The organism is Clostridium sulfidigenes, from assembly GCF_000732635.1.
Taxonomy (GTDB): domain Bacteria; phylum Bacillota; class Clostridia; order Clostridiales; family Clostridiaceae; genus Clostridium_J; species Clostridium_J sulfidigenes.
The window spans coordinates 1-57,671 of record NZ_JPMD01000002.1 but is presented as its reverse complement, the minus strand read 5'-3'; the positions used below and the strand labels follow the sequence as shown (position 1 = coordinate 57,671).

Below are 57,671 nucleotides of genomic sequence, written 5' to 3'. Positions count from 1 at the left end.
CTAATAAAATAGATGTGGATAACTTGCCACCTGTTGAAGGCTTGATTCACCTTAAACTCATAAGGAAAAACATCATATTAGGTATGGGATGTAGAAAAGATGTGGATAAGGACAAAGTTAAAAATTTTGTTGTGGATACTTTAAAGAAATATAATATAGATTTAAGAGCCATAAAAACTATTTCTACAGTGGAAGTTAAAAAGAATGAAGGAGCATTAATTGCTTTAAGTGAATTTTTAAACTGTCCCATGGAGATTCATTCTTTAAAAGAAATAGAAAGCATAGAACATAAATACAAGGGTAGTGATTTTGTTAAGAAATCTATAGGTGTGAGAGCGGTATGTGAACCTTGTGTTGAATTAGCAGGGGGAGAGTTACTTACAGATAAAATTAGTTTTGAAGGTATAACCCTTTGTATTGGAAAGTTAGTCTACTGATAATGGAGGAAAAATAATGGGAAAATTATATGTAGTAGGAATCGGTCCAGGAGGACTTGATTACATGACAATTAAAGCTGTAAAGGCTATAGAAGAAAGCGATATAGTAGTAGGATACACAAAGTATATAGAAATGATAAAGCCACTTTTAGATGGTAAGAAAGTTTATTCTACAGGAATGATGGGTGAAGAGGCAAGATGCCAGGAAGCTTTAAGATTAACTAGTGAAGGAACGGTAGCTGTAGTAAGTACAGGAGATGCTGGAATCTATGGTATGGCTGGGTTAATTCTTGAAATGAAAAAGGATGAAGAAGTAGAGGTAATCCCAGGGGTTACAGCATCATCTTCAGCAGGATCAATAGTTGGAGCTCCACTTATGCATGATAACTGCAACATAAGCTTAAGTGATTTAATGACTCCTTATGAAGATATAAAGAAGAGAGTTAAGCTTGCAGCAGAAGGGGATTTTATAATATCTCTTTATAATCCAAAGAGTAAGGGAAGACCTCATTACTTAAGAGAAGCTATAGATATAATAAAGGAATATAGAAATGAAGATACACCAGTTGCTATTGTTAAGCATGCCTTAAGAGAAGGTCAAGAAGCTACAGTTTGCACTATAGGAACCTTTGATGATTCTATAGTAGATATGATGACTATGGTTATTATAGGAAACACTAAGAGTTATATAAAAGATGGATTATTTATAACTCCAAGAGGATATAAATTAGAAAACAAGTAGGCATTTAGGGGGAGAATTACAATGATAGCTTTAATAGTAGGTACATCAGAGGGAAAGGTAATTCTTTCCCATCTAAATAAATATACAGATAACATTTTAGTATCCACAGCTACAACCTATGGTGGAGAGCTTTTAGTGGATTATAAATATAAAATATTAAATGATAAACCTTTAGTTTATGAAGAGTTAAAAGCATTATTTATGAAAAGTGGTGTAAGGGTAATTGTAGATGCATCTCATCCCTATGCAGTTCAAATAAGTGGAACAGCTATGAAGATAGCAAAGGATATGGGAATTGAGTATGTAAGGTATGAAAGACAAAGTACTTTAGATACGTTACCTAAAAATGATTTGATAATAGAGGTGCCAACCTATGAAGAATTAGGAGAAGCCCTAAAAGATATAGATGGATGTATTTTAAATACTACAGGAAGTAGAAATATAGATAAGATACTAGAGTTAAAACTTAAGAATAGAATAGTTCATAGAGTGCTACCTTCTTTAAAAGTTATGGAGGAAGTATTTGCGTTAGGTGTTAGAGTAGAGGATTTGATATTCATAAAAGGACCTATAGGCTATGAACTAAATAAAGCCTTTATAAAAGAATATGATGGTAAGGCTTTAATAACAAAGGACAGTGGTCCACAAGGTGGAACTTATGAAAAAATAAAGGCTGCCATAGACATGGGAATTAAAGTTTTTGTAGTAGAAAGAAAGACCATGGATTACGGCATTGTCTTTAATGATGAAGAAAAATTAAGTCACTATATCTGTAGCAACAAAGAAAACTATTAGTAACATTTCAAAGTGTAATAAAAGACTCGGGTGACGGTGGGAGTAACTTTTTTTATACAAAACAAAAAGTTATGTTATAGATTGTATACTAATATATTTAAAGTGCACGTTAAGTATATTATTTATAATCACATTATTTAGCTACAGTTAAATATATAGAAATTTAAATATAAGCATTGCTAGCGGTATTATATTTAAATTAAATCAATTTTACTAAATATAAGGGGGAAAAATTATGAATAAATCAAGTATTACTAAAAAATCATTTGTATTTATATGGGCATTAGCACTATTCTTTACAGTGCCTAAATTAGCTTATGGTATGCATATTGCAGAAGGGTTTTTACCAATGGCTTGGTGTGCTTTTTATTTTGTAGCATGCGTTCCATTTGTAGCATTAGGAATTAGAGATATAAGAAAAAAAACAATGAGTAGCAAGGATTTAAAAATGCTATTAGCATTGATTGGGGCTTTTGCTTTTGTATTATCAGCAATGAAATTGCCTTCTGTTACAGGAAGTTCATCACATCCAACAGGTACAGGTCTTGGAGCAATGATATTTGGACCATTTGCTATGTCTGTGGTTTCTATAGTAGTTCTTTTATTCCAAGCGCTTTTCTTAGCTCATGGAGGATTAACAACTTTAGGAGCTAACGTTTTATCAATGGGTATTGCAGGACCAATAGTAGCCTTCGCAATTTATAAGGTGTTTAAAAATAAAAATAAAAAATTAGCAATATTCCTTGGTGCAACTTTAGGGGACTTAGCAACATATCTAGTTACATCCATTCAACTTGGACTTGCATTCCCAGCTACTACAGGTGGATTTGCAGCGGCGTTTATAAAGTTTGTATCAATATTTGCTATAACTCAAGTTCCACTTGCTGTAGTAGAAGGAATAATAACTGTTATGATATTTGACTTTATAGAAAAACATGCCTCTGAGGAGTTATTAGAAGTTGGAGGTGTAAGATAATATGAAAAAAAATATAGGATTAATTTTATTATGTATAGCAATTGTGGTAGGATCTTTATTCTTAGGTAGAAATGGTGAATTTAATGGTGCCGATGGAGAAATTGAAGTTAAAATCCAAGAATTAAATGGAGATTATGAACCTTGGGCAGCTCCTATGTGGGAACCACCATCAGGAGAAATTGAAAGCTTCCTTTTCTGTTTACAAGCAGCAATTGGGGCTGGATTCATAGGATACTACATTGGTGTTAAAAAAGGAGCTTCAAAGAATAAGGGAGCTAAGACTAATGTAGGTGGAAAAGTGAAAGAATGTTAAGGACAGTACTTTCATATTCAAAGCTAAGTAAATTAGCAAATATTCATCCTATAGAGAAAATAATTTTATGTATATTACCAATAATAGCACTTAGTTTTACAACTAGGTGCTATCCTTTGGTTATAAATATAATGTTTTTTCTTGTACTTCATATTGTTTATAAGAACCCTATGCATATAGTAAAACACTTTGTAGAGGCAACTTTTTTATTTGCTTTAGTTTCTTCTATAACCTTTGTATTTGATTATGGATGGTATAGTACTTTAATACTTATATTAAAGGCGGTATCTGGGGGGATATCCGTTAGTTTTTTAACTTTAACTACACCTACAGATCATGTATTTTATATATTCTCTAAGATAAGTTGGCTTAGAGATATTTGTGATATAGGAAAGTCTATGGAGAGATTTTTAATACTTATAGATGATGAATTTCAAACATTACGGAAGAGTATGTTATGTAGAGGCGCCTTTGGTGGTTTTAAGAATAAGGTTAAGGATTCAGGAAGTCTTGCTGCTTTACTTTTTATTAATACTTTAAAACGTTGGAAAGAAATTAAGGATGGAATTAACAGTAGAGGCTATAGAGGAAATATTTATTATGGCTTTGAAGAATTCCATTTGTCATATAAAAGAATAGCTATAATAGTAGGATATATTACATTTCTTATTATTTTGGTGAGTATACCTAAGTGGTTTTAGAAGCTGGGTATACTTTTTATTTTTTTAGATAACTTTCTTAATTTAATATAGAATTTTGTAGTTTATATGGTTAAAGATATATACTATATAATAGAGGCTGTTAAAAATATAAATTAAAGTATAGAACTTAAAAGGACAAAAAATAGGGAAAATCCTCCTGAAGTAAATAGAAGGAAATTTCCTATATAAGATAAATATAAAAGATTAAGGATTTAATAATAATTGATAACTATTATCAATAAATTCATATTACTATAATATTTTACATATGTCAATATAATTGAAAATAACTTTCAATTAAAAGTTAATGTATTTAGTAAACATATTTGTTAATATATAATTAAGTGGAGACTTGTAGTACATTTATATAAATAAATCTTGAAAAACATGTGGGATATGGATAATAAATTAATTAAAAAATGATTGGGGTAATTTAGAAAATGAGATATGTTAATTTAGAAGAATTGAAAGAGCTCCCGGGTTTTAATAACATAGATGAAAATACTTTAAGAAAGTTATCTAATATCACTAGAGTCACTAGGTATGAAAAGGGGAAGGTACTATTTAGAGATAAGGATATTGTAGATAATATCTACATAGTATTAAAGGGAAAAGTATCACTATATAAGTTCAATGAAAAGGGTCAAAAAAAGGTTATATTTATATTGGGGCTAGGTGATCTTATAAATGAAGTTATATTACAAAGTTCTACTGCATCTATAAATTGTGAAACCATAGAGGACTCTCAAATAATGTATTGTAACACTATGGAGCTTTTACAAGTCATGGAATCAGACTTTGAGTTTACAAAAATGGTACTGTCATCTTTATCTTTAAAAGTAAGAAGAATGTATAGACAATTTAAAAATACTACTGGAGTTTTAAATATGGGAAAGAGAGTTGCGTCAAAGCTTTGGAAACTAGGTAGGGATTATGGGGTAGCTGATGACAATGGTATATTAATAGATATGGAGATTAGTATAACCTATCTAGCAGACTTATTTGGAGCACAAAGGGAGACCATATCAAGGGCATGTAAAGAACTTAGTGAATTGGGATTAATTGAATACAATAATAAAAAATTTATAATAAAAAATAAAGAAAAACTTTTAGAATATTTTAAAGCACCGTGATTTTTATCACGGTGCTTTAAATTTTATAAGCCTATAATGAAGCTATAATTATAAAAGAGGGAAGGGATTTATTATGGTTTGTGGAGATTTTAACAAAGTATGTGCAGCTGGTAAAACAAAGATGCAATTGTTAAATGAAAACCCTATAGGATATTTTATTTCTTCTATGTTAGCGGGATTATTTATAGGATTAGGTTCTATTCTTATCTTTACCATAGGAGGTCAACTGACATCAGCAGGTTCAGGTGCTATAAAGATTGTTATGGGATTAGCTTTTGGTGGAGCATTGAGTCTAGTTATAATGGCAGGGGGAGAATTATTTACAGGAAATAACTTTGTACTAGCATCGGCATCCCTAAATAAGGATGTACCATGGAAAGGGACTATGAAGCTATGGTTAGTATGTTTTTTAGGAAATCTACTAGGTTCAATTATAGCAGGAGTAATGTTTAAATTATCAGGTTTAGCTACAGGTAGTGTTGGTGAATACATTGCAAAGGCATCAGAAATAAAAATGACAATACCACTTATACCATTATTTTTCCGTGGAGTATTTTGCAATATATTAGTGTGTTTAGCAGTTTGGTGTGGATTTAAATGCAAAGAAGAAGTAGCAAAATTAATTATGATATTTTGGTGCTTATTTATTTTTATTACAGTAGGATTTGAGCACAGTATCGCTAATATGACAGTATTAACAATAGGTTTATTATCACCTTTTGATGCTTATGTCACCATAGGTGGATATATATATAATATTTTAGTTGTAACACTTGGTAATATGGTTGGAGGTATTTTCTTCGTAGCTCTTCCATACTACATTATATCAAGAAAAAAAGTAAATTAGAGGTGAATTATGGGTTACAAATTATATTTAGAAAAATTCAATGAAATTTTAAAAGAGCTTTCATCAGAGTATATAATATATGCTCCTATATTAATTAAGGGTGGTGCAAACTTTTCCGATACAGACAGAGTTAGATATGGGCAAATATCAAAGGTTGAAGATATAGTTTTTGATGAAAAATCTCATTTTTCCTTTAAGGAAGTGTTATTACCACAATCTGAAACTCTACTTTATTTTACTGAAGATGAAGTAAGGGAAGCAGCCCCTAAATCTAAAGGATCAATAGTGTTTTTAAGAAGTTGCGACTTACATGCTGTAAAAAGAATGGATGATATATACTTAAGAAATGGCTTTGAAGATTACTATTACAAAAGACTTAGAGAGAATACAAAATTCATATTGATGGGGTGTGAAAGAACCTTTGAAAATTGTTTCTGTGTAGATATGGGAACTAATAAATCAAATAATTATGATGGATACATTAGGGTAGAAAATCATGAAGTTTACTTTGATAGTAAATGTGAAACTTTTGACATTTTATTAGAGAAAAAAGAGGCTGATACTATAGAGGTAGAACCTAAATTTATTTCTGAAAACAATGTTACCGTTAACATTCCAGAAGAACTTAGTCTAGATGTTATGAAATCTACCATGTGGGAGGAATATAATCAAAGATGCATTGCTTGTGGTCGTTGTAATTTTGTCTGTCCTACATGTACTTGCTTCACTATGCAAGATATTTTCTATCAAGATAATAAAAATGTAGGAGAGCGTAGAAGAGTATGGTCTTCCTGTCAAGTGGATGGATTTACTGATATGGCTGGAGGACATAGTTTTAGACAAAATAAGGGTCAAAGAATGCGTTTTAAGGTGCTACACAAAGTATATGATTACAAGAAAAAATGGGGTTACCATATGTGTGTAGGCTGTGGTAGATGTGATGATATATGCCCAGAATACATTTCATTTAGTAACTGTATTAATAAATTGCAATCAGCATGTGATGAGGTGAAATAGATGAATAAGAATGAATATATACCTTTTATTTCAGAAATAAAGGAAGTAATAAAGCATACAGAAATTGAGTATACCTTTAGAATGAGCTATATTGGTAATGTGAAACCAGGACAGTTCTTTGAAGTATCAATACCTAAATATGGAGAAGCACCTATATCAGTAAGTGGTATTGGAGAAGGAACTGTTGATTTAACAATACGTAAGGTAGGAAAGGTTACTGATGAAATATTTAGTAACTATGTAGGTGATAAATTATTTTTAAGAGGACCCTATGGAAATGGTTTCGATATAGATAATTATAAAGGGCATGAAGTTATTGTAGTAGCTGGAGGTACAGGACTTTCTCCAGTAAGAGGAATTGTGGACTATTTTGGTAATAATCCACAGGATGCTAAAAAGTTTTCTCTAATTTGTGGATTTAAATCTCCTGAAGATGTTTTATTTAAAGAAGATATTAAGAGATGGAATAACACCATGGAATTAATTCTTACTGTAGATAAGGCAGAGGAGAGCTATGGAGGAAATGTTGGAATGGTGACTAAGTACATTCCAGATATGAAGATAGATGATATTAATGATGTACAAGTAGTTGTGGTAGGACCACCAATTATGATGAAGTTTACTGTGGCTGAATTCTTAAAAAGAGGAATTCTAGAAAAAAATATTTGGATTTCTCAAGAGAGAAAAATGTGTTGTGGTATTGGAAAATGTGGACATTGTAAGATAGATGATACGTATATATGCCTAGATGGACCTGTGTTTAACTATACAAAGGGCAAAGAGTTAATAGATTAATTGGAGGTGAATTACATGGATATAAACACTAAAAACCTAAAAAAGAATGCATTTAGGGTTACAAAAAGAAGAGGATATACAGCATCAAGAATTCGTGTTCCAGGGGGAAAGATGGATGCTAAATATTTAGCCATGATTCAAGAGATTGCAGAAAAATACGGTGATGGAACTGTAAACATTACTATGAGGCAAGGCTTTGAAGTACCAGGTATTAGCTTTGAAGATATAGATAAAGTAAATGAATTATTGCAACCAATCATTGAAGGATTAGAAATTAATCAAACAGATGAAGGAAAGGGTTACTCTGCAGCTGGAACTAGAAATATATCTGCCTGTGTAGGAAACAATATCTGCCCATATGCTAATTACAATACAACGGAATTTGCAAAGAAGATAGAAAAGGCCATCTTCCCCAATGATTTACACTTCAAAGTAGCTTTAACAGGATGTTCTAATGACTGTGGAAAAGTTAGACTAAATGATTTTGGAATAATAGGGATGACAGAACCTCAATATGATATGAATAAATGTGTATCCTGTGGAGCTTGTGTAAGAGCATGTACAAAGAAGTCCACTGGAGCATTAACCATGAATAACTACAAAATCCAGCGTGATCATAAGAAGTGTATAGGGTGTGGAGAGTGTGTAATAGCATGTCCAACTGATGCATGGACTAGAAGCAGAGAAAAATATTATAAGCTTGTACTTTTAGGTAGAACAGGAAAGAAAAATCCACGTTTAGCTAAGGATTTTATAGCTTGGGTAGACGAAGAGAGTATAATAAAAATAATCTGTAACACCTACAGCTATGTTAAGGAATATATAGATAAGGATGCACCAGGTGGTAAGGAACATATAGGATATATTGTAGATAGAACAGGCTTCCCAGAATTTAAAAAGTGGGCAATGGAGGGAGTTAAGCTTTCTGATAAAACTGTTGTTCAAGAAACCATGTATTGGGATGGAATTAAGTATTAAAAATTATTAATTAATCTAAAAAGAGGCTATGAGAATAATTATTTTCACATAGCCTCTTTAAAATTACTCCAAGGAATTCTTTCTTTTTTTCATAAATTTATAAGCTAAGAATCCAAAACAAATTACTAGAATAGCTATAGCTACAATAGAATAATCTTTTAAAATCTTTTGAATTAGGTCAGTATTTTCACCTAAAAAATATCCTAAAGATATAAGAATTATGTTCCAAATAGTTATACCCCCAAGGGAGTATAATATAAATTGAGAATAACTCATTTTTACAGCTCCTACAGCTAGAGATATGTAAGTTCTAGTTAAAGGGAATAATCTACTTAGAAACACAGCAGGTTTTCCATACTTATCAAGAAATAAATCTAACTTATTGAAACTCTTTTTTGCACCAGAAGATTTACTACAAAGCCAATTTATTATAGGAGAACCTCCAAAGTATCCAATGGTATAGCAAAGAGTTGAACCAATTAATCCTGCCCCAGTACTAAGAAGAATAACTCCAATAAAGCTAAAGTTACCATAAGAAGCTAAAAGACCTATAAAAGGCAACAGTACTTCACTAGGCAATGGAAAACAGGAATATTCTAAAAATACCGCTAAGAATACACCAGGATATCCAAATCCTTGTATAGTAGTTATTATTGTATTTAAAAAATCATTTACAAAATTCATATAAGCACCTCAAATTTATATTTTAAGATATATTTAAACAAGTGTATTATAAACTTAAAGTGTATAAACTTAAAGTTTAATTAAGTTAAGTTTATGTTAAATACAATATATTGTAATATATTATTAAAGGCTTAAGGATATAACTTTTATGTATAAATTACTTATACTTTTATATTGAAGGAAATTAATAACAATAATAAGGGTATTGTATAAGATACTAAATGAAAATCAAGGAAAATCCTTGAATTACATGGGTAAAGGTAGTATAATGATATTGTAGTTGATACACTATATTATATTAAAAAGCAATATATAGCATTAGCTTACATAAGCTGATTAATAAAGAGAAAATTTAATATAAAAATAATAGAGGTACAAAGTTTAATACTTTGTTTAAAAGGGAAGTAAGTGAAAATCTTATACGGTCCCGCCGCTGTAATGGGGAGAAGCTTCTTAAAGCGCCACTGACGAATGTTGGGAAGGCTGAAGCAACTGTGAACCAAAGTCAGAAGACCTGCCTATATTAATACACTAGATACTCTACGGTAGATGGAGGGGTGTTATAAAAGAATGGATATATATTAAAGCATAGCATATACTTTAATGTAATTTTTCTGTGATTTTTATACCCCTTAACTGAAGAGTTAAGGGGTTTTGTTGTTAAGTAAATATATAACTTTAAATCCCTAATAATTATTGCCCTATAAAAAATTTATATATAATAATTAAAGGTTTGAAGATATTGCATCTTTGAGCCTTTAATTATTATATTGTTAAAACCATAGAGTGTTATTATCTGATGAAGCAATTACTTCTTTAATAGCATTAACAGCATATAATACATCATCTTCAGTGTTAAAGGAGCCAAAGGCGAATCTTACTGTTCCGTTAGGGAAAGAGCCTAAGGTCTTATGAGCTGATGGTGCACAATGAAGCCCACATCTCACAGATATGCCGTGGTTTTTGGATAGCATATGGGATATTTGACCATTATCACCCTTATGAAAATCAATGGATACTACAGAAGTCCTATTTTCAGCAGAAGGTAGTCCCAGAACTTTAATTTCTTTTATATCCTTAATGTTATCTAAAAATAGTTTAGTTAATTTCATTTCATGATCTTTTATACTACTAAGTCCTTTTTCCTTTAGATATTTTAAGGCTGCATTTAAGCCAAATATTCCAGGTATATTTGGAGTACCACCTTCAAATTTATCAGGCATGTAATCAGGTTGAATTTCATATTCAGAGAAGCTACCAGTACCACCTTCTATAAGAGGAGTAGTTATTTTAGCTAATTCATCTTTTATCAAAAACCCACCTATACCTTGAGGTCCAAGAAGTCCCTTATGACCAGTAAAACATAAAACATCTATATTCATTTTCTCCATATCTATTGGAATTGATCCGGCTGTTTGTGCTGTGTCTGCAATGAAGCAAATATTGTTTGCCTTGCAGAACTGTCCTATTTCTTCAAAGGGCATAATAGTTCCACATACATTAGAGCTATGAGTCATTACTACAGCTTTAGTATTAGGCTTAAGGTATTTATGTAAATCAGATGAATTTAACTGTCCTAGGGAATTACAAGATACTACAGAGTGCTCTATACCTTTGCTTTGTAAGGCGTTTAAAGGGCGAAGTACTGCATTATGTTCCATAGAAGAAGTAATCACATGGTCACCAGCCTTTAAAAATCCTTTTAAAATAACATTAAGACTATGAGTTATATTGCTAGTAAAAATTACATTTTCAGGTTTTGAAAAATTAAATAGTTCACAGAGTAGTTCTCTAGTTTCATAGACTATGTTTTCTGCATTAAAGGAACTATCATAACTACCCCTATTTACATTTCCACCTACATTAACAATATAATTTGTCATAGCTTCAGCTACAGAATTAGGTTTAGGAAAGGATGTAGCACCATTATCTAAATATACTTTTCTCATAATTACCTCCTGAAATCTATATATCCTATATCTAATTAAAGCTTTAAAAATAAACATTTTTTCCTACATTATTATATCATAGAGAATTAAATATAAAGGTTTTATATATTAGGGTTACATAAGTATTAAAAAAACAAATAGATTGTTCTTCGTCTATTTGTAATAAAAATTTAATAAAAATATAAATATATGTTAAAATTTACTTTGGATGAAGTATTATCAAAATTTATTATATTTATCAAATATATGGGGGGATGAACGGTGAAAGAAAAAAGAGGCATAATTTTTGCTGGTGGAATCATTGGTCTATTATCTGTAGCTTTGGTGTATTTAGGGAATCCTAAAAACATGGGTGCTTGTATAGCCTGTTTCTTAAGAGATATAGCAGGTGCTGTAGGACTACATAGAGCTGAAGTTGTACAGTATATAAGACCAGAAGTAATAGGTATAGTTTTAGGAGCATTTATAATTGCACTATTTACAAAGGAATTCAAAGTAAAAGGTGGTTCTTCACCATTCTTAAGATTTATTCTTGGTGCTATAGTTATGATTGGTGCTCTAGTATTCTTAGGATGTCCACTTAGAATGGTTCTTAGAATTGCTGGTGGAGACTTAAATGCTGTAGTAGGCTTACTTGGATTTGCAGCAGGGATATTTGTTGGAATTCAATTTTTAAACAGAGGCTTTACTTTAAAGAGAAATTATAATTTAACTACAGCTGAAGGATATGCAATGCCAGTAATAGCAATAATGTTATTAGTATTATTAATATCTGCTCCAGCATTTATATTCTTTAGTGCAAAGGGTCCAGGTTCTATGCATGCACCTATATGGTTTGCTTTAGCAGCAGGACTTATTATAGGAATTGTAGCACAAAGAACAAGACTTTGCATGGTAGGTGGAATTAGGGATTTAATCATGTTTAAAGATAGTTATTTAATGTGGGGATTTATATCAATATTTGTAGTAACATTAATAGGAAACTTAGTTCTAGGAGATTTTAAACTAGGCTTTGTTGAACAACCTATAGCTCATAATGATGCACTATGGAACTTTATGGGTATGTTAGTTGCAGGTTGGGGTTCAGTACTTTTAGGAGGATGCCCATTAAGACAATTAATACTTGCTGGGGAAGGAAATGCAGATTCTGCAATCACAGTAATGGGGATGATTGTTGGAGCAGCTTTTGCACATAACTTCAAATTAGCATCTTCAGGAGAAGGTCCTACTGGCAATGGAAAGATTGCAATATTTATAGGAATAGCAATATTATTAGGGATTTCTTATTTCTGTATGAATAAATCGTTTAACATAAGTAAGAGTAAAGCTGATAGCAAAGGTGGTGTTTCTATTGGTTAAGGTAGATGCAAGGGGGATGAGCTGTCCTCAACCAGTTTTAATGGCTAAAAAAGCATTAAGTGCAAACAAAGATGGATTTGAAATATTAGTTGATAATAATGTGGCTAAGGAAAATGTTTCAAGGTTTATTAAAAATGCAGGTTTAAATGCTGTAGTTACAGAAGTAGAAGAAGATTTTCTAATAAAGGCAGTTAAATAGAATGCAGTATATTGGAGTTTTTTTCACACATTCAGGGGCTATAAAATATCATAGATATTTAGATAGTCTTGAAATTACTAATGAAACTATGCCAGTTCCAAGAAGGCTTAGCTCTAACTGTGGAATTGGGGTTAAATTTATTACAGACAGAGATATAAACAATATGATAACTGAAGATATTGAAAAGATATTTAAGATTGAGGGTAATGAAAGCATTCTTGTATATGAATGTGAATAAATAGAAAGAATCTATCTGTAACAGGATAGGTTCTTTTTTACTCTGTTTATCCGATGACTACCAGCTCTAATACTCCCATCTTCTTCGAAGTGGGAGTAAAAGAGCTGGTACGTCCCTGGATAACGATTTCTAAGTATCAAATAAATTGACACTAAGAACTCTGTTTATCTATAGTTAATTATGTGATATAAAGTATATAGAGAATATATATGTAAGTTCCATTACGATACTAATAAAGAGGGGTGTTATATATGGAAGAAAGAATATCTATTTTAGTAGTAGAAGATGATGTAGATATAAATGGATTACTATGCAAGATTCTTAAAAAGCAAAATTATGAAGTGAGCAGTGCATATTCAGGTAGTGAAGCTAGAATGTGCATTAACATGTATAATTATGATTTGATTCTTTTAGATTTAATGTTACCAGGATTAACTGGAGAAGAGTTGATAGGAGAAATTAGAAAATCAAAAACTATGCCAATTATTATTATCTCTGCGAAAACTGAGATTTCAGATAAGGTAAAGCTGCTGAAATTAGGTGCAGATGACTATATTACTAAACCCTTTGAGATAAGTGAAGTTGCTGCAAGAGTAGAAGCCCAACTGAGAAGATATAAAAGATTTAGTACTTCAGAGGATAAGGGGCAGGTCTTAGCTTATAAGAATTTAGAGCTGGATAAGGAAGCTATGAAGGTCACAGTGAATGGAAATGACCTTACACTAACGGTAAGAGAGTTTTCTATACTAGAGCTTTTACTAACTCATCCTAAAAAAGTATTTACTAGAGAAAACTTGTATAAGAATATATGGAATGAAGAGTTCTATGGAGAAGATAATACTGTAAATGTGCATATTAGTAATATTAGATCTAAGATATCAAAATTAGATAAGGATACAGAGTATATAAAAACTATTTGGGGTATAGGGTTTACTATGGCTGAATAAACTTTATGATTTCTTTAACTTTTCTTAAGTGTTTATTGAGTTTTGAATTTTATAATAAAGACAATGAGAAAAGGGAAGGGTGAGATTTATGGAAGAAAGTATATTGATTACGAGAAATTTAAGTAAATCCTACGGAAAATTTGAGGCAGTAAAGGATACTAATATAAATATAAAAAAAAGGCTCAATATATGGATTGGTAGGAAAAAATGGTGCTGGTAAAACTACTTTATTAAGGATGATTGCAGGCCAAACTATGATAACTAGTGGTGAGATACAATTATTCTCAGAAACTACGGAAAAAGGTTTAGAGATTTCAAGAAAAAGAATAGGAGCAATGATTGAAACTCCAAGTTTTTTTCCATATTTAACGGCGGAGGAAAATCTTGAGTATTATAGAGTTCAAAGAGGAATAGCTGGTTCAGAATGCATAAAACAATTACTTAAAGATGTAGGACTTGAAGATACTAAAAAGAAAAAATTTAAGAGTTTTTCTTTAGGTATGAAACAGAGATTAGGGTTAGCTCTTGCAATGATGAATAATCCGGACTTTTTAGTTTTAGATGAACCAATAAATGGACTTGATCCAATGGGGATTGTTGAAATTCGTAATCTTCTTTTAAAACTAAATGAAGAGAAGAATATTACCATAATAATTTCTAGTCATATACTAAGTGAATTAGCTAGTATAGCAACGGAATATGGCTTTATTGAGAGAGGACAGATGGTAGAACAGATTTCTGCAGAAGAACTTAAGGAGAAGTGTAAGGAATGTTTAGAGATATCAGTAGATAATGCTGAGAAGGCAGCAGTACTGTTAGAGGATAAACTAAATTGTCATGAATATGAGGTATTACCTAATAACATAATTCGAATTTATAAATTTAAAGATACACCTTCCATGGTAAGCAGTGCAATTGTTAAAAATGGGGTAGAGTTAAATTCTATGAATATAAAGGGAACCAATTTAGAAGAATACTTTGTTTCATTAGTTGGAGGTGTTATCAATGCTTAATTATATAAAAAGTGAATTATATAGAACTACTCATCGTAAATATCCTTATGTTTTAGTTGGAACTTCTTCATTGATATGTATTCTAGTTAATGTATTAGCATTATGGTTTATGAAAGACCAAGCAGCAATTAACAGAATAACAATGCCAGATATGCTAATGATTTCAACAGGTCTTTTTACATTAATTTATTATTCTGTAATTATGATTGTAGATATTGTATTTTCAGATGAACATAAGCATCAAACTTTAAAAAATACAGTATCCTTTGGGATTAATAGAACAAAAATATATTTAGGAAAATTTATTGTAGAAGTGATTGTAGCCACAGTATCTTTAATTATAGTTGCCACTGTGTTAATATTAAGTTCTTATATATGTCTTGGTTTAGGTGGAGCAACTATGGCAGAAACACTTGGTAATTTTGGGAATAAACTCATTGCTGTATTCCCACTTTGGCTAACAGGAATTGCTATTGCAAATTTACTTGCTTTTAATATTAAGAATAATAATATATTTGCATTTGCTTATCTAGGGGTAGTAGCTATATTTCCAGGAATAATTAAGCTGCTAGGTTACTATAAACCTATATTTGCAAAAATACAATTATATTTAGTTTCTTACAACATTAAATTTATAGTAGGTCAAGACAGGGTTCTTTCTGAGGATATTACAAAATTTTATGTACTAGGTATAGTATACATCACTTTAATAACGGTTATAGGAATTATTTCCTTTAGAAGAAGAGAGATAAAATAGAATTAATTATTTAAATTCACACATATATAAATTCATACCTATTTAAATATGAAACTATATGAATATAAACCTAGTTAAATAGTAAAATAGGAATATAGTTAAATATTAAAATAGTTAACTATTTGTTCTGTTTATGGGGGTTAAGAGAGTTTCGTTATTTGAAGAAATATATTTAGGGCGTAAGTCTTGGGAGGAGCATTAAATGATATATATAACTATTTTATTTGGTGGTATAGCAGCATTATTTATAGTGCTCTTTCTACTAAATCGCTATAATATAAACAATATAAATAAGGAATTGAAGAAGCTTAAAAATATAAAAACCAATGAACAATTAAAATTAGCAGCCCCTAATAAAGATATTGAAGAAATGATAGGTGAAATTAATTTTATATTAGAAAAAAGTCAAAATGATAGAATAGCTCATGAAAAGAGTGAAAGTGATTTAAGAAAGCAAATTGCTAATATATCTCATGATTTAAGAACTCCTCTTACATCTATTCTAGGCTATGTACAGCTAATTAGGGATGAGTCTACTAGTGAAGAAGAAAAACAGGAGTACTTAGATATTATAGAAAAACGCTCTAAGGTGTTGCAAAATCTTATTACTAGCTTTTATGATTTATCTAGATTAGAAGCCAATGAATATGACCTAGAATTTAAAAAGGTTAATGTTGAAAGTTTATTGCGTGAAATTGTAGCAGCTTTTTATAATGATTTTGTTGATAAAGACTTTAAAGTAGAAGCTCAACTACAAGAAAAATTACCAGCTATAATTGCCGATGAAAATGCTGTAATTAGAATTTTTACAAATATATTTCAAAATGCCTTAAAGCATGGTAGTAAAACTATGTCTATATGTCAAAGGCAAGTAGATGGAGTAATTATTTCTACTTTTAGTAATAGGGTAGAAAACTTTACACAGGAAGACTTAGAACATGTTTTTGATAGATTTTTTACTGGAGATAGAATGAGGACAGGACAAAATACAGGTCTTGGATTAACTATTGTAAAGAAACTTACAGAAAGTATGGGACATGAGGTTTCTGCTAGTTTAGAGGATGAAGTCTTTACCATTGAGGTAAGATTTAAATTAAGTTCATAATATAAAATATACAAGTTTTAAGTAAAGTAAAAGGAACATTCAAGACTGTAAAAATCAGTCCATGAATGTTCCTTTAATGTATAATATATTATTTTAAATCCAGCCTTTACAAACATCAACCCATTCTAGACTTTTAGAATATTTATAAAGGTCATCACAGCTAAGCTCGATGGCACTATTACTGCTACCGCAAGCTGGAAATACTGTATCAAATCGGTTAAGAGATATATCCATATAAATTTTCACATTAGGATTTTCTATTCCAAAGGGACAAACACCTCCAATGGAGTGACCAGTTATCTGGATAACTTCATCAGGAGATAACATCTTTGCTTTCATTTTAAATTGAGTTTTAAATTTGCTATTATCAATTTTGCCATCGCCAGCAGTAACAATTAAAATACATCCTTCATCACTTTTAAAGGATAGAGTTTTAGCAATTCTTGCTGGGATTACATCAAGGGCAAGGGCTGCAAGTTCAACAGTTGCACTCGATACATCAAACTCTAAAATTTTAGAATCAAGATTCCATTGACTTAAATATTTACGAACATTTTCTATAGACATTTTAATCCTTCCTTCCTTGGTATATCAGTTATTATATTATAAACATGGTTTTATAGAGAAAATTTTATATACAAAAAAGTTAAATATTTACCTATGAAACTATGCAAAAAGTTAACATTTTTAAATTTTAACTTCTTAATATTTTAAAATGTTGTGTTAGCTATAGGTATTTAATGGGCTTACACCTCAGTAGTTTAATGTTCTTTGTCATGAAGGTACTTTACCATCATTACCTTTTCTTTTAGATTATAGCCGCAATTCTTATATAAGTCTTGTGCTGCAAAATTTTTAGTCCCTGTTAAAATTCCTATATGGTTAGCCTTATTTTCTTCGAAAATATCTTCTATAAATTTAATCATGTATTTAGCAATACCTTGTTTTCTATAGTTATTTCTTACAAAAACCTCTGTGATTTCAGCATCCTTATAATTATAACAAATTGATTTAGTAATTTTTGCACAGGCAAAAGCTATTGGTGAATTGTTTACTGTAGAAACTACAATAATTTCATCTCCATCTTTAATTCCTTCTACAATGTTATCATTAGTTACAATTACATCATTAAATTCATAGTTTAACTGTTTAAGAGCATCTACGTCTTCAAGGGTTGCTTTCCTAATTTCAAAATTCAAGATAAATACCTCCTCTATAGGGAATACAGAAAAATATTAATAAATAAAGTTTATTAACTTATCTCCAGCTAAGAAATTAAATTAAATATAAAAATTTTATTTAAATATAGAATATAGATATTTAGTTATATTATATTACATTTTACTTATATCAGTATAGAATTTTGGTAAAAAGTAATAAAATGGTATAAATACTCTTGAAAGTGAATTTGTTAGATGTATAATTAATACATAAATATGGAAAAGGATGGGGTTTAATTTGAAAAAGTTAAGAGTTATCATAGCAATTACAGTTTTAGCCATGGTTTTTGTGGGGTGTTCCAATGGACAAGCTAATAAAGAAGAAACTAATAATAGTGGAGAAAAAAAAAGAAATAATAATCTCAGCAGCGGCAAGTCTTAAAGAATCTATGGAGGAAATTAAAAAGATCTATGAAGAAAAAAATAATATAACTTTAACTTTTAACTTTGGGGCATCAGGAGCGCTTCAAAAACAAATTGAGGAAGGGGCACCGGTAGATATATTTATGTCTGCAGGAGAAAAGCAATTTAGAGCTCTAGAGGATAAGGAACTTATAGAAAGTGGAAGTAAGAAAGACATAGTAGAAAATGAACTTGTTTTAATTGTTAATAATGAATATAAAGATAAAATAAAGGAGCTAGATGATTTGGATAACCTAGATGGACATATAGCTTTAGGCGAAATAGGCTCTGTACCCGCAGGACAATATGCTGAGGAAGCTTTAATTCACTATAATAAGTGGGATGTCATAGAGAATAACATTGTTTTTGCAAAGGATGTTAAACAAGTTGTTAGTTATGTAGAAAATGGTGAAGCAGCTTGTGGTATTGTTTATAAATCTGATACAGTTAATATAAAAAATTCTGTTGTGGTCACTACTTTCGATACATCAAGTCATAAAAAAATCATATACCCAGGAGGGGTAATAAAGACTTCTGAAGTTAAAGATGAGGCTAAAAGTTTTTTAGAGTTCTTAGATACTAGTGAAAGTAAAAAAATACTGGAAAGGTATGGTTTTAAGGTTAATTAATCATTAAATAAGGATAATTTATAAGCTTCATAGGAAACAATTGCCTGATGAAGCCTATAAATTATACATGTTATACAAAACAGCATTCCTATAGTATATATAAACAATATAAGATGAGGATGATAAATATATGATGGAGTCCATATTAACACCAGTGATGATTTCGCTTAAAGTAGCTTTTGTTGCCACAGGGATAGTTATTATTTTAGGTATAGCATTAGCATGGATATTTTGTAGATATAGTTTTAAGTGGAAGTCAGTATTAGAAACAATAATACTATTGCCTATGTGTCTTCCGCCTACAGTAGTAGGGTATGGAATGCTAATAGTCATGGGTAGAAATGGTCCTTTAGGAAAGCTTACTGAAGCTGTATTTGGAGGTACTTTAGTATTTACGTGGCAAGGTGCTGCCATTGGAGCTGCAATTGTGGCATTGCCATTAATGTATGAAAGTGCTAAGGCTGGTTTTTTAAACGTAGATATTACATGTATAGAGGCAGCTAGAATATTTGGTGCCAGTGATAGTTATATATTTTTTCATATAGTATTACCTATGGCTTTTGACAGTATTATCAGTGGAGTTATTTTAGCATTCACTAGAGCTTTAGGTGAATTTGGAGCTAGTCTTATGGTTGCTGGTAATATACCAGGAAAAACTCAAACTATACCAATAGCAATATATTTTGCTATGGAAAGTGGAAATAGAACTCAGGGAAATGTGCTGGTAGCAATTGTAGTTGTATTTAGTTTTATTATGGTATTTTGGTTGAATAGATGGAAGAAACTTAGAAAATAATGATAAATACTAAGAATAATAGTATAATAATCTAGGTAGATTTTATAGAGCTTTGGGAATAGGAGGGGATTTCATGGAAGCTTTTGACCTAATAGTTATAGGTGCAGGAGTAAGTGGAGTTATGGCTGCGGTAGAGGCCAAATCTAGAGGGGTAAATAGGGTTATTGTAATAGATAGGGATATAGAACCTGGTGGAGCTATGCTTTCATGTGTTCAGGCAGGTTTTTATTATAAGAGTATAAAAGAAAATTTAGCTGCTCCTGAATTAATATCAGGATTAGTAAAGGATGCCTTAAATTTAGGCGTAATTATTAAGTGTGATACTACAGTTTTGGAAATAAAAAAGAATAAAGAAGTTGTTATGGTAAATAGTAAGGAAGGAATAAAGACTATAAAAGCTAAGTCTATCATTCTTGCCATGGGCTCAAGGGAGAGACCCTTTGGTTATAAAAACATACTAGGTTATGGGTTGGCTGGAATTACCACAGCTTGCTCAACGCTAAAGTATATTAATAGAAAAGGGGTATTACCAGGAAAAAGATGCATTGTCTTAGGCTCTGATGATATAGGAATACTTGCAGCGAGAACTTTAGTTTTAGAGGGAGCTAATGTAATAAGTATGATAGAAACCAGTGGAGCTATTAGAGCTGTAAGTAATAAAGCTAAGGAATATGTTGAAGACTTTAATATTCCTGTACTCTTTAACCATAGAGTAGTAAAGATATATGGTACCCATAGAGTTACTGGTGTAGATATCGTACATCTAGATGAAGAATATAATGTTATTGAAGGAACTAGTAAATATGTGGATTGTGATACTTTAGTGCTATGTATGAACTTAAAACCAGATACTGCAATAGCAGAAAAAATGGGAATAGATATAGAGAAAGAAAAGGGAGGTATATTTATTTCGGATAAAATGGAGACCTCAATGAAAGGAATATTTGCTTGTGGTGCAGTGGTTGATGGATATACTAATGTGGAGAAGATTATGAATCAAGGAAAATTAGCAGCTAAGTACGCAGCAGAGTATTTGTGTGGAGTACAATAGAGCAAGGGTAAACTAATAATAAGCTCAGGATATGGATAGGGTATATGTAAAAGAGAAAGTAGGAAATATATAAATCAATGGAAGAATATATAGATAAAAAACAGAAAATAATAAACTATGCAAAGAAACTTTCTTTAGATACTATTGGATTTACAGAGAGTAGAAGATTTAATGAACTAGAAGAATTTTTCATAGATAGAAAAGAAAATAATCTTTTTAATGAGTTTGAAGAGGAAGATATAGAAAAAAAGATTAATCCAAAGCTTTTAATGGAAAATGGAGAAACTATTATATCAATAGCTTTTCCTTATTATCATGGTGATAAAGGAGAAGGAGATAAATTTTCTCTATATACAAGGGGACTAGATTATCACAGAGTAGTAGAAAAATATTTAAAGGAAATATGTGATTATATAGAATCCTTAGGAGGAGAGGCTAAATGGTTTGTAGATAGTAACCCATTACCAGAGAGATATATCGCAGCTATAAGTGGAGTTGGATTTATAGGGAAGAATAATACTCTTATTACGGAAAAGTATGGCTCCTATGTATTTTTAGGAGAAATAATAACAAATCTTAAGCTACAAGGGGATAAATCAAAAAAATATGGCTGTAAAGGGTGCAATTTATGTGTGGAAAAATGCCCAACAAATGTTATAATAGAAGATGTTAAAAAGTTTAATTCTTCACAATGTGTTTCTTATTTAACTCAAAAAAAGCACTTAAATAATGAAGAATTAAATATGGTTAAAGGCAAGATTTTTGGGTGTGACAATTGTCAAAAAGTATGTCCACATAATTTAAATGTGGAAGTTTCACCTATTAAAGAATTTCTACCTAAGGAGTATATGGAAAAGGTTGATTTATTAGAGCTTATAAATCTTGATAATAAAAACTTTAAAGAAAAGTATATCATGCATTCTTGTGGATGGCGTGGAAAGAATTTATTAATAAGAAATGGGCTTATCAATTATTATTTGAGGTATAATGAAGATAGAGATAATATAGAAGAGAGTATTAACTCACCATACATAAAGGAGTATTATAACAGATTATTCAAGAAGTAGTATGGAGGTAAGTCTTAGGTATAAAGGAGATTTCTATGAAAAGAGATATATTAACAAAAATTTTAAATAAATTACCAGAGAGTCTTTCTGGAAAACTAGCAAGAAGTTATGTAAAGACATCAATAAAAAAGTATGCTAATATGAAGGTTGAAGGCTACGAAAAAATTAAAGGTATAAAGGGCCCAATAATATTTATATGTAACCACTTAAGTAATGCTGATGGATTAATACTTAACGAATTATTAAAAGACTTTGACCCCACATTCATTGCGGGAGTAAAGCTTTCCAATAACGATTTTACTAAGAATGGATTTAAGTTTATAAAGACCATAGCAATTAAACCTAATTCTGCAGATAAGGATGCCATTAGTAAAATTGTAAAGAAACTTAGAGCTGGAGAAAATATTATGATATTTCCAGAGGGAACAAGAAGTAGAAGTGGTTCAATGATAGAAGGTAAGAAGGGATTTCTTCTAATGGCTAAGCTATCTAAGGCTAAGATAATTCCAATTGGGTTAGCAGGCACAGAAGAATTTTTACCTATAAATGATGGTGATATGGGGGAAGAAAACTTCCAAACAGCTCAAGTTACTGTAAGGTTTGGAGAACCTATATATTTACCTGAAAAACTTAAAGAAGAAGATAAGAATGAATATAATGAAAGAGCTATGTTGGAAGTTATGAAATCTATAGCTGCTCTTTTACCAGAAAAATATAGAGGTGTATATAAATAAGGATTCATTGAAAAACTTATAGTAGATGATATTCTAATTATGTAAAGGGAAAGTATAAGTAGCTGATTTATAAAGGTAAGTGTTAAAAAATATTATTATGGAGTATAAATATACTTATATATGTTATTAATATATTAGCATGTATAGTAAATTTTATTTAATATAATTTAAATGGAGGTAATCAAATGGGAAGCAAATCTTTAAACAATTTCCTTAAAACTAATTTAGAGGACCTTAAGAGTAAAGGGCTTTATAATGAAATTAATGTTATTACAGGACAAAATGGACCTGTGATAGAAATAGAAGGAAAGAAGCTAATAAACCTATCTTCAAACAACTATCTAGGACTTGCCACTAACAAGAGAATGATTGATGCTTCAATCAAAGCTACAGAAAAGTACGGTGTAGGTGCTGGTGCTGTTAGAACAATAAATGGAACATTAGACATACATATAGAATTAGAGAAGAAGTTAGCAGCATTTAAGCATACTGAAGCTGCAATAGCTTTCCAATCAGGATTTAACTGTAATATGGCAGCTATATCTGCTGTAATGAACAAAAAAGATGCAATACTTTCAGATGCATTAAATCATGCTTCAATTATAGATGGATGTAGATTATCAGGAGCTAAAATCATAAGAGTTGAACACTCTGATATGGATGATTTAAGAGCAAAGGCTAAAGAAGCAAAAGAATCAGGATTATATGAAAAAATAATGGTAATCACTGATGGTGTATTCTCAATGGATGGAGATGTTGCAAAACTTCCTGAAATTGTTGAGATTGCAGAAGAGTTTGATTTAATTACTTACGTTGATGATGCTCACGGTTCTGGGGTACTAGGAAAAGGTGCTGGAACAGTTCACCACTTTGGATTATCTGACAAAATAGATTTCCAAATAGGAACACTTTCTAAAGCAATCGGTGTAGTTGGAGGATATGTAGCAGGATCTAAAGACCTTATCGACTGGTTAAAAGTTAGAGGTAGACCATTCCTATTCTCTACATCATTAACTCCAGCAGCAGCAGGAGCTTGTATAGAGGCTGTAAATATATTAACTGAAAGTACGGAACTTCATGATAGATTATGGGAAAATGGAAATTACCTTAAAAAGGGCTTAAAAGAATTAGGATTTGATATTGGACATAGTGAAACACCTATAACTCCATGCATAATTGGAGAGGCTGCTGAGGCTCAAGAATTCAGTAGAAGATTATATGAAGAGGGTGTATATGCTAAATCAATAGTATTCCCAACAGTACCACTTGGAACAGCTAGAGTAAGAAACATGCCATCAGCTGCTCACACAAAAGAATTGTTAGATGAAGCTATTGCTAAATATGCAAAAGTAGGAAGAGAAATGGGCTTAATAAAATAATATTTGTATTAAAAGTAGAGGAGGAATATCCTCCTCTAAAGGTTATAGATTTTAACTAAAAAACATTTAAATAAAATTTAAATAACATTAGATAGGGAGAATCAATATGAAAAGAATATTAGTTAGCGGATGCTTAGGTCAAATTGGTACGGAATTAGTAACGAAATTAAGAGAAGTTTACGGAGTAGATAATGTAGTAGCTACAGATGTAAGAAAACCAGAAGGAAATCCAATCGTTGAAGGTGGAATTTTTGAAACTTTAGACGTAACAAACTATGACGAATTCTTATCAATAGCTAAAAAACATGAAGTAGATACTATTATTCATCTTGCAGCACTTTTATCAGCAGTTGCAGAAGCAAAACCACAGCTTGCATGGACTATTAACATGGGTGGTCTTGTAAACGCTTTAGAAGTTGCTAGAGAATTAAATTGTAAATTCTTTACTCCAAGTTCAATAGGAGCATTTGGACCATCTACACCTAAGGTGAATACTCCACAAGATACTATTCAAAGACCAAACACTATGTATGGTGTAACTAAGGTTTCTGGAGAGTTATTATGTGATTACTACCACTCTAAGTATGGTGTAGATACAAGAGGAGTAAGATTCCCAGGACTTATTTCTTATGTAGCATTACCAGGCGGTGGAACTACAGATTATGCAGTTGATATTTATTATGAGGCATTAAAAGCTGGTAAGTATACTTCTTTCATAGGTAAAGGAACTTACATGGATATGATGTATATGCCAGATGCTATAAATGCAATAATCACTTTAATGGAAGCTGATCCAAGTAAATTAAAGCATAGAAATGCATTTAATATAACTGCAATGAGCTTTGAACCAGAGCAAATAGCTGCAGAAATTAGAAAGCATATTCCAGAATTTGAAATGTCTTATGATGTAGACCCAGTAAGACAAGGAATTGCAAACACTTGGCCAGATTCAATAGACCCATCTGCTGCTAAAGAAGAGTGGGGCTTTAAAGCTGAATATGACTTAGCTAAGATGACAGCAGATATGCTTGAAAAATTAAAAGCTAAAGGCATAAAATAGAGATAAAAATAAAGGACTGAATGAAGATAAAATATCTTTATTCAGTCCTATTTTTATATGCTTGTACTATTTAACTATAAAATTAATGATTAGTTTTCTTCGCAATATAAGGAAGAATTAATCCTAAACCTATTAAGAAGAATGGTGTGGCAATATTAAGTACTAATTGGAATGGATCTGTAGAGTATATACCACCAATACATGCGAAAGCGGTAAATGCAAAACACCATGCTCCGATAATAATACCTAGTGTTTTATTTTTCACAAATTTGTATTCAGGATTGAATTTTTCTCCTGCCTTCTTTAAAGCTATATATGCAACAAATACCCATAAATAACGTAGAGGCATACATATAGCATTTAGTTTTACTAACCATTTTACTAATTCATCTACACTTCCTATACCAAAAGCAGGTAGAATTATTAAAATTGAAACAATAACTAATATAAGTTTATGTCCGTTTGTATAAGCACCATATTTGTTTTGTACAAACATTTTTTCAGGTATGAACTCTCTATCAGCACTATTAAGTAACATACGTAAAGGTGCATCAATTGATATTATAAGTACTGCAAATTGACCAATAAGATTTGTAATAGCATAAATAATTACGAAAGTATTTCCTATGTGATAGTATTCACCTAACTTCTGGAAAGCATAATATGCACCATTAGTCATTAAGTCTTTAGGAACATTATTTGAATCAAACATCATACCTAATGATATAGTTCCTAAAATTGCACATACTGCAACCATAATTGCTAATGCAATCATACCTTTTGAAAAACCAGTTTCAGGGTCTTTAACTTGGTTAACATAAGGTGATATTTTCTCACATCCACCAACAGCAAAGACTAAGATTGATAAGCTGGTAAAGAATTTAACATCAAATGTAGGCATAAAAGTTTTAAATGACCAATCTATAGCATTTAGATTAGCATCTGTAATTGCTGGAGCTGCTAACATTAAGATGATAAATAGAATAGACATTACAAACATAGATGTTCCTGCAAAGGTAGCTATCTTTTTTAATGGATTTAATCCCTTTGATGCAATATATAATGCAACTAAAAATACTACTAAGCAAGATAATTGTAATAGAGTTGTATTCATACTACTGATTCGTTTATCTTGGAAAATTGCCCAGCTAGCTGAAATCATAAAACCAGATGGTTTTTGTGAAATATAAGGCATATGAACTACCCAGTATGTCCATCCAGCATAGTATGCAATTCTTGGTCCTATGGTTTCATGAATCCAAGAACTAACTCCACCACCAGAGTTTTTAAATGCAGAGCCTAATTCACCTACCATTAGTGCGTAAGGTACAAAATAAATAGTAAAAATTAATACCCAAGATACAATTGCTTTAAGTCCATTGTATTCAGAGAAGCCGTTAATAACATTACCAAAACCCCATACTGTTGAGAATGCCATAAAAGCTAAGGTATACCAAAGAATTTGTTTATCCTTTTTTTCAGACATAAATTTCCCTCCTATATTAAATTACGATATTATTATATCATGGGAAACATTCTTTTTACATTTAAAATAAAATATTTTCATATTAATCGAATTATTTTTAAAATATTATAGAAATTATTAAATATTATTGAACATTTATCTATAAATATAATCTGAATAATTTTATTAGTAATAACATATTAAAATTATTGGATACATAATTACATAAATTTGTATTAATGTTCTAAAATTTATGAGATAATATTAATAATGAGTATATATGACGGAGGAAGCTATGAAATTATATATTAAGCAAAAAGTATTTTCATTTACTGATAGATTTATAGTTAAAGATGAAAAAGAGGAAGATAAATATTTCGTTGAAGGTGAAATGTTTTCCATGGGGCATAAACTTCATATTTATGATAAAAGTCATAAAGAAGTGGGCTATATAAGGCAGAAACTCTTTACCTTTATGCCTAAGTTTGAAATTATCATAAATGGCATGGTAATTGGAGATTTGATAAAAAAATTTACTTTTATTAATCAAAATTATTATCTAGATGGAACTGACTTAAGGTTAACAGGTGATTTTTGGGCCCATGATTATACATTATATCAAGGTGAATATGCTGTTATGACGGTGAGCAAGGAATGGTTTACTTGGGGAGATAGCTATGTACTAAATATATCTGATCAGGCTGATGAAATATTATGCTTAGCTATAGTTTTAGCTATAGACTGTGAAATGTGTACTGCTAATAATAGGGGTAACTAAGTTTAAAATTAAATGGTAAATTAGTAACCTAAAAAATTACTAGGGGGGAACTATTATTGCAATAAAAGAAAGACAAGCTACTAAGTAAAGAAAATAACTGGGGTAAATAAAATAAAAAAGGGGGGGAATTTAGTGGTACTATTAACAGGTACTTACTAGGTAAAAATGAGTAAAATTATTAAAGAAAGATTATTTATGCGACATATAAGCTGTAGCATAAAAGAAGGTATTTTAATAAGGGTACAGGGGTTTAATTTATTGGAGATTATAGGAAACATATGAAAGCAAGTATAAGCTTCGAATTAACTAATTGTGATGATATAAGTAAGTTTTTAAAAGATTATATAAAAACCCTGTCTTCACCCTTTGATTCATATTTAGAGGACCATATAATTAAATCTAAGTTTTATAGGATAGTTATGAATTCAAAGTATATAGGATATTTTGCTATATATGATGATGAATTATTAACACTGTTTTATATCAAGTGTAAATATATAAAATACGCTCAAAAGTATTTTAATGCTATATTAAAAAAGTTTAATCCAAAATCAGCCTATGTATTTACAGGAGACGAGTTATATTTAAGTTGTATATGTGATATAGAAAATAAAGAAGTAAAAAATCAAGCTTATTTTTTCCAGGATCATAAATGTAGCCCAGAGAAAATAAGGTATTATAACAATGGTAATCTAAGAAAAGCAGAAGATAAAGATATTGATGGGATAAAGGAATTCAGTGGTGACTTCTTTGAAGACGTAGACAAACAGGTTAAAGATGGAGAATTATATATTTTTGAAGAGAGTACTAATGTGCTAGGTTTTGGTATACAAGAAAAAGGAAGGATACTAAAAGGATATACTAGTATAGGTATGTTTACTAGAGAAGAATATAGACAAAAGGGCATTGGAAGAACTATTATAGCAGAGCTAAAAAAAATTTGCTATAAGCAAGGAGAAATTCCAATTTGCGGATGTTGGTACTATAATACAAATTCTAAAAAAACTTTAGAAAGTAGCGGATTTGTAAGTAAGACAAGACTTTTAAGAGTGGAATTTAAAGATAACAATGGAGGGAATTAATCTATTTCAAAGATTTTGAGGGGAATAAATTAGAAGCAGCATGGTTTATTTAGGATTGATAATAAATATATTGACAAGTGATACAAATAAAACTTATAATGTAAATATAAGTAATAAGAAAGGTGGGAATACGTTGTTTATGAACAGAGATTTCTATAAAAATAATATAAAATTAAATAGAATATATAATAACGCCCTACCTGAAATTATAGGTTTTTAAAGTTGAATTTAAAGTATTAATTTGTAATTAAGTCCTAGGGGTATTCCTAGGGCTTTTTATATCTAAATATTTTAAATAGCATAGTGAACTTAAAAGTAATATTTAAGTTTAAGACTATGTTTAAAGCAAATATGTGCTAGTTAGCCATATCCTATCATCTACGGTGAAGGATATGGTTATTTTTATGTAGGGGGTTAGAGTTAATGCAAAGTTTAGAGTTAAGAGAACTAGATAAGAAGCAGATTGAAGATATTGAAAACTTAGAAGAGGCTTGCAAAAACTACGATAAAACTAAAGGAAGTGCATTTCTATCAAATGAAATTAACTTTAATAAGGAAATAAATTGTTTTTTCCTATTATATGAAGAAGAAATACTTGTAAGCTTTCTAGCTATGTTTATACCAACATCACAGCAGGCAGAGATTTCTACATATACATTGCCAGAGAAGAGAAAGAAAGGTTTCTTTAAAATACTTTTAGAAAGTGCTATTAATGAGCTAAGAAAGTATGATGTTAGAGAAATACTCTTTGTGCATGAGCCTTCAAGCAATGATGGTAGGTTAACTTTAAGGAAATTTAATGTTAAATATGATTTTTCTGAGTATCTATTAGTATATAAAAAGGATAAATTTACTAAAGCACAGAACAAGCTAAAATTATATCAAATAATTAATCAAGATGTAGATGAAATAGCAAAGCTACACATAGACATTTTTAATAAAACTTTGGAAGAAGGAAAGGCAATTGTTAATAGAGCAATAGAATCTAAAGATAGGATATCCTATATGGCTAAAGTAGATAATGAAATTGTTGGCATATGTAGTATTAGTTTAGAAGGTGGTAATGCGTTTATTTGTGGATTAGGAATTTCAACTAAGTATCGAGGACTTGGCTATGGAAAAGAGATATTAAGTAAGGGAATAGAGAAGGCGTTGACCTTGGATATTAAAGATATATATCTTGAGGTGGATAGCAAAAATCATACAGCATATAACCTTTATATTAATAATGGATTTATTATTAAAACACAATTAGATTATTATAGATTTATAATTTAGTAGCATGAAATAAGAATAATAAATTTATAACAAAGTAACTGATAAATATGAGGATAGAGTTGTGTTATGAAAATCAAATAGTGATATGTCGGTGAATAAAAAAATGAACATTGATATCAAGAAAAAATCTAAATATAAAACTATATATTTAAGCTTTCATCCAAAGAATATAGTAACAAAAAAACTGTACTCTAGTTTTGGCTTTAAACAGTTTATAACTGGCTTTGAAGCTGAGGATGAGGTTTTTTATAAGAAAGAAATATAATATTAGGGGGAAAATATTTATGAATCTTATTTTTAAAGCAGTGGATAATGATAATTGGAGAGAGTGCATTAAGCTTTCAGTAGAAGAAAATCAGAAACATTTTGTGGCACCAAATTCATACTCTATATTAGAGGCTAAATTTGAAGAAGGAAACTATCCTTTAGCAATATATGATGGAGAAGTAATGGTAGGATTTTTAATGTACAGCTTTGATAGTGATGATAATAGCTGGTGGATGTGTAGACTTATGATGGACAAGAAATATCAAGGTAAGGGATATGGTAGGGCTACTATATTAAAACTATTAGAACTATTAAAAGAAGAACATGGAAATATAAAAGTTTATACAAGCTTTGAACCAGAAAATAGTGTTGCTGAAAAATTATATGAAGCTGTAGGTTTTAGAAAAACTGGAAAGATAATGTGGGGAGAAGTAGTAATGGAGATACAACTATAATATAGTTAAAACTTCTGATTTAAGAAAGGGGATATCTCAAAATAAGCTAAATCTTAAATTAATGTTGAGCTTGTCATCTAATATAAGTACAAGCTCAACATAGTGAAAGATTAGAAGTTTATTTATTGATATCCCCTATAATATTTTTAAAATCTAAATGATGAAGTTGATTATTATACATATTACACCACCCATAACTAGTGAAATAGTATTTATGCTAGCCTTAAAATTCTTTTTAATAGTACTAGTTTTTTCTTTTTCCATTTTAGTTACTTCAAGATTTGCATTTGCTATATACTGAGCATTGGTTTGGCCCAGTCCTTGAAGGGATAATCCCATTGGATTTCCTCCAAGGAAAGAAGAAATTCCTAAAATAACTAATATTATACCTTCAATAAATAAAACATCCTTTAAGTTATGGGCAGTAAAATGAACAATACCTAATCCAATTAACACTAAGATAATAGACCAGATTATCCCCCAAACAACACATTTGATTAAGGAACTAATTTGATACTTATCCATGATTAATCTCCTTTTTTATTGATTATTATATTATATAAAGTTTTATGGTAATTATAGCAAGGTTATCTAGTAAAATTAGAATAAGGGATCTTAACAAAATATATAAAATTAGTTTATTTTGCAAAGTCCCTTATTTATATAAGTATATTCACTTAGAATATAAATTTTTAATTTATCTATTCAATGGATCTAGCAATGGTTTTCTTTTAAAACAGTCTTGCACGTCATCTAGAGCTTCACCAAATCTTTGGAAGTGAACAACTTCTCTTTCCCTTAAAAATTTCAAAATTTCTTTAATTTGATAATCATCACTTTGATTTATTAACCACTCATAGGTTGCCCTTGCTTTTTCTTCTGCAGCTAAATCTTCATGAAGATCTGCAACTACATCATCTTTAGCTTGAATATAAGCTGCTGTCCAAGGTACTCCTTCAGGGTCTGTGTAGAATAAAGCTCTTCCGTGATTAGTATAGTGACCACCAAGGCCTACTTCTTCAAGCTCTTCTAGAGTAGCATTGCTCATAAGTTGATAAATCATAGTAGCTATCATTTCAACGTGAGCCATCTCCTCTGTACCTATATCAGTAAGTAGTGCTTTAGATTTTCCAGTAGGCATAGTGTAACGTTGATTCAAATATCTAAGTGCTGCACTTAATTCTCCATCTGGGCCACCATATTGAGCTACTAGAAATTTTGCCATTCTAAGATCTTTAGATTTAAGATTTATTGGATATTCTAACATTTTTGTATAATACCACATATTATAATCCTCCTGTGTTAATAATTTTCCCAAGGCCATGGTAATGAAGTCCAACACATTGGACTTTCAACAGAGGCTGAGCCGAAATTAGTAAGTGGGCCATATTTTTCTTCATATTGACGTACTAATATTCCGAGCTTATGAGATACGGCTTGTAGATCCTTAGTAGCTTCCTCGTTATCAGGGAAGTTATCTAGATATAGATTTAAATCTATGCAATAAAATTGAAGTTTTCTTATATTATTTAATAATTCTTGATCATACATAATATCTCACTCCTCTATTCCCATCTTGAGTTTTTCTTCTCGTTGTAAGGTTTATATAAATCCTTAAATATTGTGCCCTTTGATAGAGCATCTTTAACTAAAAATAAATTTTCATATGCTTGAGGTAATACAAAAGCACAAGCGTATTCCATTTTTCTATGTGAGTAATCATTATAATTGCTCATTTGTTTTCTCCTTGAATTAATTTCTACCTAATAGTATGTTATGTTATATGTGTAAAATTTGTGAAAATAAATTTCAATTTCAACTAAATTTTCATATGAATATTCCATAAGATGTTGTAAAATATTTATATATATGGATATATATAATGTTCATTGAATTATCCGATAACTACTAGCTCTAATACTCCAATCTTCTTCAAAGTGGGAGTAAAGAACTCTATTTAAAGTCTATTTTTATGTGAATTTTATAATGATTTATTAGCATATACAAAGGAGATGTATTATGGAATTACAAATATTACATACTAACGATATACATAGCAATTTTGAAAATTTAGCAAGAATAACTACAAAAATTAATGAGTTAAAAAATGATGATACAATTGTATTAGATGCGGGAGATCTAGCAGATTTTAAAAGAGTAGAAGTTAATGGAACTAAGGGGAAGGTTGCAATAGAGTTACTTCAGGAAGCTGAATATGATGCTATTTCCATTGGAAATAATGAGACCTTTGATGGAATTCATACTTTAGAAGGATTAACCTCTGATGGAAGGATACCTTTTTTAAGTTGTCATATAAGAAAACTCAATGGTGAGGAAATAGAAGGGCTAAGCAAAAGTATAATAATTAATAAAGCTAGATTAAGGATATTAATTATAGGTGCTTCTCCAAATTTAAATGAGTTTAGTACAAGCTGTGGATTAGATATTTTAGATTATCTTCAGGGAATAAATAAGGAGATAAATAATAATAAGGGTAAATATGATATATGTATAGTTCTATCCCATTTAGGTATGGATAAGGATGAAGAGATTGCAACAAAAATTTCAGAGGTAGATGTAATAATAGGAGGACATTTTCATATTCTTATGGATGAACCTAAGATTATAAATAATACCATAATCCATACCTCAGGACAGTTTGGAGAACACTTGGGAGTATTGAAACTATCTATAAAAGATAATAAAGTAAGTTTAGTAAAAGGCAAAAATATAAATATAGAAGGCTTAGATATGGATAAAGGTATAATTAAAGTATTAAAGAATAATAAAGAGATAGCTTTAAATAATCTTTCTATACCACTATATGAAGTTAAAGAAAATTTATGGCATGATGTAATAGAAGAAAATCCTATTACTAACTTATTAGCAGATGGACTATCTAAAGTTTATAATTGTGATTTTGCTTTCATAAATAGTGGAGTATTAAATGGAGGAATAAAAAAAGGTGCAGTAACTAATCTTAAGCTATTACAAATAGAGCCATCTCCATTAAATCCTACATACTTTGAAATTGAAGGAAAATGTATATTAGAAGCTATTAAGGAAAGTTTAGATGGAGACATAGTTTTAGCTGATGGTAGGGGACCAGGTTTTAGAGGAAAATTTGTAGGAAGACTTCATTTTTCTAGAAATGTAAAGATTAAATACAGGGAAAGAGAAGTATTAGAAGTTATTATAAATGGACAACCTCTTAAGGAAGATAAAGTTTATAGGGTAAGTAGCTCTGATTATCTTCATAGAGGTTCTGGATATAAAGATTTAAAGAATAATTCTAATCATAAATATGATGATAGATACATAAGAGATATATTAAGAGAATATTTATGTGATGAAGATATGGTTAATAAAGCATTAGAAGATAGATGGATAAGAATATAGTTATGAAAGGGGATTGAAGTGGAAGATAATAAATTATTAGAGAAAAATAAAAAGGTAAAAAGAAGAGTTATTATAGGATTTATAGTTTTGATATTGCTTAATCTGTGGGGTTTGTTAAAAGTTAATTCTCTTAGACAAGACCTAGATAGCTTACGAGGTGATATTTATAATCAATATAATGATATGAGGACATCCTTAAGTAGCATTAATACCACCGTAGAAGAAACCCTAAAAAAGCAAGGGAGTATTTTAAGTGACTTTAGTTACTCAGTAGAAGGGCTAGATGCAGAAAACAAAACCATTAGTATTAATCTTAAAGGAACTCCTAAGGTATATAAAGAAGGATTAAAGTTTTATTTTAACTATGACTGTAGCGATGGAGATAGTAAGAGTGTTGAAGGTAAATTAGATAAAGCTCTAAACTATAGTGCAAAGATAGCAGTTCCAATAAGGAGTACTGTTAAATTTGGATTTACTTTAGACTATGGAGCAGAAGTGAAAAAAGAAACATGGGAAGATGAATATATAGATCAAATGGAGTATCAACTTCAAATTATGCCTCAACCTTTTAAAGGGAAATATGAAACAAAGGGTGATGAAGTTATAATTGATGGATGGATTGAAAGTGTCATTTATCCAAGTTCTATAGTAGGAAATTCTGTAGAAGAAGCTTCATGTAAGATAAGAATAAATGAGGAAGTTATAGATGAAATTAAATTAGAAAAAAGTAATGAACCTTCAAGTGAAGTTAGTAATTATACTGGAACTATCAAAGGAAAGTATAAATTAAAAAAGGGAGATATGTTCGATGTGTTAGTTGAGGTTCAAGACACCTATGGATTTAAATATAAATATTACCCTATGACGGCATTTAATAATAATGGAACACTTAATAAGTTGGAGTCCTCTGGGGGAAATGCTTTTATACAGGTAGAGCCATAGAAACTTGAAAAGGTAAGTATATAACTATGTAAGTATAAAAATATAAAACTTTACAACTAGGAATATATATAACTAGTTAAATAGTTGTTTTGTTCATGGGACTTTCAGGAGATTTACAATTTAAATAGAATGACTAAAGCTACATCAAAGTGTAAGAGATTAATAATCCTGAGTTGGTAATTTAGCTAACATAAGGAGTTTATTAATATAATTTTATATTGAGGAGGAATTGATATGAAAATTTATAAATGTAGTGTATGTGGCTACTTGTATGATGAAAGCCAAGAAGAGGTACCTTTTGCAGAATTAAAAGAAGACTGGAGATGTCCTGTTTGTAAAAGGGATAAAAGTTTCTTTAAACCATTAGAGGAAACAGATTCTGTAGATTAGATAAGTAAGTAATTAGAGAAGTAAATAATTAAATAATGTTTAATTTAAGAGTGTCTTAAAATATTGAATTATATTTTAGTGAAAACTAAAGTATAGTATATTTTAAGACACTTTTTATATTTAATTTTAGAATTTTGTAAGATAAGCTATATTGCTTTCGATATAGAGGGTGAAGAAGGAAATTTGGAGGAGATTTAATGAGGGTGGATAAAGACAATTTTATTGCAGAATTAAAAAGAAAAAATCCTAAAGCTCTTGATTATATCATTGATATATATGGGCCCTTAGTAAAAGGAATTATATCTAAAACTTTATGTTCTGTAGAGGATAAAGGTTTAATTGAGGAATGTATGTCAGATGTATTTATGGCAATTTGGGTTAATGGGTATAAGTTTACTGGGGATAGTTCTAAGTTTAAAAGTTGGATAGGGGCTATCACAAAATTTAAAGCAATTGATTACTACAGAAAGTATGGTAAAAAAGAAAATAACCAGCTTATGGATGAAGCCATCACTGATGGTAAAAGTGCAGAAGATCATTATCTTGATGATATAGAAAATAGCAGGTTAGTAAGTATTATAGAAAGTATGGAGGAACCAGATAAAACTATATTTATAATGAAATTTTTACTTGGAGAGAAGAGTAAAAGCATTAGTGAAGCATTAAAGCTTTCTGTAAGTAATATAAATACTAGAATTAGTAGAGGCAGAGAAAAGATAAGAAGAGAGTATTATAAGGAAGCTAGGGAGGGGGTATAGTTATGGATAATAAGGATATATATGATAAATTTAATGAGATTGATTTTGATATAAGTGAGTTTGAAGAAATTCCTATGGATGAAGTTGAAAAACAGAGATTGAAGAAATCCTTGAAGGAGAAATTAGCAAATATAGATAATTATGAAAGCAATGATAGTATTGATTTAACAGAAGTAAATAAAGAAAAAAGTGAGGAAGAAAAAATACAGTTTAATCAAGAGAAAAACGGGAAAATGCAAAGATCTATGAAGAAGTATAAAGTGGCTGCAGTGGTTGCTATATTAGCCCTATTAATAGGCATGTCCCCTTTAGGCAAGGAAGTCATTGCGCAGATAGCTGAAAAACTAATATTTACTCCTTCCCAAGGCATTATAAAACAGCAAGCAGATAAAGAGCTATATATGCTAGAAGAACCAGTAAGAATTAATATTGATGGTAGTTCTGCATTAGTAAAAAGTATTACAAATGATGGTGAGAATATATATGTTGAAATGTGGTTTAACCAGGATGCAGAAGCTGAAGGCATAGGGGATCAAAGAGAAATAATAAACAACTTAAAATTAAAGACTAGTGATGGAAATATGTATAATGTAGGATTAACTAGCTTTGCAAGTGGAGGATATGCAGGATTTACTTTTCAGCAGGGTGAGGGTTTAATAACAGGTTTTAAGTTGCACTATAAGGATAAAGATATAGGTGAGTTTAATTTAAAAAAGGTAGATTTTAAAAATAGTTATGATGAAATTGGTGGAAATGCCATAGATAAAGAAGTTCTTTTAGGGGCAACTAGTTATTATGAAGAAGGAGAAAGATACTTTAAAATATGGAGCAATATAGATTATCAGCAGCGTGAAGATTACACCATTAGTTTAGATGCCATTGGAAAAGTTGAAGTTAGAGATGAAGAAGGTACTTTACTATCTATAGAAAATGCTAATGATGGAACTGGGAGAGCTTTTAAAATATTAGATCCGTACAAAGGCAAATTAGATATAAAAATAAAGGATGTAGATATAAATTATGTTTTAAAAGAAGGAGGTAAATTAGCTATAAAAATTCCTAAGAAGGGTGAAACTTCTAAAATAAATGAAGATCTTAAACTTAAAGGGCTTCAAGATAGTATTAAAGCTGCTTCTATCACAAATAAAGGTGGAGAGTATACTATACACTTTGACTTTAGTAATAATTATGATGAAAGCAGAACAATATTTATGGTAAGAGAAAATTTTAGAACTGGTGGTGCCATGGGTGATATGGAAAATCAGCAAGGTGAGGTATACCTAGATAATGAAGATTTAAGTATTACAGAAAGAGTTTTAAGAAAAATATATATAGATGTAAATAATATTTTAGTTCATCAAGAGGGTAATTGGCAGTTCATAGTGGAATAAATTATAAAAGCACTAGCTTTAATTAGTTGGTGCTTTTATAATTAAATTAGGAATATTAATAGTATAAGGATTTACAAGAATTTTACCTTAATATAACTCACTGAAAACATAAAAAATATATAATTATAATAGAAGTCAGAATATTTATGAAATTTGAAAGGTGGATTTATATGCCCGCAAGTTATACTCACTATAGTTTTGGACATACTGTCTTAGAAAAACTGCCCCATGGGATAAAAGATATTATAAACCAAAATAAAGAAGCATATTATATAGGACTTAATGGTCCAGATATACTTTTTTATTATAAGCCCTTATTTAAGAATGAAATAATTAAGTATGGACATAGATTACATGATGAAAAGGCCTATGGATTTTTAGAAAGGTCGAAAAAGTATATTAAAGAAAGTAAGGATGAGATTTGTCTCTCTTATATTTTAGGATTTGTATGCCACTTTGTCCTTGATAGTAGTTGTCATCCTTTTATTGCAGAAGCTATGAAGGAAAGTAATATATCTCATGCTGAAATAGAAGCAGAGTTAGATGGAGCATTAATGAGGAGAAATAATTTAAGTCCACAAAGGCATAGTGCAGGAGCTCATATTATTCCTAATAAGGTTATAGCAGCTCATATTGCTAGCATTTATGATAATGTTAGTGGAAAAGAAATATATAAATGCCTTAAATCTGTAAGGTTTTATAATAGACTACTATTATGTGAAAATAATTTGAAAAGAAAGATTATAAAAGGCTTATTAGGTTTAATTAAAGGTGGAGAAGGCTTTAGCCGTATGATAATTAATGTAGAACCAAATATAAAGTGTATAGAAATAAATAAAAAGCTTTTTAACCTTTATGAAGAGGCTATAGATGAGGCAGTACATAGAGTTGAAGAGTACTATAGTGCTATAAAAAGTAATGACAACTTAGGGGAATTCTTCAATAGAAATTTTCTATAGGAGGGGTAAAATGAGTAAATTTACTAAGTTAGAAAAGCAGTGGATTCTATATGATGTAGGAAACTCAGCTTTCACCATGTTGGTGTCTACTATAATTCCTATTTACTTTAAAAATGTTGCGAGTTTATCAGGGATTTCACCAGCAGATTCAACAGCTTACTGGGGTTATGCTGTATCCTTATCTACAATTATTGTAGCGATACTTGGACCTATACTTGGAACCGTAGCGGACACTAAAGGTTATAAAAAGCCACTATTTTCATTATTCATGATGTTTGGAGTGTTAGGTTGTGCAGCTTTAGCTCTTCCGGTACCATGGATTGTATTTCTAGCTATATTTGTCATAGGGAAGGTTGGGTTTTCAGGAAGTCTTATTTTTTATGATGCCATGCTCAATGACATAACTACTGATGATAGAATGGATGAGATATCATCTCATGGATATGCTTGGGGGTATATCGGAAGTTGTATTCCTTTTACAGTAAGTTTACTCCTTGTACTTTTTGCAGATAAAATTGGACTTACAACTGCAATGGCAACGGGGACAGCCTTTTTATTAACTGCTCTATGGTGGTTACTAATAACAATGCCCCTACTAAAGAACTATAAACAAAAGTATTATGTTGAAAAAGGAAATAAGCCAGTGGCAGAAAGTTTTAAGAGGCTAGGTAAGGTTCTTTTAAACATTAGAAAAAACAAGAAGATTTTCTTATTCCTCCTTGCATTTTTCTTCTATATAGATGGAGTTCATACAATTATAAGCATGTCCACATCCTATGGAAAAGATGTTGGAATTACAGATAGTAATTTATTATTAGCATTACTTTTAACTCAAATAGTTGCCTTTCCTTGTGCTATTTTATTTGGAAGATTATCTAAAAAATTTAAAAGTGATAAGTTAATAGCAGCTTCAATTATGGGGTATATAGCAATAACCATATTTGCATTACAGCTAGATAAAGCATGGGAATTCTGGATTCTTGCAGTATGTGTTGCAGTATTTCAAGGGGCAATTCAAGCACTATCAAGATCTTATTTCTCAAAAATTATTCCTAAGGAGAAATCTAGTGAATACTTTGGACTATATGATATATTTGGTAAAGGGGCTGCTTTCATGGGAACTATGCTTATGAGTATAGCAACCCATATAACAGGAAGCTCTAAGGCTGGGGTAGCAGGAATTGTGGTAATGTTTATTTTTGGACTTATAATATTTAAAGCAGCAAATAAAGTAAATATATCTATAGAAAAAGAAACTACTGTTAGTTTATAAGGCATCTGAAAATAAATAATAAGTCAAAGGTGGAAAGTATATTTTGAGATAGACGAGCATTCTGACTTATTTATTTTTGAAGATTCCTAAAGTGTAAATTTAAAATATCATATTAAAACCGCTTATAGATACTTAAAGGAGTAATCTATAAGCGGTTTTTATTATTTACTTATTTATATTTCTTACAAATTTTTTTATAAAGGATATACCTACTATATCCGCAATGAGCCAACCTATAGGGATAGACCACCAAATTGCAGTTATACCAAAGGTAGGAGCTAGCCAATAGGAAATTCCTACACGAAGCCCTAAGGATATAATAGTAAGCAAAATAGATATATTAGTGGAACCTATACCTCTATAAAAACCATAGAACATGAAAAGATATCCAATGAGAAAGTAAAATACACTTACTATACATAGATATTGAGAGCCGTAAGCTATAATTTCAACTTCTGATGGAGATATAAATATAGTCATTAATTGTTTTGAAAATATTACTACAATTGCTGATATTATAATGCAAAATAAGGTAATAATCTTGAATGAAGATTTTACTCCTTTTTTTATTCTTAAAGCTTCACCGGCACCTTTATTTTGGGCAATATAGGTGGAGAAAGCATTACCAAAATCTTGAACAGGCATATAAGCGAAGGAATCTATTTTAACAGCTGCTGCAAAGGCTGCCATTATTGATACTCCAAAGGAGTTTACTAGGCCTTGAATTAATAAAATCCCGAAATTCATTATAGATTGTTGGATACTTGTTAGAAGGCTATAATTTGCTACTAACTTTAAAATCTTTATATCTATTTTAAGGTCGCATTTTTTAAATCTGATTTCAGGTAGTTTAATAAAACAATATATGGCTGTTGAAATTCCAGAGATGCCTTGAGCTATTATGGTAGCATAAGCTGCCCCTGCAATACCAAGATTAAACACAGTTATAAAAACAATATCAAGAACTATATTAATTATGGCTGCTATTATTAAGAATACAAGAGGTATAAAGGAATTTCCAACAGAACGAAGTAAACAGCAAAAATAGTTATAGATAAAGGTAAAGCTTATACCGTAAAAGATTATAATTATATACTGTTTAACATCATTAAATAAACTCTGTGGGGTATTCATAAAAATTAAGATATTATCAGTAAAGAAAATAGCACATAAATTAATTATGATAGTTATTAAGCCGATAAAGATAAAGGCAGTAAAAATACTACTTTTTAGTTTAGCATTATCTTTAGCTCCGAAGCATTGAGAAAATACAACGGATGCGCCCATACAAAGTCCCAGAATAATAGATGTTAAAAATACTATAATAGTAAAAGAAGATCCAACTGACGCTAAAGCAGATGCACCTATATATTTACCAACGATTATGGAGTCGGCGATATTGTATAATTGTTGAAATATATTTCCTATAATAAGGGGAATGGCAAAGCTTATTATAGCTTTGGTTTCATTTCCTTTAGTTAAATCCTTAGTCATATAAACCTCACTTTATTAATTCAATATTTTTATTCTACATTAACATTTTTTATATCATAATTTAGTAATACCTATATTTAAATTTAGTAAAATGCTTTCAAAATATAGGTAATTATTAAGGCATTACATGTCCATTATACAATAGAAAATAATTTAATCAATTGATTATTAGATTTATAATAATATAAAAAATAGCACTATAACACTTTAACAGCGTATATAAAGTGAAACTAAATTTAGAGGTGAGGTTATGAAATTAAAAAGGATAATTTCTTTAATGCTTATAGCTATAATAGCTACTTCTTTAATTGGATGTGAGAAATTTTCTAGTAAAAATAAGGAAGAAATTTCAGCTAAAGAGGTGGACAAAGAAGTGGTGGAAGGAAATAATAAATTTGCATTTAATATATTCAAAGAAATTTCGAAGGGTGAAAATAATAAGAATGTGTTTATATCGCCTTTGAGCATTTCCATGGCACTTACTATGACTTATAATGGAGCTAAAGAGAATACAAAAGCAGAGATGAATAAGGTACTAGGCTATGAAGGAATGAATGATGATAAGATAAATAATAGTTATAAAATTCTTCATAGTTACTTGGAGAATATAGATGAAAATGTAAAGTTAAATCTAAGTAACTCCATATGGATAAGAGAAGGTCAGAATATAAATAAAGAATTTATAAACATTAATAAGGATATCTTTGGTGCAAAAGTGGATAACTTGGACTTCTCTAAATCCTCATCTGTGGATAAAATTAATAATTGGATTGAAAAATCTACTAATAACATGATTAAAGATATGCTAAAAGGTCCTATTGATGGTGATGTTATTATGTATTTAATTAATGCTATATATTTCAAGGGACAATGGCAAGAACCCTTTGATACAAATAATAATACTATAGGTGAGTTTACAAATTCAAAGGGAGATAAATCACAGATAAATTTTATGAGGAAGGTTGCAGCTGATGATAAAACCTTTTATGGAGAAAAGGATGATTTTAAAGCTATAAAAATGCCTTATGATAGTGGAAAAGTATCTATGTATGCAGTACTACCAAAGGAAGGTTTAAGTATAGACAATTTTATAAATAATTTAGATATGAATAAGTGGAATTCTATAAAAGAATCCATTGGAAAAGAGCAGGAAGCTGTTAATGTAAGCTTTCCGAAGTTTGAAATGGAATATGGAACTAAAGAATTAAAAGGATCTCTAGTGGCCCTAGGAATGAAGGATATTTTTAGTGATGCAGCTAATCTTAGTGGAATAAGGGAAAATATATACGTTAGTAGTGTTTTACATCAAGGGAAAATAGAAGTAAATGAAAAGGGAAGTGAAGCAGCTGCAGCTACTATAGTTGAAGTTAGGGAAACTGCAATGCCAATAATTGATGATCCTAAAGAATTTATAGCTGATAGACCTTTTGTATTTATTATAGAAGATGAAGAAAGTGGAACCATACTATTTATGGGTAAACTAGAAGAAGTGAAAAAATAATAAAGAGAAAAGATAACAGGAGTAAATAAAAACTCCTGTTATTTGCCTTTAATTAGCTTATTTATAATACATGTTTAATCTTTTCTTCATCATTTACTAAAATCATAAAAAATTTCTAAAACCTACTTAGAACTTCTTTTTTAAAGTTTTCTATTGAAATTCTTTCAATAAAAAAACTTAATTTTTCTCCATCATGGGCATTTTCTTTATAATAATCAAATATAGAATCTACTAAATTTAAAGTGTCCTCTTCTGATAAATCATTAGCTATAATATCTGCAATCCTAGGGTTATATCCAGCTGAACCACCCGCTGTTACCATGAGTTTACCATTAATATCTGCTATAACACCCACATCTTTACTATAAACACTTCCACAAGCATTTCTGCATCCCGCTACACCTATTTTAGTTCTACAAGGCATATCCATCCATTGATATTTTTTAGATAATTTCATACCTATACCAATTGTATTAAATTTTGATCTTTTACAATATCCTGCTGGACACATCTCTACATTTTTAACGGAATTTTGAGTTTTAACAGCGGGTTCCATATGTAGTTCATCCCATATTTGAGGTAGATCATTTTCCTCTAAATTAGTTATTAAGATTCTTTGTCCAGATGTTATTTTTATAACTCCATTATACTTCTTAGCTACCTTAGCTATTTTTTCAAGGTTTTCTGGAGTTATAAAACCTCCAGGAATATGAGGTGTTATACCATATTTTCTTTTACCATCCCTTATTTTTTGAAGATTCCCGTAATGTGCCAAAACATATTTCCTCCTATATTTTTTAAATATATTATACCTCATTTAATAGGAACTAATCTACTTGACCTTGCTGAACTTAAAAGAGTTATGATAATGAAGGTACTTAAATTTGTAAAGGCATGGAGGTCATCATGTGACTACCATGCCCTATTTTTATTTAATATTTAAAAGATAACTAAATTTAATTCCTCTTGTAGGTTTTTGTCTGCATACACAAAATAGTGCATTAGCAATTATTAATTATTTGAAACAAATACAGGTTAAAATTTCATTTGTAGGAAGATGGTACGAATATATAGTTATAAATTTATTTATACCAATGGGGTTTATGGGGGAATTATTATGAATTTAACTTTTTTTGTGTCATTGCTATCAGAGGAGCTAAGGACCAAATATTATGAAGAAATTATTAGGAATGGACAAGTAACAGAAGAACTTTGGAAGGAAATATCCTACTATCTAGAAAAAACATACAAAGAACTCTTAAGTGTTGAAGAACAGATAATAGAATTACTAAGGAATCTTGAAGATGTTGAAAAATCTAGATTAATGATGACAATACAAGAAAATGACATATATTTATTTAACAAAATATCTACGAAACTATTTAGTTTTGAAGATATTATTAGTATAGATAGGGAAAGAGTGAAAATAGTTCTGTGTAAATTAGATATGGATACTCTATGTAAGGCTATATTAGGGGCTTCACCAAGGGTTATTTATTATATTCAAAATATATTTCCAGATATTGATTTTGTAGAGGCGAGAAGAAAGTTAGGAAGTGTTCAGTTGGATGAAATACTTCAGGCTCAAGATAAGATAATAATGAAAATAAATAATAAGTAATAAAAATTTAAGTTATGAGATTATACACCATTTTATTACTTGAAGTTATAGAAGAATATTGACTTATATGGTATTATATAGTTCTAAAGTGAAATAGTTCAAAAATTCATGTTGAACGTATTTAACTAGTACTATTGAGAGAAGTTGGAGGGTAATTTAAATGTACGAAATGAAGGAAGAATTTAAAACAGGAATAGAGATTGTTGATAATGAACATAAAATGCTTTTTGAAATAGCTGATAAAATTTATGAGTTATTAAATAATGAGTTCATTATTGATAAATATGATAGAATAGTAAATTTAATTGAAGAATTAAAAGGGTATGCTGCTCTTCACTTTAGAGATGAAGAAGCCTATATGGAAAGTATAAATTATAAAAAAATGTTTACTCAAAAAATAGATCATGATAACTTTATAAAAAAATTAGAGGAAATAGACTTAAATAAAATTGATGAGAATCAACATAAATATATTCTTGATTTATTGGAGTTCGTAAATCAGTGGTTAGTAAGTCACATTCTTGAAAAAGACAAGCTGATTGCACAAGGGTAAGTTTTTGTGAACTATATAAAAGTATAGAAATAAATGGTAGTCCTATGGGCTACCATTTAATATATTAGTTAACTCTTTGTTTAAGACAAGTTTTTAAGTCCTCTTCTGGTGTACTTATAGGAGTTAATTGGAAGGTATCTACTAAGTATTGAAGTACATTTGGACTTATAAATGCAGGAAGTGAAGGTCCTAGGAATATATTTTTAACTCCTAAGGACAATAAAGCTAGTAAATCAGCTACAGCCTTTTGCTCATACCAAGATAGTACAATGGATAATGGTAAGCCATTCACATCAGTCTCAAAGGCATCCGCTAAAGCAGTAGCAATTCTTACTGCAGAATAAGCATCATTACATTGACCTACATCAAGAAGTCTTGGTAATCCAGCTACTTCACCAAATTCAAGTTTGTTAAATCTATATTTTCCACAAGCTAAGGTAAGGATAATACAATCCTCAGGAACCATCTTTGCAAAATCTGTATAGTAGTTTCTTCCAGGTCTTGCACCATCACAACCACCTATTAAGAAGAAGTGGCGCACTTCACCCTTTTTAACTGCATCAACAATTTTACCAGCATTACTTAAGGTAGCCTTATGACCAAAGCCTACAAGAATTTCTTTTCTGTCTTCAGAAGCAGTAAATCCACCTAATTCTAAAGCTTTATTTATGACTTCAGAGAAGTCTTTTGTTCCATCTTCTTTAAGAGTGACATGTCTAACTCCATCCCATCCAACTACGTTAGTTGTAAATATTCTATCCTTATAGGTTTCTCTAGGTCTCATAAGACAGTTAGTAGTCATGAGTATACAGCCAGGGATGTTATCAAATTCTGTTTGTTGGTTTTGCCATGCACTACCATAGTTTCCTACTAGATGAGGGTATTTTTTTAGTTCAGGATAACCATGAGCAGGAAGCATTTCACCATGGGTATATATATTTATTCCCATACCTTCAGTTTGTTTTAATAGCATCTCTAAATCTTTTAAATCGTGACCAGAAACAATTATAAAAGGTCCTTTTTCTACTTTAACATTAACTAGATGAGGAGTTGGATGTTTATAACTTTCAGTATTAGCTTCATCAAGTTTTTTCATCACAGCTACACTCATATCACCAGTTCTCATAGTCATTCTAATTAACTCTTCCACAGATAAGTTATCATTTGTTGTACATTCTAATCCTAGAAAATAGAAGTTATCAACTTGGTCATCATAGTAACCTAAAAATCTAGCTTGGTGTCCATAGGCACTTACTCCCTTTAGACCATAAACAATAGTTTGTCTTAAAGAACGTATATCAGCATCTAAATCTCCATCATACATAATGCCAGCTTTAACGGCATCCTTAAGCATTTCTTCTTTGGTTTTACTTAAATTATAGGTTGCTTGATCAGGGTACGTCTTATCGGTAGATGCCTTACTTCTTAGGCTTTCTTTAATCTTTTGTGATTCTTTAAGCATGTTTAGGTGACTTGCTGCATCAAAGTTAACATTAGTTAAAGTTGTAAACAGAGCATTTTCTACAAAACTAACCACTGATTTATCTATAACTTGCTCATTATCAAGTAAATCTTTAGCATAACAACTGATTCCTTTTAACTGATAAATTAATAAGTCTTGTAAATTTGATATTTCAGGGGTTTTACCACAAACACCTAACTTAGTACATCCCTTTCCCCCTACAGTTTGTTCACACTGATAACAAAACATTGCATTATCCATTTAATAATCCTCCTTATTGTATTAAGTTTTATATAGTATTTGTTTATAAAATAATATTATTCTTTTTAAACAAAATCATATTAATTAAACCCTTATTTAATTAAGTAAAATAATAAAAATCTGATATAATAGAAGTGAACTAACTAGGAATACTACAATCATTGAAATTTATTGAGGTGATTTTATGAATAAAGAAAAACGAAAGAAAATTTTAGAAATATTAGAAGAGACCTATAGAGGAGCTGCCTGCGGGTTAGATTTTAGAACACCCTTTGAACTTTTAGTATCAACTATACTTTCTGCTCAATGTACAGATGAGAGGGTTAACATAGTTACAAAGGAATTATATAAGGAGTATAATACTCCACAGGCTATACTAACTTTAAGTGAAGAAGAATTAGGTAAAAAGATTCATAGTTGTGGATTCTATAAAAATAAAAGTAAAAATATATTAGGGGCATGTAAATCCATTGTAGAAAAACATAATGGTCAAGTTCCAAGAACTATGGAAGAACTTATAGCCCTTCCAGGAGTAGGTAGGAAAACGGCTAATGTAGTTTTATCTAATGCTTTTGGAGTGCCTGCTATAGCTGTGGATACCCATGTGTTTAGAATTTCTAATAGAACAGGTTTTGCACCTGGAGATAATGTAGAAATTGTTGAAGAAAAACTTATGAAGTATATACCAAAGAACATGTGGAGTGATGCACATCATTATATTATTTGGCATGGAAGAAAAATATGTGATGCTAGAAAGCCAAAGTGTCATCAGTGTCCTATAGCACCTTATTGTGATTACTTAAATAAGGCATCTTCAAAAAAATAGATTATTTTAATTAGGAGGATTTAATTATGTCATATGGTGAACAATCTTTAAAAATGCACAAGGAGAAGAAGGGAAAACTAGAGGTTATAAGTAAAATTCCTGTTAATACAAGAGAAGACTTATCTATAGCTTATACTCCTGGAGTTGCAGAGCCTTGCATTGAAATATCTAAGGATAAAGATAAGGTTTATGATTATACAATAAAATCTAATACTGTAGCTATAGTCTCAAATGGAACAGCAGTGTTAGGACTTGGAAATATAGGAGCAGAAGCCTCAATTCCAGTAATGGAAGGAAAGGCATTATTATTTAAGGAATTTGCTGGAGTAGATGCTTTTCCAATATGTATTGACAGTGAAGACCCAGAAGAAGTAATAAAAACTGTAAAATTAATATGTCCTGTATTCGGAGGAATAAATCTTGAAGATATAAAGGCTCCTGAATGTTTTTATATAGAAGAAACTTTAAAAAGAGAATTAAATATTCCTGTATTCCATGATGACCAACATGGAACTGCAGTAGTTGTATTATCAGGTTTATATAATGCATTAAAGTTAACTAAGAAGAATATTAAAGATGTTAAAATAATAATAAACGGTGCTGGTTCTGCTGGAATTGCTATCTGTAAATTGCTTTTAAAGGCGGGAGCAGAAAATATAATCATGTGTGATAAGAAGGGTGCTATTTATGATGGAGGCAACTGCTTATTTGAATCCCATGAGGAAATAGCAAAAGTTACTAATAAAAATAAAGAATCAGGTTCATTAAAAGAAGTTTTAGTAGGAGCTGATGTGTTCATAGGAGTATCTGGGCCTAACATGATAAATGCAGAGGATGTAAAGACTATGAATTCAGATGCAATTATCTTTGCCATGGCTAATCCAACTCCAGAAATAATGCCAGATGAAGCTAAATTAGGAGGGGCTAGAGTAATAGCAACAGGCCGTTCAGATTTTGCTAATCAAATTAATAATGTTCTAGTATTCCCTGGTATATTTAAGGGAGCTCTTACAGTTAGAGCAACAGAAATAAATGATGAAATGAAGTTAGCTGCAGCAAGAGCTTTAGCAAACCTAATTCCAGAAGAAGAATTAAATGAAGAAAACATAATCCCAAATGCCTTAGACAAGAGAGTATCGGGCAAAGTAGCAGAGGAAGTTATGAGAATAGCAAGAGAAATGGGCGTAGCAAGTCTGTAAAGATTAAAAATGTGGAGCATGTACCTATATTAAAGTACATGCTCCATACTTTATAAAAATTAGATTTATATTTTATCACTGTAATTTTCAACAGAGCCATAGATTTGAATAAATAACTTTTAAAAGCCTACTTCTATACTAATGATATTGCAAGGTTGTGAGGAGGCAATTTCTATAGAAGAAAGGCTATCTTTTTCACAACTTTCTATGATTAAGGTATGATTTTTAGGTAGAGATATATTGTTACCATCTATTGTAAGGGTTAGGTCTGAATTAGGTGAGAAAAATATATAATTATGATAAGAGTATCTATTTCTCCTTTTGTTTAAATTCAGTTTTAGTAAAGAACCTTCAGTTAAATTTAGTGCATTCATTACCCCATCACATCCAGGTCCTATCATTAAATTAAAGTCTGTAACAGTACCAAAGCTTTCGGTGTTTACATCTCCAGAAAATCCATGAACTTCAAAAGGTTCTAAGTGAATTAGAGGACCTTTATTGTGACAAAGATCCATGGAACCCTCCAAAGTTGTGATATATCTATAAACTTTTGGAAGATTAGTGAAGGTGGAGTGTTCTAACTCTACAGTGGCAGAACTAATTCTCCATTTAAAGTTTAAATCTTTGTAATTAGAGTCTTTAGGATAAATATATATTTCATTAGTAGTTCCCCCACTCCAATTAGAAGTTTTTATTTTATCCTTTGTTATTATTTCTGTTTTATAACCCATAATATCACCCCATTAATAATTAACATATATAATATTAATACAAAAAACTCATCCATATATGAATAAATATAGGAATGAGTTTTAAAATGTATCAAAAAATTAGAGTATTATATCTAAAAGGTCTTTTTCTATTAAATCATTATATTTTCCGGATCTATATTCTGCAACAAGAACTTTTCTCTCATCATTAGAGATTACAGGAAGTTTTTTAAATAACTCCTTAGGCATTTCTACATAGGCACCCTTAGGATCCATTTCTTCAGTAAAAGTGATTACTGCAGGAATACTTTTGCAGCCTACTGCTTCTTCAAGAAAACCTTCGTAGCCCGTTCTAGGAAATAAATGAACCTTTAAGTTTTGGTTTTCTTCTGAAAGTTTTTGTACGAAAGGAATAGTTACGATACAATCAGGGCAAAAACCTTCTGTAAATATTGCAGCATGAACAACCTTATCTAGTTTTTTTATTTGTTCCTTAGTATCACTAGAAAGTTCAGTGTCTGCATAGGTTTTATCTTGGATATTTCCATATTTGGCATGTTGTTTTTCTACATACTCCTCAAAGCTTAAGGCTTTATTAAAATCTAACATATTATCTTACCCTCCAATTACTTATAACTAAATTTTGTCTTTTATAAATTAGAATGTATTGTATTAAATTAAAATTATTCAATATAATACATTATGTTAGCATGGAATAGACATAGCTTGTTCATGATTATTATAACAAATAAAATTGATAAATAGTAGATATATACAATTTATTAACTTGTAAAAAAAATTAGAGTTTTATATACTAGGGTTATGGGACAAAATAAATATGATAAACAATATAAAATATTTATAAAATTTTAAAAAGGCGGCGATATTATGTCAAAAGTTATAGAAAGATTTTTAGGATATGCTAAGTATGATACACAATCAAGTGATTCTACGGGAACAACTCCAAGTACTGCTAGCCAAAGAGTTTTAGGTGAAGTTTTATTTGAAGAATTAAAAAGAATCGGCATGAGTGATGTTACTATTGATGAAAACAATTACGTAATGGCTACATTGCCTGCTAATACAGATAAAAAAATACCAACTATTGGTTTCATAGCTCATATGGATACTGCTCCGGATTATTCAGGTAAAGATGTTAAGCCTCAAATGGTGAATTATGAAGGTGGAGATATTAAATTAAATGCAAATACAGTTTTATCTCCAGAAGATTTTCCTGAATTAAACGACTATATAGGAAAAACTCTTATCACAACAGATGGAACTACTTTATTAGGAGCAGACGACAAAGCTGGTATATCAGAAATTGTTACTGCTATGGAATATTTAATTGCAAATCCAGATATAAAACATGGGACTATTAAAGTTGGATTTACTCCAGATGAAGAAATTGGAGAAGGAGCAGATCACTTTGATGTAGAAAAATTTGCAGCAGACTTTGCTTACACTGTAGATGGGGGAGCTGTTGGAGAAATCGAATATGAGAACTTCAATGCTGCTGGTGTTGAAATAGTAATTAACGGAAGAAATGTTCATCCAGGAAGCGCTAAAAATAAAATGGTAAATGCTCAGCAAATAGCTATGGAGTTAAATGGATTATTACCTGTTAATGCAAGACCAGAATACACAGAAGGATATGAAGGCTTCTTCATGCTTTGTGATATGGTAGGAACTGTAGAAAAGACTACTATGTCTTATATCATAAGAGATTTCTTTAGAAATACCTTTGAAGAAAAGAAAACTTTAATTAAAGAAATAGTAGAACTTCTTAATAAAAAATATGGTGCAGGCACTATAGAAATTTCAGTAAAAGATCAATACTACAACATGAAAGAAAAAGTAGAACCTGTAATTCATGTAGTAGACACAGCTGTTGAAGCAATGAAAGCTCTTGATATCGAGCCGATTATAGTTCCTATAAGAGGAGGTACTGATGGAGCAAGATTATCCTTTATGGGACTTCCAACACCAAACATATTTACAGGTGGACATAACTTCCACGGAAAATTTGAGTTCATTCCTGTAGATTCTATGGAAAAGGCAGTAGAAACTATAGTTAAGATAATAACTTTATATGCAGAAAAATAAAAAATTCTAACATTTATAATACTCATACATAAAAATTAACTCCTTAATACACACTATAGTAAAGTGATTGAGGAGGGCGGTATAATATGAGTAATGATAAATCAAGACCAATATATCCACCAGATACACATAACTATTTTGGTGATTTTAGAAGCATAACCCCTATGTCTGATTCAGTTTGGGAAAATGTAAGAGAAGCTGAGATAGAAGCTGCAAAGACAAGAAGTCGAAGAAGTTACAATATGGAGACTAGTGAAGAAATTGCTTTTGATGATTTAAATGAAGATATAAAAAGCGAAAGTGAAGTTGACTTTGACTCCATTATAGATGAAGTAGACATGAGTGATCATGGTAATGATTACGGAGATTATGCTAAGAAAAGATTATATTAATATTTCTTAGAGGAAGAATTTATTCTTCCTCTAAGTTAATTTAGGGTTCACATAGGAAACTACTGAAGCTATAAGGCTTTAGTAGTTTTTTAGAATATTATATTTACATATAGGGTATTTTCAAATTTTAATCCTTTAAGGACATTTAAGAATTCATTCATATTTTAGTCACTTAACTGACACATAAGTGTTGATAATAATATATATAGATAAGAAAAGTAAACAAATTAACTTTTAATAAGGGGGAAGATTTAATATGGATAAAGATATAAACAATAATGAATTAAATAACAATGAATTAAATAATAATCAAATTAATAGCAATAATAACTTAAATGAAAATACCGGTATTAATAAAGATAATAATGACAATAATACTAGTGACAATATAAACTACACTGTGATTCAAGATGTAGAATATACAACAAATGATGACTTAAAATTCAATGAAGTTAATACTTCATCATGGCAAGAAGAAGAAAAAAAGAAAAAAGATAAAAAGAATAAAGGTAAAGGTTCAGCTAAATCTTATATAGCTATAGCTCTAATATGCTCTATATTAGGAGGAGCAATTGGTACAGGTGTTACTTATGGAGCTATGAGAGGCACTATACAATCAGCAATTAAGGAAGCTAAATCAAAAACAAATAATGGTGGAACAACAACAAATATTAATCCTATAAGCAGTATGAATATACCAGAAGTAGTAGCAAAGGTTTCCCCAGCTGTAGTTGGTGTATCAACCACTTCAGTTTCAACTAATGTATTTGGATTTGATATGGGTGAGCAAGAAGGCATTGGCTCAGGATTTATTTTTTCAGATGATGGCTATGTACTTACAAACTATCATGTAGTTAAAAATGCTAGTCAAGTTAAAGTTATATTTAGTACAGGTAAAGAAGTAAGTGCTAAGGTTGTAAACTATCAGGAAGATGCAGATTTAGCAGTTGTTAAGATTACTGATGATGTTGAAATGCCAGGTAAAGTAGAACTAGGAGATTCTGATAGTCTTCAAGCAGGAGAACAAGTTATAGCCATAGGAAATCCACTTGGAAAAGAATATCTAGGCTCTGTAACAACAGGAATTATAAGTGCTGTTAATAGAGGAGTAGCATTAACTGAGGGTGGAGAAAAAATGAACCTTATCCAAACAGATACTGCTATAAATCCAGGGAATAGTGGAGGACCATTAATAAATTCTCAAGGTGAAGTTATAGGTATAAATACAGCTAAGATAGGCTCTACTGGAGTAGAGGGAATAGGTTTTGCAATTCCAATAAATGATGCCACTGAAAAATTAGATACCTTAGTAAAACAAAAAATAAAGTTTGGTATAGCAGTTAGAAATATAACAGAAGATTTATCAAAACAATATAATTTACCTGTAGGTATATATATTCAAAGTATTGAAGATTTTAGTATAGCACAAAAGGGAGGATTACAACCTGGAGATGTAATTACTAAAATAGGTAAGAAAACTGTTAAGACCGTTGAAGAATTAAACAAGGAAAAAGAAGCCTACAGTGATGGAGATAGCATTCCTATAGAATTCGTAAGAAAGGGTCAAACAATGCAAGCTACTTTAGTAGTAGAATAATAAAGTTAATACTTATAATTATCCCCTAATTATAATATTATAAAAAAGGCATGAAGCTTGAGTTATCAATGTTTCATGCCTTTTTAATATATGATTAATGGGATATAATACCAAAGCAAAAAATTAAAAAGGCTATTGTAAAATACAACAGCCTTTCTACTTTAAACAAAAATTGCCTATTTAAATTTATTAATTATTTCCTATACACATATTAGCTAAATCATTACCAAATGAAATGGAATCTTTTGGTACCCAAACTTCTTCAGTTTTCTTACCAAAGTTCATTTTTACTTTTTCAAATTCAAAAGTAGTTGATTTAACATCAGTTGAAGGAGTTAATGCATTAATATTTTCAATTATTTTTTTGATGAAAATTTCTGATACTTTAGTCATATCAGAAATTTGTTTGCTTTGTACTTCAGAAATAGTGTCATCACCAGCTTTAGTACTTGCTTCAACCATATTAACATATGTAGTTGATATTTTAACTTGAGATATTTCTTTATCACTAGAAACAACCTCTATAGTAGGTTTTAATTTTCTTAAAGCTTCTATTTGAACATTATATATTTGATCTAACTGTTCATCAGTAATAGGTAGACCAGCTTGTACAAAACCAGCTTTAGTAGCTTCATTCATTGATTTTTTTTGAATTTCTGCCATAGATTTAATTTCATCATTTGTCACACCAAGTTTTTCAAATTCGGCGCTATCTTGTAAAATAACTAAGTCATAAAAAGCTTTTGCAGTTTGTTCAATAGGAATAGTTTTTTTACTGCATCCTAAAAAAATTGATGAAAGACTTAATAACATAACGATACAAAGAATACTAGGTTTTATAAATTTTTTCATATGTAATTCCCCTTTGTTTTTAAAATCTGTAAATTGTTTTTATTTAGATAATTCTTATTTAAAGCAATTATATAATATAATAAAATTTACCAAATATCAATTATTTTTGAAATAAAGGTTATTAAAACACATATTTATATATTTATATATTAAAAGAATATGATAATAAAGCAATAAAAAACTTTGATTATACCATCATGGCTTAATAAGTTAAGGGAGGAAAAGAAAGTAAACTTCTCACAAGTAATTCAAGATGGTTTAAAAAAGATAGTATATATTTAAAAGATAAAATAGAATAAAATTAAAAGCTAGTAGGGAATAAATCCTTACTAGCATCTTTCTCTTTTGTATAACACATAGTTGGAGAATAAATCTAATTAGATTATAATAAAGGTGTTAGAATGAAAGATAATAACTTAAAGAGCAGAAGTACAGCTAGGGGATTAAAGCTACACTAGAAGACTTGGAATAAATAGAAAAGCTAATAGCTGAAAGAAAGGAACAATTAAAGGGATGATGTTAGTTATTTGATATTAGTATAATAAGTAGCAGTAATTTTTGAAATTTAATGTAGGGGAGGGGTTAAATATGGAAAATGTTATTGTAAGCGAAAGGAAACCTTCAATTGAAGAATATATTTATTTAAGAAATTCTATTGGTTGGAGGGTATTACAACATGACAAAATAGAAAAAGGATTGAATAACTCAATCTACTGTGTTTGTATAGAAGATCAAGATAAGATAATTGGATTTGGAAGAATTGTTGGAGATGGTGGAACGGTTTTTTATATACAAGATATAATAGTTATACCGTCCTATCAAAAACAGAAGATTGGTACACTAATTATGGAAAAAATAATGGACTATATTGACAAAAACTGTATAGATGGCGCTATTATTGGTTTGATTGCAAATAATGGACTGGATAATTTCTATAAAAAATTTGATTTTACGTATAATCAGAACAATTGGTTTTACAGGTTCAATGCTTAATACCTGTGATAAAAGATTTTATTATATGATAGATACAGCTGATATAGAAATTTCATATTATCTCAATAACTCTTTTGAGTTGATTAAAGACTCCATTGAGGAAGGGATAGTTTTAGATGACGAAAGAATTTGTTATGGATTCTGGGAAGATAAGGCTATAAAAATATTTAAGGGAGCTTATTTCAAAAAGCTCCCTTGGATTAATTTATTTTCTTTCCTTAATTATACCTTTTCTATAGGCATTTAAAAGCATTTGAAGGTAATGAATTTGACTTATAAGCTCCGTACCTATATCAGTATCTCTAACCTTTAGCCTTCTAGAGTTAAATTCTAAAATGAAGTTGGTAGATATGATATCTTTCCCCTCATCAATGGCTGTTTGAGTTGATTCAAAAGGCTCATGCTGAACTAATTGAAGGCCATAGGAATTATAAATTAAAGTATAGCCTGCAATGCCTGTCTCAGGTTGGTAAGCCTTAGAAAATCCCCCATCTATAACTAAAAGTTTCCCATTAGCCTTTATAGGATTTTCACCTTTAATAGTTTTAACAGGTACGTGGCCATTAATTATATGAGAATGTTTAGGAGAAAGGCCAAATTCTAATAATATATTATTACAAACCTCTTCATTATCTCTAAGAATGAAGTAAGGGCATTTATTTTCCTTATGAGTAATTTTATCATTTATAAAATATCTTTCAAAGGTAGCCATTTTATCTTTACCAAAGAGAGGTGAATCAGGGCCACACCATAAATACCACATGTAATCTAAAGCATAATGAGCATTTTTGCTATCACATTCATTAAAATATGCTTCTCTAGTAATTCTATCTACCCTATCTAAATATTCTTTACCACAGAATTCCTTGTTTCCAAGCTTAACATTCTTAAAAGTGCCATCTTCATTTAAAGGAATGGAGGCATGATATAAAAGATTAGAATTGCTCTTTAAATAAAGGCTACCCTTAGAGTAAAGACATCTAACATGTTTCTCAAGTTTTTCACTATTTAAGAAAGAGCTATGAAGCTTAGACATTAATTCTTTTTCTTCATCTGTCAATTTATAAGGATTATTAATATCTATAGTAGGAAAGTTAGTATCATTTAATACATATTCCTTACCACCTATAACAATTGTTCCTTTTTCATAATTAATTTTATCAAGAAGTCTTCTATCATCCATGTTAAATTCAGGGTGTCTTTTAATAATTTCACCTTCTAATTTAAACTGTATAATAGAAATTGCCTTATGCATTTGAGCCATAAGTTTTAAGTCTTTTTCTTTGAAGTAATCATTAGTAACCTTTGGTTTAAAAGATTTACATGGATCATTAGAATATACATCCATAGCAAAACGAGCTAGAGGTAAAATGTTTATACCATAGCCATCCTCTAAGGTTTCTAGATTAGCATATCTAGTACAAATTCTAATAACATTACAGATGCAACTATGATTTCCGGCTGCAGCACCCATCCAAAGTATATCATGGTTTCCCCATTGAATATCATAGGAATGATAATTACATAGAATATCCATAATTATGTGAGCGCCAGGACCTCTATCATAGATATCACCTACTATGTGAAGAGAATCTATAGTCAACCTTTGAATAACATTACAAATTGCAGTTATAAAATCGCTAGCCCTACCAATGGAAATAATAGTATCTAATATTCCATTAAAATAATCTTGTTTATTTGGTCTCGCTTCAGATTCATGAAGTAGCTCCTCTATAATATAGGAAAAGTCTGCAGGCAGAGCTTTTCTAACCTTAGAACGAGTATATTTAGATGATACATTTCTACATACCTGAATCAATTGATTAAGGGTAATCTTATACCAATCATCAGGATCATCTTCTTTAGCAAGGGCAATATCTATATACTGTTCAGGGTAATATATAAGAGTGCATAAAGCTTTTTTTTCAGATTCTCTAAGGGTATTACCAAAGATATCATTAACTTTTCTTTTTATTACACCTGAAGCATTTTTAAGTACATGTTGGAAAGCTTCATGTTCACCATGAAGATCCGTTAAAAAGTGCTCCGTACCTTTAGGTAAATTTAATATTGCCTCCAAATTTATAATTTCAGTACAAGCATCTGATATTGTAGGAAAATTATGAGAAAGAAGTTCAAGGTATTTTAAATCCTTTTCAATTATATCAGCACTTATTTCACAAGTTCCGCTCATGATTATCTCCTTCTTAGCAAATAACTATTCAGATAGTTAAAGGTAAAATAGTTATCTATAGATAGTTATTAAAAATTGCTATCTATATAGTTATTTGTAAAATTACTATCTATATAGTTATATGTAATATGCTATATTATAATTATTATA

General features: G+C 30.1%; 62 protein-coding genes, 1 pseudogene and 1 riboswitch (1 of these 64 running past the window's edge). Of the genes and pseudogenes, 47 read left to right on the top strand and 16 right to left on the bottom strand.

The features are described from left to right. The 11 genes from IO99_RS19720 to asrC form a co-directional block, all read left to right on the top strand. On the top strand, positions 1-437 hold the 3' portion of the coding sequence (locus IO99_RS19720; RefSeq protein ID WP_341349069.1) for a cobalamin biosynthesis protein. The gene continues 55 nt to the left of window position 1, outside the view; only the last 437 of its 492 coding nucleotides appear in the window; its start codon lies off the left edge, out of view; its stop codon occupies positions 435-437. Between the two features lie 16 nt (positions 438-453). Beyond that, complete coding sequence (cobJ, locus tag IO99_RS02215) at positions 454-1,179, top strand: precorrin-3B C(17)-methyltransferase (protein WP_035129681.1); 726 nt, start codon at positions 454-456, stop codon at positions 1,177-1,179. A gap of 21 nt (positions 1,180-1,200) precedes the next feature. Next, positions 1,201-1,974 (top strand): cobalt-precorrin-6A reductase, encoded by a 774-nt coding sequence (locus tag IO99_RS02210; RefSeq protein WP_035129679.1) that lies wholly within the window; start codon positions 1,201-1,203, stop codon positions 1,972-1,974. 235 nt (positions 1,975-2,209) lie between these two features. After that, positions 2,210-2,950, top strand: a complete 741-nt coding sequence (locus IO99_RS02205; RefSeq protein WP_035129678.1) for an energy-coupling factor ABC transporter permease — start codon at positions 2,210-2,212, stop codon at positions 2,948-2,950. A 1-nt stretch (position 2,951) separates the two neighbouring features. Next, on the top strand, positions 2,952-3,263 hold the full coding sequence (locus IO99_RS02200; protein ID WP_051823852.1) for an energy-coupling factor ABC transporter substrate-binding protein: 312 nt from the start codon (positions 2,952-2,954) through the stop codon (positions 3,261-3,263). Then, positions 3,257-3,964 (top strand): CbiQ family ECF transporter T component, encoded by a 708-nt coding sequence (locus IO99_RS02195; protein ID WP_035129676.1) that lies wholly within the window; start codon positions 3,257-3,259, stop codon positions 3,962-3,964. The genes IO99_RS02200 and IO99_RS02195 overlap by 7 nt, the downstream gene beginning before the upstream one ends. A gap of 440 nt (positions 3,965-4,404) precedes the next feature. Next, the gene (locus tag IO99_RS02190; RefSeq protein ID WP_035129674.1) at positions 4,405-5,097 is read left to right on the top strand and encodes a Crp/Fnr family transcriptional regulator; all 693 of its coding nucleotides are present in this window, start codon (positions 4,405-4,407) and stop codon (positions 5,095-5,097) included. Between the two features lie 73 nt (positions 5,098-5,170). Next, on the top strand, positions 5,171-5,944 hold the full coding sequence (locus IO99_RS02185; RefSeq protein ID WP_035129672.1) for a formate/nitrite transporter family protein: 774 nt from the start codon (positions 5,171-5,173) through the stop codon (positions 5,942-5,944). A 9-nt stretch (positions 5,945-5,953) separates the two neighbouring features. Next, positions 5,954-6,961 carry an anaerobic sulfite reductase subunit AsrA gene (gene asrA, locus IO99_RS02180; protein WP_035129670.1) on the top strand — a complete coding sequence of 336 codons (1,008 nt, stop codon included), beginning with the start codon at positions 5,954-5,956 and terminating at the stop codon, positions 6,959-6,961. Beyond that, on the top strand, positions 6,962-7,756 hold the full coding sequence (gene asrB / locus IO99_RS02175) for an anaerobic sulfite reductase subunit AsrB (protein ID WP_035129669.1): 795 nt from the start codon (positions 6,962-6,964) through the stop codon (positions 7,754-7,756). It abuts the gene before it with no gap. Between the two features lie 15 nt (positions 7,757-7,771). After that, positions 7,772-8,734 (top strand): sulfite reductase subunit C, encoded by a 963-nt coding sequence (gene asrC, locus IO99_RS02170; protein ID WP_035129668.1) that lies wholly within the window; start codon positions 7,772-7,774, stop codon positions 8,732-8,734. Positions 8,735-8,797: 63 nt separating this feature from the next. On the opposite strand, the gene IO99_RS02165 is transcribed toward asrC, so the two are convergent. After that, a complete protein-coding gene (locus IO99_RS02165) occupies positions 8,798-9,418 on the bottom strand; it encodes a DedA family protein (protein ID WP_035129667.1) in 621 nt (206 codons plus the stop codon). Between the two features lie 353 nt (positions 9,419-9,771). Further along, a riboswitch (cobalamin riboswitch) is annotated at positions 9,772-9,954 on the top strand. Between the two features lie 237 nt (positions 9,955-10,191). After that, positions 10,192-11,367: an aminotransferase class V-fold PLP-dependent enzyme gene (locus IO99_RS02160; RefSeq protein ID WP_035129666.1), complete on the bottom strand. Its 1,176-nt coding sequence runs from the start codon at positions 11,365-11,367 to the stop codon at positions 10,192-10,194. Positions 11,368-11,628: 261 nt separating this feature from the next. Here IO99_RS02160 and yedE point away from each other — a divergent pair, with 261 nt between their 5' ends. The 7 genes and pseudogenes from yedE to IO99_RS02125 all read left to right on the top strand — a co-directional run bounded on the left by yedE (position 11,629) and on the right by IO99_RS02125 (position 16,985). After that, positions 11,629-12,726, top strand: coding sequence for a YedE family putative selenium transporter (yedE, locus tag IO99_RS02155; RefSeq protein ID WP_035129665.1), 1,098 nt, complete (start codon positions 11,629-11,631; stop codon positions 12,724-12,726). Further along, on the top strand, positions 12,710-12,925 hold the full coding sequence (locus tag IO99_RS02150; protein WP_341349071.1) for a sulfurtransferase TusA family protein: 216 nt from the start codon (positions 12,710-12,712) through the stop codon (positions 12,923-12,925). Before yedE ends, IO99_RS02150 begins: the two co-directional genes overlap by 17 nt. 1 nt (position 12,926) lies before the next feature. Continuing rightward, on the top strand, positions 12,927-13,163 hold the full coding sequence (locus IO99_RS02145) for a putative Se/S carrier-like protein (RefSeq protein WP_035129663.1): 237 nt from the start codon (positions 12,927-12,929) through the stop codon (positions 13,161-13,163). Between the two features lie 251 nt (positions 13,164-13,414). Beyond that, positions 13,415-14,110 (top strand): response regulator transcription factor, encoded by a 696-nt coding sequence (locus IO99_RS02140; protein WP_035129662.1) that lies wholly within the window; start codon positions 13,415-13,417, stop codon positions 14,108-14,110. 88 nt (positions 14,111-14,198) lie between these two features. Further along, positions 14,199-15,123, top strand: a pseudogene (locus IO99_RS02135) (ABC transporter ATP-binding protein). Continuing rightward, positions 15,116-15,880, top strand: a complete 765-nt coding sequence (locus IO99_RS02130; protein ID WP_035129660.1) for an ABC transporter permease — start codon at positions 15,116-15,118, stop codon at positions 15,878-15,880. Before IO99_RS02135 ends, IO99_RS02130 begins: the two are co-directional and overlap by 8 nt. 202 nt (positions 15,881-16,082) lie before the next feature. Next, positions 16,083-16,985, top strand: coding sequence for a sensor histidine kinase (locus IO99_RS02125; protein WP_035129658.1), 903 nt, complete (start codon positions 16,083-16,085; stop codon positions 16,983-16,985). 93 nt (positions 16,986-17,078) lie between these two features. Here IO99_RS02125 and IO99_RS02120 read toward each other — a convergent pair whose 3' ends face one another. Beyond that, positions 17,079-17,552 carry a YbaK/EbsC family protein gene (locus IO99_RS02120; protein ID WP_035129656.1) on the bottom strand — a complete coding sequence of 158 codons (474 nt, stop codon included), beginning with the start codon at positions 17,550-17,552 and terminating at the stop codon, positions 17,079-17,081. A 194-nt stretch (positions 17,553-17,746) separates the two neighbouring features. Further along, positions 17,747-18,184 carry a GNAT family N-acetyltransferase gene (locus IO99_RS02115; protein ID WP_035129654.1) on the bottom strand — a complete coding sequence of 146 codons (438 nt, stop codon included), beginning with the start codon at positions 18,182-18,184 and terminating at the stop codon, positions 17,747-17,749. 259 nt (positions 18,185-18,443) lie between these two features. Here IO99_RS02115 and IO99_RS19395 point away from each other — a divergent pair, with 259 nt between their 5' ends. The 8 genes from IO99_RS19395 to IO99_RS02080 all read left to right on the top strand — a co-directional run bounded on the left by IO99_RS19395 (position 18,444) and on the right by IO99_RS02080 (position 25,323). After that, positions 18,444-18,587 (top strand): hypothetical protein, encoded by a 144-nt coding sequence (locus tag IO99_RS19395; protein WP_242844067.1) that lies wholly within the window; start codon positions 18,444-18,446, stop codon positions 18,585-18,587. A gap of 7 nt (positions 18,588-18,594) precedes the next feature. Next, complete coding sequence (modA, locus tag IO99_RS02110; protein WP_242844068.1) at positions 18,595-19,236, top strand: molybdate ABC transporter substrate-binding protein; 642 nt, start codon at positions 18,595-18,597, stop codon at positions 19,234-19,236. Positions 19,237-19,366: 130 nt separating this feature from the next. Then, positions 19,367-20,032, top strand: a complete 666-nt coding sequence (gene modB, locus IO99_RS02105) for a molybdate ABC transporter permease subunit (RefSeq protein WP_035129651.1) — start codon at positions 19,367-19,369, stop codon at positions 20,030-20,032. Between the two features lie 73 nt (positions 20,033-20,105). Further along, the gene (locus IO99_RS02100; protein ID WP_035129649.1) at positions 20,106-21,083 is read left to right on the top strand and encodes an NAD(P)/FAD-dependent oxidoreductase; all 978 of its coding nucleotides are present in this window, start codon (positions 20,106-20,108) and stop codon (positions 21,081-21,083) included. A 77-nt stretch (positions 21,084-21,160) separates the two neighbouring features. After that, the gene (gene queG, locus IO99_RS02095; RefSeq protein WP_242844066.1) at positions 21,161-22,150 is read left to right on the top strand and encodes a tRNA epoxyqueuosine(34) reductase QueG; all 990 of its coding nucleotides are present in this window, start codon (positions 21,161-21,163) and stop codon (positions 22,148-22,150) included. Positions 22,151-22,185: 35 nt separating this feature from the next. Then, on the top strand, positions 22,186-22,884 hold the full coding sequence (locus IO99_RS02090; RefSeq protein ID WP_035129646.1) for a lysophospholipid acyltransferase family protein: 699 nt from the start codon (positions 22,186-22,188) through the stop codon (positions 22,882-22,884). A gap of 185 nt (positions 22,885-23,069) precedes the next feature. Continuing rightward, the gene (locus tag IO99_RS02085; RefSeq protein ID WP_035129643.1) at positions 23,070-24,263 is read left to right on the top strand and encodes a glycine C-acetyltransferase; all 1,194 of its coding nucleotides are present in this window, start codon (positions 23,070-23,072) and stop codon (positions 24,261-24,263) included. 106 nt (positions 24,264-24,369) lie between these two features. Then, positions 24,370-25,323, top strand: coding sequence for an L-threonine 3-dehydrogenase (locus IO99_RS02080; RefSeq protein WP_035129640.1), 954 nt, complete (start codon positions 24,370-24,372; stop codon positions 25,321-25,323). A gap of 82 nt (positions 25,324-25,405) precedes the next feature. Here the strand turns inward: IO99_RS02080 and IO99_RS02075 are convergent, their stop codons facing one another. Further along, positions 25,406-26,809 (bottom strand): APC family permease, encoded by a 1,404-nt coding sequence (locus IO99_RS02075; RefSeq protein WP_035129637.1) that lies wholly within the window; start codon positions 26,807-26,809, stop codon positions 25,406-25,408. A 274-nt stretch (positions 26,810-27,083) separates the two neighbouring features. On the opposite strand from IO99_RS02075, the gene IO99_RS02070 reads away from it, so the two are divergent. From IO99_RS02070 to IO99_RS02050, 5 genes are all read left to right on the top strand, one after another. Beyond that, entirely contained in the window at positions 27,084-27,566 is a 483-nt protein-coding gene (locus IO99_RS02070) for an LURP-one-related/scramblase family protein (RefSeq protein ID WP_035129634.1), read from the top strand. 278 nt (positions 27,567-27,844) lie between these two features. Next, positions 27,845-28,648 (top strand): GNAT family N-acetyltransferase, encoded by an 804-nt coding sequence (locus IO99_RS02065; RefSeq protein ID WP_051823851.1) that lies wholly within the window; start codon positions 27,845-27,847, stop codon positions 28,646-28,648. A 423-nt stretch (positions 28,649-29,071) separates the two neighbouring features. Then, entirely contained in the window at positions 29,072-29,926 is an 855-nt protein-coding gene (locus tag IO99_RS02055; protein WP_035129628.1) for a GNAT family N-acetyltransferase, read from the top strand. A 103-nt stretch (positions 29,927-30,029) separates the two neighbouring features. After that, positions 30,030-30,191, top strand: coding sequence for an N-acetyltransferase (locus IO99_RS18925; RefSeq protein ID WP_156964267.1), 162 nt, complete (start codon positions 30,030-30,032; stop codon positions 30,189-30,191). Between the two features lie 19 nt (positions 30,192-30,210). After that, positions 30,211-30,648, top strand: coding sequence for a GNAT family N-acetyltransferase (locus IO99_RS02050; protein WP_035129625.1), 438 nt, complete (start codon positions 30,211-30,213; stop codon positions 30,646-30,648). A gap of 153 nt (positions 30,649-30,801) precedes the next feature. Here the strand turns inward: IO99_RS02050 and IO99_RS02045 are convergent, their stop codons facing one another. The 4 genes from IO99_RS02045 to IO99_RS18610 all read right to left on the bottom strand — a co-directional run bounded on the left by IO99_RS02045 (position 30,802) and on the right by IO99_RS18610 (position 32,384). Further along, complete coding sequence (locus IO99_RS02045; RefSeq protein WP_035129623.1) at positions 30,802-31,173, bottom strand: hypothetical protein; 372 nt, start codon at positions 31,171-31,173, stop codon at positions 30,802-30,804. A 172-nt stretch (positions 31,174-31,345) separates the two neighbouring features. After that, positions 31,346-31,933: a manganese catalase family protein gene (locus IO99_RS02040; RefSeq protein ID WP_035129621.1), complete on the bottom strand. Its 588-nt coding sequence runs from the start codon at positions 31,931-31,933 to the stop codon at positions 31,346-31,348. Between the two features lie 17 nt (positions 31,934-31,950). Continuing rightward, positions 31,951-32,199 (bottom strand): spore coat protein CotJB, encoded by a 249-nt coding sequence (locus IO99_RS02035; protein WP_035129619.1) that lies wholly within the window; start codon positions 32,197-32,199, stop codon positions 31,951-31,953. Between the two features lie 14 nt (positions 32,200-32,213). Beyond that, the gene (locus IO99_RS18610) at positions 32,214-32,384 is read right to left on the bottom strand and encodes a spore coat associated protein CotJA (protein WP_084178034.1); all 171 of its coding nucleotides are present in this window, start codon (positions 32,382-32,384) and stop codon (positions 32,214-32,216) included. Between the two features lie 283 nt (positions 32,385-32,667). On the opposite strand from IO99_RS18610, the gene IO99_RS02030 reads away from it, so the two are divergent. From IO99_RS02030 to IO99_RS02000, 7 genes are all read left to right on the top strand, one after another. Then, positions 32,668-34,047 (top strand): bifunctional metallophosphatase/5'-nucleotidase, encoded by a 1,380-nt coding sequence (locus IO99_RS02030; protein WP_035129617.1) that lies wholly within the window; start codon positions 32,668-32,670, stop codon positions 34,045-34,047. Positions 34,048-34,065: 18 nt separating this feature from the next. Continuing rightward, complete coding sequence (locus IO99_RS02025) at positions 34,066-34,989, top strand: hypothetical protein (RefSeq protein ID WP_035129615.1); 924 nt, start codon at positions 34,066-34,068, stop codon at positions 34,987-34,989. A 234-nt stretch (positions 34,990-35,223) separates the two neighbouring features. After that, positions 35,224-35,379 (top strand): rubredoxin, encoded by a 156-nt coding sequence (locus IO99_RS02020; protein WP_035129613.1) that lies wholly within the window; start codon positions 35,224-35,226, stop codon positions 35,377-35,379. A 197-nt stretch (positions 35,380-35,576) separates the two neighbouring features. Then, the gene (locus IO99_RS02015; protein WP_035129610.1) at positions 35,577-36,137 is read left to right on the top strand and encodes a sigma-70 family RNA polymerase sigma factor; all 561 of its coding nucleotides are present in this window, start codon (positions 35,577-35,579) and stop codon (positions 36,135-36,137) included. Positions 36,138-36,139: 2 nt separating this feature from the next. Next, entirely contained in the window at positions 36,140-37,528 is a 1,389-nt protein-coding gene (locus tag IO99_RS02010; RefSeq protein WP_035129607.1) for a hypothetical protein, read from the top strand. A gap of 170 nt (positions 37,529-37,698) precedes the next feature. Further along, the gene (locus IO99_RS02005; protein WP_035129604.1) at positions 37,699-38,487 is read left to right on the top strand and encodes a zinc dependent phospholipase C family protein; all 789 of its coding nucleotides are present in this window, start codon (positions 37,699-37,701) and stop codon (positions 38,485-38,487) included. Between the two features lie 10 nt (positions 38,488-38,497). Next, the gene (locus IO99_RS02000) at positions 38,498-39,760 is read left to right on the top strand and encodes an MFS transporter (protein ID WP_035129601.1); all 1,263 of its coding nucleotides are present in this window, start codon (positions 38,498-38,500) and stop codon (positions 39,758-39,760) included. Between the two features lie 165 nt (positions 39,761-39,925). Here IO99_RS02000 and IO99_RS01995 read toward each other — a convergent pair whose 3' ends face one another. Then, on the bottom strand, positions 39,926-41,254 hold the full coding sequence (locus IO99_RS01995; protein WP_035129598.1) for an MATE family efflux transporter: 1,329 nt from the start codon (positions 41,252-41,254) through the stop codon (positions 39,926-39,928). 250 nt (positions 41,255-41,504) lie between these two features. On the opposite strand from IO99_RS01995, the gene IO99_RS01990 reads away from it, so the two are divergent. Next, entirely contained in the window at positions 41,505-42,755 is a 1,251-nt protein-coding gene (locus tag IO99_RS01990) for a serpin family protein (RefSeq protein WP_035129596.1), read from the top strand. 115 nt (positions 42,756-42,870) lie between these two features. On the opposite strand, the gene IO99_RS01985 is transcribed toward IO99_RS01990, so the two are convergent. Further along, positions 42,871-43,530 carry a nitrite/sulfite reductase domain-containing protein gene (locus tag IO99_RS01985; protein ID WP_035129593.1) on the bottom strand — a complete coding sequence of 220 codons (660 nt, stop codon included), beginning with the start codon at positions 43,528-43,530 and terminating at the stop codon, positions 42,871-42,873. A 342-nt stretch (positions 43,531-43,872) separates the two neighbouring features. Between IO99_RS01985 and IO99_RS01980 the strand changes: the two genes are divergently transcribed. Both IO99_RS01980 and IO99_RS01975 read left to right on the top strand, forming a co-directional pair. Beyond that, the gene (locus tag IO99_RS01980; RefSeq protein ID WP_035129591.1) at positions 43,873-44,376 is read left to right on the top strand and encodes a FliG C-terminal domain-containing protein; all 504 of its coding nucleotides are present in this window, start codon (positions 43,873-43,875) and stop codon (positions 44,374-44,376) included. 160 nt (positions 44,377-44,536) lie between these two features. Then, positions 44,537-44,929, top strand: coding sequence for a bacteriohemerythrin (locus IO99_RS01975; RefSeq protein ID WP_035129589.1), 393 nt, complete (start codon positions 44,537-44,539; stop codon positions 44,927-44,929). A gap of 64 nt (positions 44,930-44,993) precedes the next feature. Here the strand turns inward: IO99_RS01975 and hcp are convergent, their stop codons facing one another. After that, complete coding sequence (hcp, locus tag IO99_RS01970) at positions 44,994-46,652, bottom strand: hydroxylamine reductase (protein ID WP_035129588.1); 1,659 nt, start codon at positions 46,650-46,652, stop codon at positions 44,994-44,996. Between the two features lie 184 nt (positions 46,653-46,836). Here hcp and nth point away from each other — a divergent pair, with 184 nt between their 5' ends. Together nth and IO99_RS01960 are read left to right on the top strand one after the other, a co-directional pair. After that, the gene (gene nth, locus IO99_RS01965) at positions 46,837-47,478 is read left to right on the top strand and encodes an endonuclease III (RefSeq protein ID WP_035129586.1); all 642 of its coding nucleotides are present in this window, start codon (positions 46,837-46,839) and stop codon (positions 47,476-47,478) included. A 26-nt stretch (positions 47,479-47,504) separates the two neighbouring features. Next, a complete protein-coding gene (locus tag IO99_RS01960) occupies positions 47,505-48,677 on the top strand; it encodes an NAD(P)-dependent malic enzyme (RefSeq protein WP_035129584.1) in 1,173 nt (390 codons plus the stop codon). A 119-nt stretch (positions 48,678-48,796) separates the two neighbouring features. Here the strand turns inward: IO99_RS01960 and IO99_RS18230 are convergent, their stop codons facing one another. Both IO99_RS18230 and IO99_RS01950 read right to left on the bottom strand, forming a co-directional pair. Further along, on the bottom strand, positions 48,797-49,408 hold the full coding sequence (locus IO99_RS18230; RefSeq protein WP_051823847.1) for a HutD family protein: 612 nt from the start codon (positions 49,406-49,408) through the stop codon (positions 48,797-48,799). Between the two features lie 99 nt (positions 49,409-49,507). Then, positions 49,508-49,996 (bottom strand): thioredoxin family protein, encoded by a 489-nt coding sequence (locus IO99_RS01950; protein WP_035129583.1) that lies wholly within the window; start codon positions 49,994-49,996, stop codon positions 49,508-49,510. A gap of 279 nt (positions 49,997-50,275) precedes the next feature. On the opposite strand from IO99_RS01950, the gene pepT reads away from it, so the two are divergent. The 3 genes from pepT (at position 50,276) to IO99_RS01935 (ending at position 53,482) form a co-directional block, all read left to right on the top strand. Next, positions 50,276-51,493 (top strand): peptidase T, encoded by a 1,218-nt coding sequence (pepT, locus tag IO99_RS01945; RefSeq protein WP_035129581.1) that lies wholly within the window; start codon positions 50,276-50,278, stop codon positions 51,491-51,493. Between the two features lie 86 nt (positions 51,494-51,579). Further along, on the top strand, positions 51,580-51,885 hold the full coding sequence (locus tag IO99_RS01940) for a hypothetical protein (protein ID WP_035129578.1): 306 nt from the start codon (positions 51,580-51,582) through the stop codon (positions 51,883-51,885). Between the two features lie 256 nt (positions 51,886-52,141). After that, complete coding sequence (locus IO99_RS01935) at positions 52,142-53,482, top strand: S1C family serine protease (RefSeq protein ID WP_035129575.1); 1,341 nt, start codon at positions 52,142-52,144, stop codon at positions 53,480-53,482. Positions 53,483-53,671: 189 nt separating this feature from the next. On the opposite strand, the gene IO99_RS01930 is transcribed toward IO99_RS01935, so the two are convergent. Continuing rightward, on the bottom strand, positions 53,672-54,334 hold the full coding sequence (locus tag IO99_RS01930) for a hypothetical protein (protein WP_035129572.1): 663 nt from the start codon (positions 54,332-54,334) through the stop codon (positions 53,672-53,674). Between the two features lie 588 nt (positions 54,335-54,922). Between IO99_RS01930 and IO99_RS01925 the strand changes: the two genes are divergently transcribed. Continuing rightward, entirely contained in the window at positions 54,923-55,327 is a 405-nt protein-coding gene (locus tag IO99_RS01925) for a GNAT family N-acetyltransferase (RefSeq protein ID WP_035129569.1), read from the top strand. 205 nt (positions 55,328-55,532) lie between these two features. On the opposite strand, the gene IO99_RS01915 is transcribed toward IO99_RS01925, so the two are convergent. After that, on the bottom strand, positions 55,533-57,521 hold the full coding sequence (locus IO99_RS01915; RefSeq protein WP_035129565.1) for a fructose-bisphosphatase class III: 1,989 nt from the start codon (positions 57,519-57,521) through the stop codon (positions 55,533-55,535). Positions 57,522-57,671: the final 150 nt, after the last annotated feature.

Coding starts and splice junctions, on each gene's coding strand:
- IO99_RS01925 (WP_035129569.1), top strand. CDS start 54,923: ATGGAAAATGTTATTGTAAGCGAAAGGAAACCTTCAATTGAAGAATAT.
- IO99_RS02080 (WP_035129640.1), top strand. CDS start 24,370: ATGAAAAGAATATTAGTTAGCGGATGCTTAGGTCAAATTGGTACGGAA.
- IO99_RS01960 (WP_035129584.1), top strand. CDS start 47,505: ATGTCATATGGTGAACAATCTTTAAAAATGCACAAGGAGAAGAAGGGA.
- IO99_RS02050 (WP_035129625.1), top strand. CDS start 30,211: ATGAATCTTATTTTTAAAGCAGTGGATAATGATAATTGGAGAGAGTGC.
- IO99_RS02070 (WP_035129634.1), top strand. CDS start 27,084: ATGAAATTATATATTAAGCAAAAAGTATTTTCATTTACTGATAGATTT.
- IO99_RS02130 (WP_035129660.1), top strand. CDS start 15,116: ATGCTTAATTATATAAAAAGTGAATTATATAGAACTACTCATCGTAAA.
- IO99_RS02100 (WP_035129649.1), top strand. CDS start 20,106: ATGGAAGCTTTTGACCTAATAGTTATAGGTGCAGGAGTAAGTGGAGTT.
- IO99_RS02125 (WP_035129658.1), top strand. CDS start 16,083: ATGATATATATAACTATTTTATTTGGTGGTATAGCAGCATTATTTATA.
- IO99_RS02090 (WP_035129646.1), top strand. CDS start 22,186: ATGAAAAGAGATATATTAACAAAAATTTTAAATAAATTACCAGAGAGT.
- IO99_RS02145 (WP_035129663.1), top strand. CDS start 12,927: ATGCAGTATATTGGAGTTTTTTTCACACATTCAGGGGCTATAAAATAT.
- IO99_RS02195 (WP_035129676.1), top strand. CDS start 3,257: ATGTTAAGGACAGTACTTTCATATTCAAAGCTAAGTAAATTAGCAAAT.
- IO99_RS02055 (WP_035129628.1), top strand. CDS start 29,072: ATGCAAAGTTTAGAGTTAAGAGAACTAGATAAGAAGCAGATTGAAGAT.
- IO99_RS02015 (WP_035129610.1), top strand. CDS start 35,577: ATGAGGGTGGATAAAGACAATTTTATTGCAGAATTAAAAAGAAAAAAT.
- nth (WP_035129586.1), top strand. CDS start 46,837: ATGAATAAAGAAAAACGAAAGAAAATTTTAGAAATATTAGAAGAGACC.
- cobJ (WP_035129681.1), top strand. CDS start 454: ATGGGAAAATTATATGTAGTAGGAATCGGTCCAGGAGGACTTGATTAC.
- IO99_RS01990 (WP_035129596.1), top strand. CDS start 41,505: ATGAAATTAAAAAGGATAATTTCTTTAATGCTTATAGCTATAATAGCT.
- IO99_RS18925 (WP_156964267.1), top strand. CDS start 30,030: ATGAACATTGATATCAAGAAAAAATCTAAATATAAAACTATATATTTA.
- IO99_RS01995 (WP_035129598.1), bottom strand. CDS start 41,254: ATGACTAAGGATTTAACTAAAGGAAATGAAACCAAAGCTATAATAAGC.
- IO99_RS02065 (WP_051823851.1), top strand. CDS start 27,845: ATGAAAGCAAGTATAAGCTTCGAATTAACTAATTGTGATGATATAAGT.
- asrA (WP_035129670.1), top strand. CDS start 5,954: ATGGGTTACAAATTATATTTAGAAAAATTCAATGAAATTTTAAAAGAG.
- IO99_RS02010 (WP_035129607.1), top strand. CDS start 36,140: ATGGATAATAAGGATATATATGATAAATTTAATGAGATTGATTTTGAT.
- IO99_RS02030 (WP_035129617.1), top strand. CDS start 32,668: ATGGAATTACAAATATTACATACTAACGATATACATAGCAATTTTGAA.
- IO99_RS02160 (WP_035129666.1), bottom strand. CDS start 11,367: ATGAGAAAAGTATATTTAGATAATGGTGCTACATCCTTTCCTAAACCT.
- hcp (WP_035129588.1), bottom strand. CDS start 46,652: ATGGATAATGCAATGTTTTGTTATCAGTGTGAACAAACTGTAGGGGGA.
- IO99_RS02005 (WP_035129604.1), top strand. CDS start 37,699: ATGCCCGCAAGTTATACTCACTATAGTTTTGGACATACTGTCTTAGAA.
- IO99_RS02205 (WP_035129678.1), top strand. CDS start 2,210: ATGAATAAATCAAGTATTACTAAAAAATCATTTGTATTTATATGGGCA.
- IO99_RS01935 (WP_035129575.1), top strand. CDS start 52,142: ATGGATAAAGATATAAACAATAATGAATTAAATAACAATGAATTAAAT.
- IO99_RS02035 (WP_035129619.1), bottom strand. CDS start 32,199: ATGTATGATCAAGAATTATTAAATAATATAAGAAAACTTCAATTTTAT.
- IO99_RS18610 (WP_084178034.1), bottom strand. CDS start 32,384: ATGAGCAATTATAATGATTACTCACATAGAAAAATGGAATACGCTTGT.
- queG (WP_242844066.1), top strand. CDS start 21,161: ATGGAAGAATATATAGATAAAAAACAGAAAATAATAAACTATGCAAAG.
- IO99_RS02040 (WP_035129621.1), bottom strand. CDS start 31,933: ATGTGGTATTATACAAAAATGTTAGAATATCCAATAAATCTTAAATCT.
- asrB (WP_035129669.1), top strand. CDS start 6,962: ATGAATAAGAATGAATATATACCTTTTATTTCAGAAATAAAGGAAGTA.
- IO99_RS02190 (WP_035129674.1), top strand. CDS start 4,405: ATGAGATATGTTAATTTAGAAGAATTGAAAGAGCTCCCGGGTTTTAAT.
- IO99_RS02085 (WP_035129643.1), top strand. CDS start 23,070: ATGGGAAGCAAATCTTTAAACAATTTCCTTAAAACTAATTTAGAGGAC.
- IO99_RS01980 (WP_035129591.1), top strand. CDS start 43,873: ATGAATTTAACTTTTTTTGTGTCATTGCTATCAGAGGAGCTAAGGACC.
- IO99_RS02165 (WP_035129667.1), bottom strand. CDS start 9,418: ATGAATTTTGTAAATGATTTTTTAAATACAATAATAACTACTATACAA.
- IO99_RS02200 (WP_051823852.1), top strand. CDS start 2,952: ATGAAAAAAAATATAGGATTAATTTTATTATGTATAGCAATTGTGGTA.
- IO99_RS01930 (WP_035129572.1), bottom strand. CDS start 54,334: ATGAAAAAATTTATAAAACCTAGTATTCTTTGTATCGTTATGTTATTA.
- IO99_RS02075 (WP_035129637.1), bottom strand. CDS start 26,809: ATGTCTGAAAAAAAGGATAAACAAATTCTTTGGTATACCTTAGCTTTT.
- IO99_RS01950 (WP_035129583.1), bottom strand. CDS start 49,996: ATGTTAGATTTTAATAAAGCCTTAAGCTTTGAGGAGTATGTAGAAAAA.
- IO99_RS02045 (WP_035129623.1), bottom strand. CDS start 31,173: ATGGATAAGTATCAAATTAGTTCCTTAATCAAATGTGTTGTTTGGGGG.
- modA (WP_242844068.1), top strand. CDS start 18,595: ATGGAGGAAATTAAAAAGATCTATGAAGAAAAAAATAATATAACTTTA.
- modB (WP_035129651.1), top strand. CDS start 19,367: ATGATGGAGTCCATATTAACACCAGTGATGATTTCGCTTAAAGTAGCT.
- asrC (WP_035129668.1), top strand. CDS start 7,772: ATGGATATAAACACTAAAAACCTAAAAAAGAATGCATTTAGGGTTACA.
- IO99_RS18230 (WP_051823847.1), bottom strand. CDS start 49,408: ATGGGTTATAAAACAGAAATAATAACAAAGGATAAAATAAAAACTTCT.
- IO99_RS02210 (WP_035129679.1), top strand. CDS start 1,201: ATGATAGCTTTAATAGTAGGTACATCAGAGGGAAAGGTAATTCTTTCC.
- IO99_RS02120 (WP_035129656.1), bottom strand. CDS start 17,552: ATGTCTATAGAAAATGTTCGTAAATATTTAAGTCAATGGAATCTTGAT.
- IO99_RS02020 (WP_035129613.1), top strand. CDS start 35,224: ATGAAAATTTATAAATGTAGTGTATGTGGCTACTTGTATGATGAAAGC.
- IO99_RS02140 (WP_035129662.1), top strand. CDS start 13,415: ATGGAAGAAAGAATATCTATTTTAGTAGTAGAAGATGATGTAGATATA.
- IO99_RS01975 (WP_035129589.1), top strand. CDS start 44,537: ATGTACGAAATGAAGGAAGAATTTAAAACAGGAATAGAGATTGTTGAT.
- IO99_RS02185 (WP_035129672.1), top strand. CDS start 5,171: ATGGTTTGTGGAGATTTTAACAAAGTATGTGCAGCTGGTAAAACAAAG.
- IO99_RS01940 (WP_035129578.1), top strand. CDS start 51,580: ATGAGTAATGATAAATCAAGACCAATATATCCACCAGATACACATAAC.
- IO99_RS01915 (WP_035129565.1), bottom strand. CDS start 57,521: ATGAGCGGAACTTGTGAAATAAGTGCTGATATAATTGAAAAGGATTTA.
- pepT (WP_035129581.1), top strand. CDS start 50,276: ATGTCAAAAGTTATAGAAAGATTTTTAGGATATGCTAAGTATGATACA.
- IO99_RS02000 (WP_035129601.1), top strand. CDS start 38,498: ATGAGTAAATTTACTAAGTTAGAAAAGCAGTGGATTCTATATGATGTA.